50 protein-coding genes and 1 pseudogene (2 of these 51 cut by a window edge) are annotated in these 57,671 nt (G+C 59.6%); 29 read left to right on the top strand and 22 right to left on the bottom strand.

The window, feature by feature from the left end:
* Positions 1 to 77, bottom strand: partial view of a PIN domain-containing protein gene (locus AC3ISI_RS28715; RefSeq protein WP_489334820.1) — the start only. It extends 439 nt beyond the left edge of the window; only the first 77 of its 516 coding nucleotides appear in the window; its start codon is at positions 75 to 77; its stop codon lies off the left edge, out of view.
* Positions 74 to 1,132: a helix-turn-helix domain-containing protein gene (locus AC3ISI_RS28710; protein ID WP_489334819.1), complete on the bottom strand. Its 1,059-nt coding sequence runs from the start codon at positions 1,130 to 1,132 to the stop codon at positions 74 to 76. The genes AC3ISI_RS28715 and AC3ISI_RS28710 overlap by 4 nt, the downstream gene beginning before the upstream one ends.
* A gap of 188 nt (positions 1,133 to 1,320) precedes the next feature.
* Here AC3ISI_RS28710 and AC3ISI_RS28705 point away from each other — a divergent pair, with 188 nt between their 5' ends.
* From AC3ISI_RS28705 to AC3ISI_RS28675, 7 genes are all read left to right on the top strand, one after another.
* Positions 1,321 to 2,322 (top strand): phosphate ABC transporter substrate-binding protein PstS, encoded by a 1,002-nt coding sequence (locus tag AC3ISI_RS28705; RefSeq protein ID WP_489334818.1) that lies wholly within the window; start codon positions 1,321 to 1,323, stop codon positions 2,320 to 2,322.
* Positions 2,323 to 2,538: 216 nt separating this feature from the next.
* Positions 2,539 to 4,821: an ABC transporter permease subunit gene (locus AC3ISI_RS28700; protein ID WP_489334817.1), complete on the top strand. Its 2,283-nt coding sequence runs from the start codon at positions 2,539 to 2,541 to the stop codon at positions 4,819 to 4,821.
* A 15-nt stretch (positions 4,822 to 4,836) separates the two neighbouring features.
* Complete coding sequence (gene pstA / locus AC3ISI_RS28695) at positions 4,837 to 6,507, top strand: phosphate ABC transporter permease PstA (protein WP_489334816.1); 1,671 nt, start codon at positions 4,837 to 4,839, stop codon at positions 6,505 to 6,507.
* Positions 6,508 to 6,652: 145 nt separating this feature from the next.
* Positions 6,653 to 7,486, top strand: coding sequence for a phosphate ABC transporter ATP-binding protein PstB (gene pstB / locus AC3ISI_RS28690; protein WP_007942698.1), 834 nt, complete (start codon positions 6,653 to 6,655; stop codon positions 7,484 to 7,486).
* 72 nt (positions 7,487 to 7,558) lie between these two features.
* A complete protein-coding gene (gene phoU, locus AC3ISI_RS28685) occupies positions 7,559 to 8,320 on the top strand; it encodes a phosphate signaling complex protein PhoU (protein ID WP_008150055.1) in 762 nt (253 codons plus the stop codon).
* Between the two features lie 167 nt (positions 8,321 to 8,487).
* Positions 8,488 to 9,387: a response regulator gene (locus AC3ISI_RS28680; protein WP_489334815.1), complete on the top strand. Its 900-nt coding sequence runs from the start codon at positions 8,488 to 8,490 to the stop codon at positions 9,385 to 9,387.
* A 207-nt stretch (positions 9,388 to 9,594) separates the two neighbouring features.
* Positions 9,595 to 10,491, top strand: a complete 897-nt coding sequence (locus AC3ISI_RS28675) for a peptidoglycan DD-metalloendopeptidase family protein (RefSeq protein ID WP_489334814.1) — start codon at positions 9,595 to 9,597, stop codon at positions 10,489 to 10,491.
* A gap of 43 nt (positions 10,492 to 10,534) precedes the next feature.
* Here AC3ISI_RS28675 and AC3ISI_RS28670 read toward each other — a convergent pair whose 3' ends face one another.
* From AC3ISI_RS28670 to phoB, 3 genes are all read right to left on the bottom strand, one after another.
* Positions 10,535 to 11,875: a hemolysin family protein gene (locus tag AC3ISI_RS28670; protein ID WP_218439871.1), complete on the bottom strand. Its 1,341-nt coding sequence runs from the start codon at positions 11,873 to 11,875 to the stop codon at positions 10,535 to 10,537.
* A gap of 123 nt (positions 11,876 to 11,998) precedes the next feature.
* A complete protein-coding gene (gene phoR / locus AC3ISI_RS28665) occupies positions 11,999 to 13,321 on the bottom strand; it encodes a phosphate regulon sensor histidine kinase PhoR (protein ID WP_489334813.1) in 1,323 nt (440 codons plus the stop codon).
* Positions 13,322 to 13,366: 45 nt separating this feature from the next.
* Positions 13,367 to 14,056 (bottom strand): phosphate regulon transcriptional regulator PhoB, encoded by a 690-nt coding sequence (gene phoB, locus AC3ISI_RS28660; protein WP_007896474.1) that lies wholly within the window; start codon positions 14,054 to 14,056, stop codon positions 13,367 to 13,369.
* A gap of 152 nt (positions 14,057 to 14,208) precedes the next feature.
* On the opposite strand from phoB, the gene AC3ISI_RS28655 reads away from it, so the two are divergent.
* Positions 14,209 to 14,592, top strand: a complete 384-nt coding sequence (locus AC3ISI_RS28655; protein ID WP_489334812.1) for a COG4315 family predicted lipoprotein — start codon at positions 14,209 to 14,211, stop codon at positions 14,590 to 14,592.
* A gap of 70 nt (positions 14,593 to 14,662) precedes the next feature.
* On the opposite strand, the gene ubiA is transcribed toward AC3ISI_RS28655, so the two are convergent.
* Together ubiA and AC3ISI_RS28645 are read right to left on the bottom strand one after the other, a co-directional pair.
* Positions 14,663 to 15,553, bottom strand: coding sequence for a 4-hydroxybenzoate octaprenyltransferase (ubiA, locus tag AC3ISI_RS28650; protein ID WP_489334811.1), 891 nt, complete (start codon positions 15,551 to 15,553; stop codon positions 14,663 to 14,665).
* Positions 15,553 to 16,116 carry a chorismate--pyruvate lyase family protein gene (locus AC3ISI_RS28645; RefSeq protein WP_489334810.1) on the bottom strand — a complete coding sequence of 188 codons (564 nt, stop codon included), beginning with the start codon at positions 16,114 to 16,116 and terminating at the stop codon, positions 15,553 to 15,555. Before AC3ISI_RS28645 ends, ubiA begins: the two co-directional genes overlap by 1 nt.
* Positions 16,117 to 16,316: 200 nt before the next feature.
* Between AC3ISI_RS28645 and AC3ISI_RS28640 the strand changes: the two genes are divergently transcribed.
* The 3 genes from AC3ISI_RS28640 (at position 16,317) to AC3ISI_RS28630 (ending at position 18,127) form a co-directional block, all read left to right on the top strand.
* Complete coding sequence (locus AC3ISI_RS28640; protein ID WP_007942683.1) at positions 16,317 to 16,487, top strand: rubredoxin; 171 nt, start codon at positions 16,317 to 16,319, stop codon at positions 16,485 to 16,487.
* Positions 16,488 to 16,508: 21 nt separating this feature from the next.
* Positions 16,509 to 17,657, top strand: coding sequence for an NAD(P)/FAD-dependent oxidoreductase (locus tag AC3ISI_RS28635; protein WP_489334809.1), 1,149 nt, complete (start codon positions 16,509 to 16,511; stop codon positions 17,655 to 17,657).
* A gap of 194 nt (positions 17,658 to 17,851) precedes the next feature.
* Positions 17,852 to 18,127, top strand: coding sequence for an HU family DNA-binding protein (locus AC3ISI_RS28630; RefSeq protein WP_003213368.1), 276 nt, complete (start codon positions 17,852 to 17,854; stop codon positions 18,125 to 18,127).
* 89 nt (positions 18,128 to 18,216) lie between these two features.
* Here AC3ISI_RS28630 and AC3ISI_RS28625 read toward each other — a convergent pair whose 3' ends face one another.
* From AC3ISI_RS28625 to tssI, 5 genes and pseudogenes are all read right to left on the bottom strand, one after another.
* Entirely contained in the window at positions 18,217 to 18,612 is a 396-nt protein-coding gene (locus tag AC3ISI_RS28625) for a DUF6124 family protein (RefSeq protein WP_489334808.1), read from the bottom strand.
* A 379-nt stretch (positions 18,613 to 18,991) separates the two neighbouring features.
* A complete protein-coding gene (locus AC3ISI_RS28620; RefSeq protein WP_489334807.1) occupies positions 18,992 to 19,699 on the bottom strand; it encodes a DUF2931 family protein in 708 nt (235 codons plus the stop codon).
* Positions 19,686 to 20,389: pseudogene (locus AC3ISI_RS28615) on the bottom strand (DUF2931 family protein). Before AC3ISI_RS28615 ends, AC3ISI_RS28620 begins: the two are co-directional and overlap by 14 nt.
* On the bottom strand, positions 20,376 to 21,044 hold the full coding sequence (locus AC3ISI_RS28610; protein WP_489334806.1) for a DUF2931 family protein: 669 nt from the start codon (positions 21,042 to 21,044) through the stop codon (positions 20,376 to 20,378). Before AC3ISI_RS28610 ends, AC3ISI_RS28615 begins: the two are co-directional and overlap by 14 nt.
* Positions 21,037 to 24,468 carry a type VI secretion system tip protein TssI/VgrG gene (gene tssI / locus AC3ISI_RS28605; RefSeq protein ID WP_489334804.1) on the bottom strand — a complete coding sequence of 1,144 codons (3,432 nt, stop codon included), beginning with the start codon at positions 24,466 to 24,468 and terminating at the stop codon, positions 21,037 to 21,039. Before tssI ends, AC3ISI_RS28610 begins: the two co-directional genes overlap by 8 nt.
* A 703-nt stretch (positions 24,469 to 25,171) precedes the next feature.
* Here tssI and tssA point away from each other — a divergent pair.
* From tssA to AC3ISI_RS28525, 16 genes are all read left to right on the top strand, one after another.
* Positions 25,172 to 26,728, top strand: coding sequence for a type VI secretion system protein TssA (gene tssA, locus AC3ISI_RS28600; protein ID WP_489334803.1), 1,557 nt, complete (start codon positions 25,172 to 25,174; stop codon positions 26,726 to 26,728).
* Between the two features lie 32 nt (positions 26,729 to 26,760).
* A complete protein-coding gene (tssB, locus tag AC3ISI_RS28595) occupies positions 26,761 to 27,264 on the top strand; it encodes a type VI secretion system contractile sheath small subunit (protein ID WP_489334802.1) in 504 nt (167 codons plus the stop codon).
* Between the two features lie 26 nt (positions 27,265 to 27,290).
* The gene (gene tssC, locus AC3ISI_RS28590) at positions 27,291 to 28,766 is read left to right on the top strand and encodes a type VI secretion system contractile sheath large subunit (RefSeq protein WP_489334801.1); all 1,476 of its coding nucleotides are present in this window, start codon (positions 27,291 to 27,293) and stop codon (positions 28,764 to 28,766) included.
* A 13-nt stretch (positions 28,767 to 28,779) separates the two neighbouring features.
* On the top strand, positions 28,780 to 29,193 hold the full coding sequence (gene tssE / locus AC3ISI_RS28585; RefSeq protein ID WP_489334800.1) for a type VI secretion system baseplate subunit TssE: 414 nt from the start codon (positions 28,780 to 28,782) through the stop codon (positions 29,191 to 29,193).
* 13 nt (positions 29,194 to 29,206) lie between these two features.
* A complete protein-coding gene (tssF, locus tag AC3ISI_RS28580; RefSeq protein WP_489334799.1) occupies positions 29,207 to 30,994 on the top strand; it encodes a type VI secretion system baseplate subunit TssF in 1,788 nt (595 codons plus the stop codon).
* The gene (tssG, locus tag AC3ISI_RS28575; protein ID WP_489334798.1) at positions 30,958 to 31,965 is read left to right on the top strand and encodes a type VI secretion system baseplate subunit TssG; all 1,008 of its coding nucleotides are present in this window, start codon (positions 30,958 to 30,960) and stop codon (positions 31,963 to 31,965) included. The genes tssF and tssG overlap by 37 nt, the downstream gene beginning before the upstream one ends.
* Before the next feature lie 13 nt (positions 31,966 to 31,978).
* Positions 31,979 to 34,627, top strand: a complete 2,649-nt coding sequence (gene tssH, locus AC3ISI_RS28570) for a type VI secretion system ATPase TssH (RefSeq protein ID WP_489334797.1) — start codon at positions 31,979 to 31,981, stop codon at positions 34,625 to 34,627.
* A 10-nt stretch (positions 34,628 to 34,637) separates the two neighbouring features.
* A complete protein-coding gene (locus tag AC3ISI_RS28565) occupies positions 34,638 to 36,155 on the top strand; it encodes a sigma-54 interaction domain-containing protein (protein ID WP_489334796.1) in 1,518 nt (505 codons plus the stop codon).
* 92 nt (positions 36,156 to 36,247) lie between these two features.
* Positions 36,248 to 36,388, top strand: a complete 141-nt coding sequence (locus AC3ISI_RS28560; RefSeq protein WP_489334795.1) for a type VI secretion protein — start codon at positions 36,248 to 36,250, stop codon at positions 36,386 to 36,388.
* Positions 36,389 to 36,405: 17 nt separating this feature from the next.
* On the top strand, positions 36,406 to 37,602 hold the full coding sequence (gene tagH, locus AC3ISI_RS28555) for a type VI secretion system-associated FHA domain protein TagH (RefSeq protein ID WP_489334794.1): 1,197 nt from the start codon (positions 36,406 to 36,408) through the stop codon (positions 37,600 to 37,602).
* A gap of 5 nt (positions 37,603 to 37,607) precedes the next feature.
* A complete protein-coding gene (gene tssJ, locus AC3ISI_RS28550; RefSeq protein ID WP_489334793.1) occupies positions 37,608 to 38,108 on the top strand; it encodes a type VI secretion system lipoprotein TssJ in 501 nt (166 codons plus the stop codon).
* 2 nt (positions 38,109 to 38,110) lie between these two features.
* Positions 38,111 to 39,442 (top strand): type VI secretion system baseplate subunit TssK, encoded by a 1,332-nt coding sequence (tssK, locus tag AC3ISI_RS28545; protein ID WP_489334792.1) that lies wholly within the window; start codon positions 38,111 to 38,113, stop codon positions 39,440 to 39,442.
* A gap of 5 nt (positions 39,443 to 39,447) precedes the next feature.
* Positions 39,448 to 40,323: a type IVB secretion system protein IcmH/DotU gene (gene icmH / locus AC3ISI_RS28540; RefSeq protein WP_489334791.1), complete on the top strand. Its 876-nt coding sequence runs from the start codon at positions 39,448 to 39,450 to the stop codon at positions 40,321 to 40,323.
* A gap of 13 nt (positions 40,324 to 40,336) precedes the next feature.
* Complete coding sequence (gene tssM / locus AC3ISI_RS28535; RefSeq protein WP_489334790.1) at positions 40,337 to 43,861, top strand: type VI secretion system membrane subunit TssM; 3,525 nt, start codon at positions 40,337 to 40,339, stop codon at positions 43,859 to 43,861.
* A complete protein-coding gene (locus AC3ISI_RS28530) occupies positions 43,861 to 44,589 on the top strand; it encodes a PP2C family protein-serine/threonine phosphatase (protein WP_489334789.1) in 729 nt (242 codons plus the stop codon). Before tssM ends, AC3ISI_RS28530 begins: the two co-directional genes overlap by 1 nt.
* Positions 44,586 to 45,608: a serine/threonine-protein kinase gene (locus AC3ISI_RS28525; RefSeq protein ID WP_489334788.1), complete on the top strand. Its 1,023-nt coding sequence runs from the start codon at positions 44,586 to 44,588 to the stop codon at positions 45,606 to 45,608. The genes AC3ISI_RS28530 and AC3ISI_RS28525 overlap by 4 nt, the downstream gene beginning before the upstream one ends.
* Positions 45,609 to 45,686: 78 nt before the next feature.
* Here the strand turns inward: AC3ISI_RS28525 and AC3ISI_RS28520 are convergent, their stop codons facing one another.
* Positions 45,687 to 46,067, bottom strand: coding sequence for a DUF6124 family protein (locus AC3ISI_RS28520; protein ID WP_489334787.1), 381 nt, complete (start codon positions 46,065 to 46,067; stop codon positions 45,687 to 45,689).
* Between the two features lie 482 nt (positions 46,068 to 46,549).
* Between AC3ISI_RS28520 and AC3ISI_RS28515 the strand changes: the two genes are divergently transcribed.
* Positions 46,550 to 46,933: a helicase gene (locus AC3ISI_RS28515; protein WP_489334786.1), complete on the top strand. Its 384-nt coding sequence runs from the start codon at positions 46,550 to 46,552 to the stop codon at positions 46,931 to 46,933.
* A 225-nt stretch (positions 46,934 to 47,158) separates the two neighbouring features.
* On the opposite strand, the gene AC3ISI_RS28510 is transcribed toward AC3ISI_RS28515, so the two are convergent.
* From AC3ISI_RS28510 to exbB, 6 genes are all read right to left on the bottom strand, one after another.
* Positions 47,159 to 48,559: an aminoacyl-tRNA deacylase and HDOD domain-containing protein gene (locus AC3ISI_RS28510; protein ID WP_489334785.1), complete on the bottom strand. Its 1,401-nt coding sequence runs from the start codon at positions 48,557 to 48,559 to the stop codon at positions 47,159 to 47,161.
* A 78-nt stretch (positions 48,560 to 48,637) separates the two neighbouring features.
* The gene (gene recG, locus AC3ISI_RS28505; protein WP_489334784.1) at positions 48,638 to 50,713 is read right to left on the bottom strand and encodes an ATP-dependent DNA helicase RecG; all 2,076 of its coding nucleotides are present in this window, start codon (positions 50,711 to 50,713) and stop codon (positions 48,638 to 48,640) included.
* A gap of 9 nt (positions 50,714 to 50,722) precedes the next feature.
* Positions 50,723 to 51,652, bottom strand: a complete 930-nt coding sequence (locus AC3ISI_RS28500) for a hydrogen peroxide-inducible genes activator (RefSeq protein WP_489334783.1) — start codon at positions 51,650 to 51,652, stop codon at positions 50,723 to 50,725.
* A 281-nt stretch (positions 51,653 to 51,933) separates the two neighbouring features.
* Positions 51,934 to 52,677 (bottom strand): TonB family protein, encoded by a 744-nt coding sequence (locus AC3ISI_RS28495; protein WP_489334782.1) that lies wholly within the window; start codon positions 52,675 to 52,677, stop codon positions 51,934 to 51,936.
* Positions 52,674 to 53,102 (bottom strand): TonB system transport protein ExbD, encoded by a 429-nt coding sequence (gene exbD / locus AC3ISI_RS28490; RefSeq protein WP_477801137.1) that lies wholly within the window; start codon positions 53,100 to 53,102, stop codon positions 52,674 to 52,676. The genes AC3ISI_RS28495 and exbD overlap by 4 nt, the downstream gene beginning before the upstream one ends.
* Before the next feature lie 6 nt (positions 53,103 to 53,108).
* Complete coding sequence (gene exbB / locus AC3ISI_RS28485; RefSeq protein WP_489334781.1) at positions 53,109 to 54,077, bottom strand: tonB-system energizer ExbB; 969 nt, start codon at positions 54,075 to 54,077, stop codon at positions 53,109 to 53,111.
* 190 nt (positions 54,078 to 54,267) lie between these two features.
* Between exbB and AC3ISI_RS28480 the strand changes: the two genes are divergently transcribed.
* Positions 54,268 to 55,125 (top strand): SDR family oxidoreductase, encoded by an 858-nt coding sequence (locus AC3ISI_RS28480; protein WP_489334780.1) that lies wholly within the window; start codon positions 54,268 to 54,270, stop codon positions 55,123 to 55,125.
* A 143-nt stretch (positions 55,126 to 55,268) separates the two neighbouring features.
* Here AC3ISI_RS28480 and AC3ISI_RS28475 read toward each other — a convergent pair whose 3' ends face one another.
* The 3 genes in view from AC3ISI_RS28475 to spoT are tightly spaced (at most 56 nt apart) and all read right to left on the bottom strand, a layout consistent with a single transcriptional unit that may run on beyond the window.
* Entirely contained in the window at positions 55,269 to 56,009 is a 741-nt protein-coding gene (locus AC3ISI_RS28475) for a hypothetical protein (RefSeq protein ID WP_489334779.1), read from the bottom strand.
* A 56-nt stretch (positions 56,010 to 56,065) separates the two neighbouring features.
* On the bottom strand, positions 56,066 to 56,446 hold the full coding sequence (locus AC3ISI_RS28470; protein ID WP_003229509.1) for a RidA family protein: 381 nt from the start codon (positions 56,444 to 56,446) through the stop codon (positions 56,066 to 56,068).
* A gap of 24 nt (positions 56,447 to 56,470) precedes the next feature.
* Positions 56,471 to 57,671: the 3' portion of a bifunctional GTP diphosphokinase/guanosine-3',5'-bis pyrophosphate 3'-pyrophosphohydrolase gene (spoT, locus tag AC3ISI_RS28465; protein ID WP_489334778.1), read on the bottom strand. The gene runs 905 nt beyond the window's last position; only the last 1,201 of its 2,106 coding nucleotides appear in the window; its start codon lies beyond the right edge, outside the window — the gene reads right to left on this strand; the stop codon is at positions 56,471 to 56,473.

Below are 57,671 nucleotides of genomic sequence, written 5' to 3'. Positions count from 1 at the left end.
GCAGTCCAGCAGTCCTGCATTCCTGCATTCCTGAAATCGATCCATATATTCGTATCGCTGATGTAGATCAGACTCATGCACTCTCCAGTGAGCCCAGGAAATTGGGATCTAAAGCGCTCACTGGTTTGCGTAGAAGTTCAGCTGCACGGGATTTGGTGATCAATCCTTCGGCCAATCCCCAAAACACCAACGACTCAAAACGTTGTGGCGGTTTGCACGGCATGGGCTCGGGCTCGGCCTTGCGCCAGCCGTTCGAGCTAAATTGAATGGTGAGGGATTTGTAACCTCCATCGCTGAGAAGATTTAAATCCTTGAGGCGCCGCAGCGCTGCGTGCATCGAAATCCCGTATTGGCGCTTAGCGATAAGTAATTCCCGGGGGTGAATCCTGGAACGAGGGTGATTGCCAAAGTCACTGGTGACACCTTTGGCCGGATAGAGGAAGGCACCCGCGAAACGATGGCAGCAGTTTTCCTTTTCTCTTTCGGGCATCTCTTCGGGTAACTGCATGATCCAATGACCAAGCTCATGGGCAGCGGTGAAGCGTATGCGTTCGCCCGGGCGTTCCGAGTTCAGTGCGATCAAGACATGACGACCGTCACCAGTAGCGGCGCAGGCCCCATCAAAGTCATCCGGACCCATGAGCATCGCTACCTTTATGCTGTGCTCTTCCAGTTGCTCGGTAAGATTGGAGATGGGATCACTGCCGATCTTCCAGAATTCACGCAGTTGCTCGGCCGCGCGTTCAGCTTCTTCGATAGAGGAAACCGGCAGCATTTGCGCTGGGGTGGCCGGAGTCTGAATGTCCGCCGGGTCGAAGCAATTCTCCAGAGCGATGTAGCGCTCGAGATGCTCTCGAATCTGTTCTTCAACTTGAACCTGGCGGTATTTCGGCATTTTCGCCAGTTTGCGAAACTCTAACGGTGCAAGCGGCACAGCCTCCGCCCGGAAAAAGTACTCAGGACTGACCTCCAATACTTTTGCCATTTGTAACAGGCGTGCGGAGTTTGGAGTGCTTGCCCCTTTCTCGTATTTGCTGAGGCCTTGCTTGGTGATATCGCCAAGCTTGAGCGCTAAAGCCTCTAGAGACATGCCCCGCAGTAGGCGAGCGCGGCGGATTCGGTCGTTAATCATGGGTTCCTCTCGTGGTTGACAAGGCTATCTTCAAGTTGTGATTTGTCAACCTACGCTGCAAGGCTGGATGTATCCGACACCCGAATGCTGGCCTTTCATCCAATTGTCATATTTCAGCCATAGAGTGTTCACACGGCCTGCTGATACTTGGCCCCGACTTAACACACCCTATCTGCTAGGAGTAAGGCATGAAACTGAAGCGTTTGATGGCGGCAATGACTTTTGTCGCTGCTGGCGTTGCGACTGCCAACGCGTTCGCCGCTGTTGACCCTGCTATCCCGAGCTACACCAAGACCACTGGTGTGTCGGGCAACCTGTCCAGCGTCGGCTCCGATACTCTGGCCAACCTCATGACCCTGTGGGCTGAGAACTACAAAAAAGAATACCCGAACGTAAACATTCAGATTCAGGCCGCTGGCTCCGCCACTGCGCCACCTGCGCTGACTGAAGGCACCTCTAACCTGGGCCCGATGAGCCGCAAGATGAAGGACACCGAACTGGCTGCCTTCGAGCAGAAGTACGGCTACAAGCCAACCGCTATCCCGGTTGCAGTAGACGCCCTGGCTGTGTTCGTGCACAAAGACAACCCGATTCAGCACCTGACCATGGAACAAGTCGACGCGATTTTCTCGTCCACTCGTCTGTGCGGCGCTAAAACCGACGTGAAAACCTGGGGTGACCTGGGCGTGACTGGCGACCTGGCCAACAAGCCGGTTCAACTGTTCGGCCGTAACTCGGTATCCGGCACCTACGGCTACTTCAAAGAAGAAGCCCTGTGCAAAGGCGACTACAAGCCAAACGTCAACGAACAACCGGGTTCGGCTTCGGTCGTGCAGTCGATCAGCTCCTCGCTGAACGGCATCGGTTACTCGGGCATCGGCTACAAAACCGCTAGCGTGAAGACTGTGGCTCTGGCCAAGAAAGGCAGCACTGACTTCATCGAAGACACTGAAGAAAACGCCCTGAACGGCAAATACCCGCTGTCGCGTTTCCTCTACGTTTACGTCAACAAAGCCCCGAACAAGCCTCTGGCCCCGCTGGAAGCCGAGTTCGTGAAACTGGTTCTGTCTAAACAAGGCCAGGAAGTTGTAGTGAAAGACGGTTACATCCCACTGCCGGCCAAAGTTGCTGCCAAAGCACTGGCTGACCTGGGCCTGGCGGAAGGCGGCCCTGAAGTCGCAAAAAAGTAACACCCTAGGTCCGGGGTAAACCCGGACCTGTAGGAGCCGGCTTGCCGGCGAAGGCATCACAGCGGTGCAACAGTTGAATCAGAGTCGACTGCATCGCCGGCAAGCCGGCTCCTACATCCCCAAATTACCGGTCTGCCGCCAGTCCCCGCTGGCGGCGGATTTGTTGCGTCACTGCATTGTCATCTTTCTGTCATACAGGATCGCTAGGGTGTGCGCATGAATGATCTGGCCAATTCCACCATGACTACGAATCCCCCCAAGCGAATTGATTTCAATACGCCTGAGCTGCAACGCAAGCGCCGCATTCGCGCGCTCAAAGATCGCCTGACCCGTTGGTACGTCCTTATTGGCGGCCTCGCTGTCCTTGGCGCGATCACGCTGATTTTCTTCTTCCTTGCTTACGTCGTTGCGCCCCTGTTCCAAGGTGCCAGCCTAACCTCCAAGGACGCCATCACGCCTGCCTGGATGCAAGACGCCGGCAAGCCGTTGATGATCTCCCTCGAAGAACAGAACCAGGTCGCCATGCGGGTTTCCGACAAGGGCCAGGCACTGTTCTTTGATATCGACAGTGGCGCTGAACTCAAGCGCGTCGATCTGCCTGTTCCGGCCGGCACTCACGTGACCTCCATCGGCGAAGACCAACCGGGTCATCCATTGGTGGCGGTCGGCTTGTCCAACGGTCAAGCCCTGGTGTTCCGTCACACGTATAAAGTCAGCTACCCGGACGGCAAGAAAACCATCTCGCCGGCCATCGAGTATCCGTATGGCGAAACCCCGATCGTGTTGAACGAGGCGGGCGGTGCGCTGGAGCATGTCAGCCTCAACGCCAACGATACGACGCTGATGCTGGTCGGCTCCACCGGTTCGCAACTCAATGTTTTGTCGCTGACCAGCGAAGAAAACATGATGACCGGTGAAGTCACCAACGAGCAGAAGCGTATCGATCTGCCGCAGATGACCGAGCCGGTGAAGAACATCTTTGTCGACCCGCGTCAGCAGTGGCTGTACGTGATTAACGGTCGTGCCCAGGCCGATGTGTTCAGCCTGCGCGACAAGAGCCTCAACGGTCGCTACAAACTGCTTGAAGACGGCGAAGCGCAAATCACTGCCAGTACTCAACTGGTGGGTGGCATCTCGCTGATCCTTGGCGACTCCAAAGGTGGTCTGGCCCAGTGGTTCATGGCGCGCGACCCCGATGGCGAGCAGCGTCTGAAGCAGATTCGTACCTTCCAGATGGGCACCACGCCGATTGTTGAAATCAGCGCCGAAGAACGTCGCAAAGGCTTCGTCGCCCTCGACGCCTCCGGCAAGCTCGGTGTGTTCCACAGTACCGCTCACCGCACCTTGCTGGTGGAACAGGTTGTCGAAGGCCAAGGCATTTTCGGCATGTCGCCTCGCGCCAACCGCATCATCGTCGAAGCGGGCGGCAAGCTTCAGCCGCTGCTGCTGGACAACCCGCACCCGGAAGTATCGTGGAGCGCGTTGTGGAGCAAGGTTTGGTACGAGAACTACGACGAGCCTAAATACGTCTGGCAATCGACCGCCGCCAACACCGACTTCGAACCGAAGATGAGCTTGTCTCCGCTGACCTTCGGCACCTTGAAGGCCGCGTTCTACGCCATGCTGTTGGCTGCACCGCTGGCCGTCGCTGCTGCGATCTACACCGCCTACTTCATGGCTCCGAGCTTGCGCCGCAAGGTCAAGCCGGTGATCGAGCTGATGGAAGCAATGCCGACGGTGATCCTCGGTTTCTTCGCCGGTCTGTTCCTTGCGCCGTATGTGGAAGGGCATTTGCCGGGCATCTTCAGCCTGTTGATGCTCCTGCCGATAGGCATCCTGGTCGCCGGTTTCACCTTCAGCCGCCTGCCTGAGTCGATCCGCCTGAAAGTGCCGGACGGCTGGGAAAGCGCGATCCTGATCCCGGTGATTCTGTTTGTGGGCTGGCTCTCGCTGTATATGAGCCCGTACATGGAAACCTGGTTCTTCGGCGGCGACATGCGCATGTGGATCTCCCACGACCTGGGCATCACCTACGACCAGCGCAACGCACTGGTGGTTGGTTTGGCCATGGGCTTTGCGGTCATCCCGAACATCTACTCCATTGCCGAAGACGCCGTGTTCAGCGTGCCTCGCGGTTTGACCCTGGGTTCCCTGGCCCTTGGTGCTACGCCGTGGCAGACCATGACGCGGGTGGTGATCCTCACCGCCAGCCCGGGTATTTTCTCGGCGCTGATGATCGGCATGGGCCGTGCGGTCGGTGAAACCATGATCGTGTTGATGGCCACCGGTAACACCCCGGTCATGGAAATGAACCTGTTCGAAGGCTTGCGCACACTGGCGGCTAACGTCGCGGTGGAAATGCCCGAATCGGAAGTCGGCGGCAGCCACTACCGCGTGCTGTTCCTCTCAGCGTTGGTGCTGTTGTTGTTCACCTTCGTCATGAACACCCTCGCAGAACTGATTCGTCAGCGTCTGCGCAAGAAATACTCGTCGCTTTAAGAAAGGTAGAAGTCTGTGAAACAGAACTCCCTGAATGGATGGTTCAAGAGCGGCGCCCCCGGCGTCTGGATCAGCGGTGGCGCGGTGTCCATCGCGGTCATCATGACCATTGGCCTGCTGGCGGTGATTGCCGTGCGCGGTCTGGGTCACTTTTGGCCGGCTGATTTGATTCATGCCAACTACGACGTGCCGGGCCAGGCCAATCACCTGGTCATTGGCGAAGTGGTACAGAAAGAAGAAGTGCCGCGTGAGCGCCTGAAAAGCGCCGGTCTGCCGGTGCCCGATCAGGGCCCGGAGTTCATGACCCGCGAGCTGATCAAAGTCGGCAACCGTGACTTGAATGGCAACGACTTCACTTGGATCGTCGGCGAATGGCTGACCAACCAAAAGACGCCACCTGAGCTGATGACCATCGAGCGTCGCGAGTGGGGCAACTTCTACGGTTACCTGGTCAACGTCAAACAGGACGGCAAAGTCATCGCTGAAGGCGAAGGGGCCTGGCCGGAACTGCAGGCGCGTGTTGATCGCGTGAACAAGCTCGCGGCACAACTCAAGACCCTGGAAAAGACCGACATCGGCGCGATCAACGCAGGTCTTGAACGCATCCGTCTGCACGGTCGCAAACTGGAGCTGGCCGGCAAGCTCGACGCCGCCGCGCAAGCGGACATGGATGCCGAACGCGCTGAGCTCAATGCACGTTATCAAGACATCGAAGCCCGTCTGAATGACTTGCACGCCCAGTTCAACCGCGACAGCCTCACGGCCCGCGATGCGAACGGCAAAGAAGTCGAAATCAGCATCGGCAAAGTGGTTCACGCCTACCAGCCGAACGCCATGGGCACGATGACCAAAGTCGGCTTCTACTTCAGCAAGGTCTGGGAATTCCTCAGCGACGACCCGCGTGAAGCAAACACCGAAGGCGGGATCTTCCCGGCGATTTTCGGCACCGTGATGATGACGTTGATCATGGCGATGATCGTGACGCCATTCGGCGTGCTGGCGGCGGTCTACCTGCGTGAGTACGCCAAGCAGAACGCGCTGACCCGGATTATCCGGATTGCCGTGAACAACCTGGCAGGCGTACCGGCCATCGTTTACGGCGTGTTTGGTCTGGGCTTCTTCGTCTATGTGCTGGGCGGCTCGGTTGACCGGTTGTTCTTCCCTGAAGCACTGCCAGCACCGACCTTCGGTACGCCGGGTCTGCTCTGGGCTTCCCTGACGCTGGCGCTGCTGGCGGTGCCGGTGGTGATCGTGGCCACCGAAGAAGGTCTGGCGCGGATTCCTCGCACCGTGCGTGAAGGCTCGTTGGCCCTCGGCGCGACCAAGGCGGAAACCTTGTGGAAGATCGTGCTGCCAATGGCCAGCCCGGCGATGATGACCGGCATGATCCTCGCCGTGGCGCGCGCCGCCGGTGAGGTGGCGCCGTTGATGCTGGTGGGTGTGGTGAAACTGGCACCGTCGCTGCCGCTGGACGGCAACTACCCGTACCTTCACCTTGACCAGAAGATCATGCACTTGGGCTTCCATATTTATGACGTCGGCTTCCAGAGCCCGAACGTCGAAGCCGCACGGCCGCTGGTGTACGCCACGGCGCTGCTGTTGGTGCTGGTGATCGCCACGCTCAACCTGTCGGCCGTCTACATCCGCAACCACCTGCGCGAGAAATACAAAGCGCTGGATAGCTGATTGAGGTCGACACGGCCCCCTGTAGGAGCTGGCAAGCCAGCTCCTACAGGGGGCCGGCGCCAGACAAAGATTTTGAGTAAGCCCCTGGCCTGAACACCAGGCCGGGGGTTAAACGAACCGAATTTGTTAGCACAGGGAGCCTCCCATGCAGCACGAAACACATACCCACGGCATCAACATGTCGGCCCTGGGTCGCGACAAACAGAGCCTGAGTCTTGAACAGGAAACCGTGGCCATTGAAGTGCCGGGCCTGAGCCTGTTCTACGGCGATAAACAAGCGCTGTACGACGTCAGCATGAACATCCCGAAACAGCGCGTGACCGCCTTCATCGGCCCGTCTGGCTGCGGCAAATCCACGCTGCTGCGTACCTTCAACCGCATGAACGACCTGGTTGACGGCTGCCGTGTCGAAGGCGCGATCAACCTCTACGGCAACAACATCTACCGTAAAGGCGAAGACGTGGCCGAGCTGCGTCGTCGCGTCGGCATGGTATTCCAGAAGCCGAACCCGTTCCCGAAAACCATCTATGAAAACGTGGTGTACGGCCTGCGCATCCAGGGCATCAACAAGAAGCGCATTCTCGACGAAGCCGTCGAATGGGCGTTGAAAGGCGCGGCGCTGTGGGACGAAGTCAAAGACCGTCTGCATGAGTCGGCACTCGGCCTGTCCGGTGGTCAGCAGCAACGTCTGGTGATCGCGCGCACCATCGCCGTAGAGCCGGAAGTGCTGTTGCTCGACGAACCGTGCTCGGCACTCGACCCTATCTCCACGCTGAAAGTCGAAGAGCTGATCTACGAACTGAAATCGAAGTTCACCATCGTCATCGTGACCCACAACATGCAGCAAGCCGCGCGGGTTTCCGACTACACGGCGTTCATGTACATGGGCAAACTGGTGGAATTCGGCGACACCGACACCCTGTTCACCAATCCGGCGAAGAAGCAGACCGAAGACTACATCACCGGTCGTTATGGCTAGGAAGCCTGTGGTTGCTCACTGAACTGACGCTGCGGCCCACCGCACCTTACCGGACGCTCCAAGGACGCCAACATGATTAGTAAAGAAGGCCTTACCCACCACATTTCCGCGCAGTTCAACGCCGAGCTGGAGGAAGTGCGCAGCCACCTCCTGGCCATGGGCGGGTTGGTGGAAAAGCAGGTCAACGACGCGGTGACCGCGCTGATCGAAGCCGACTCAGGTCTGGCCCAGCAGGTTCGCGAGATCGACGACCAGATCAACCAGATGGAACGCAACATCGACGAAGAATGCCTGCGCATTCTGGCCCGTCGTCAGCCGGCGGCGTCTGACTTGCGTCTGATCATCAGCATCTCCAAGTCGGTCATCGACCTTGAGCGCATCGGTGACGAAGCGACCAAAATCGCCCGCCGCGCCATTCAGCTGTGCGAAGAAGGCGAAGCGCCGCGCGGTTACGTCGAGGTTCGTCACATCGGCGACCAGGTGCGCAACATGGTGCGTGACGCACTGGACGCATTTGCCCGCTTCGACGCCGACCTGGCGTTGTCGGTGGCGCAGTACGACAAAATCATCGATCGCGAATACAAAACCGCCCTGCGTGAGCTGGCGACCTACATGATGGAAGACCCACGCTCTATCTCGCGGGTCTTGAGCATCATCTGGGTGCTGCGTTCGCTGGAGCGGATCGGCGACCACGCGCGCAATATCTCGGAACTGGTGATTTACCTGGTGCGCGGCACCGACGTGCGTCACCTGGGTCTCAAGCGCATGAAAGAAGAAGTTGAAGGAACAAGCGGCGAAACCGCTAATGTTCCGGGCAAAGCTGACGATAAGTAAGACTGCCCAAGAAAAACGCCCGGTCCTTTGGCCGGGCGTTTTTGTGTGTGGCTTTCGACGTTAGAAGCAGCACCCGCGAACGAAAAGTCCCGGCGTGACTGAAGGTTTTTGGCGATGTGCCATCAGCAAGACGGTAGGCTTGCCGGGATTTTTTCGAGGGATGGTGGATGAGCAAGATCAGCGTGTTGGTGGTGGACGATGCAGCGTTCATTCGTGACCTGGTAAAAAAATGCCTGCGTAACGTCTTCCCGGGCATCCGCACGGAAGACGCCATCAACGGCAAAAAAGCTCAGGCGATGTTGGCCAAGGAAACGTTCGACCTGGTCCTGTGCGACTGGGAAATGCCGGAAATGTCTGGCCTGGAACTGCTGACCTGGTGCCGCGAGCAAGACCACCTCAAGACCATGCCCTTCGTGATGGTGACCAGCCGTGGCGACAAAGAGAACGTCGTGCAGGCGATTCAGGCCGGCGTTTCCGGCTACGTCAGCAAGCCCTTCACCAACGAACAGCTGCTGACCAAGGTCAAACAGGCGCTGAACAAGGTCGGCAAACTGGACGCCCTGATGAGCGGTACGCCGCTCAAAATGAACTCGGCCTTCGGCGGCGATACCTTGAGTGCATTGACCGGTGGCAAACCTGCCGTGGTCGCACCGGCTCCAACTGCCGCACCGTCTCGTGGCTTGCTCAACAGCCCACCGGTCAAAGCCGCGACCGCCGCATCGCCTGCCAGTGGGCGCGGTCAAGGCCAGCTGCGCTTGCCCAGCGGCATCCAGCAATGCGTGATCAAGGCATTGAGCATCAAGGAAGCGCTGCTGGTGGTTAAGCGCACGGACATGCTGCCGCAAGTACTCGACAGCGCCGTGCTCGACCTGGAGCAGGGCGAGAACGCTGAAATTGCTCGTCTGAACGGTTACCTGCATGCGGTTGTCGCCCACGAGCCGAAACCCGACAGCGACTGGTTGCAACTGACCTTCCGCTTCGTCGACCAGGATGCCCAGAAGCTCGACTACATCTCCCGCCTGATTGCCCGGGGTACGGCGCAGAAGCACTTCATTCCTGGCGCGTGATCTTCGTCGCCTGACAGGTCCTCATCGCGAGCAGGCTCGCTCCCACAAGGTTTCACACAATACCTGTGGGAGCGAGCTTGCTCGCGAAGGGACCCTCAAAATCACCACACATCTGCTGAGTCGCCCATTTTGAAACATCTGCCGACTACCTGGGTCCATTGCAGCTGCTAGGCTCAATCCAAGGCCTTACTCGACAGAACCCTGCTCATGTTCGCGCGACTGCTGTTTATCTGTGGGCTGATCATGGTCGCCACCTCCGCCATGGCCATGACGGTCTACAAGTCCACCGACGCCAATGGCGTGGTCACCTACAGTGACCGCCCCACCAAAGGCTCAGAGGTGTTCCTTTTTCGTGATCGCATGGATGAGCACCTTGAGCGCCAGGTGTACCTGGTTGTCATGAAGAAGGACGGCGTGCACAGCGTGTACGTGCGCAATAACCTGTATGCGCCGGTGGAAATCAATGTGAGTTTCGGCGGATTGAAAAATGTCAGCGGCGCGCCGGGTATACCGATTCACAAGGTTTTACCGGCACGTAGCAGCGTTCGTGTTGCGGTGCTCACCGCGACGCAGAGCGGAATGCCGCTGGTGTACACCCCACGGTTCAAATATGCCTTGGGCAACCCCTCAGGCTCCGCCATGGCCTATCGATACCCGTTCCCCTGGCGAGGCGGTCCGTTTCGTGTGAGTCAGGGTGCCAATGGTGATTACAGCCATTTCGGGCCAAAGAATCGCTATGCGATGGACATCGCCATGCCCGAGGGCACGCCGATCATCGCCGCGCGTGGCGGGGTGGTAGTGAAAACCGAAAGCGGGCAGACCGGACGCGGCACTAACCCGTCGGGCAACTTCGTGCGGGTGCTGCACAATGACGGGACCATGGGCGTGTATTTACACCTCAAGCAAGGTTCAGTCAGGGTTCGAGAGGGTCAGCGGGTAGAGGTGGGCAGTGCGTTGGCGTTGTCGGGTAATACCGGCAACAGCACCGGGCCGCACCTGCATTTTGTGATACAGCGCAATACGGGATTGGGGTTGGTGTCGATTCCGTACCAGTTCAAACAACCGGTAGGGGTGTTGCCCAACTTTGTGTTGGGCAAGCAGTAAAGGGTTGCCTGATCTGACGCCATCGCGGATCCGGATCAGCCTATCAGTCGAGCATCAACACCTTGGCCAATATGATCTTCGGCCCTTTCATCTTCTTGATGATGATCCGCAGACCTTCGACTTCCAGCACTTCTTCCTCTTCCGGCACCCGCTTGAGGCTTTCGTAGACCAGCCCGGCGAGGGTTTCGGCTTCGACGTGATCCAGATCGATGCCCAGCAGGCGTTCGACCTTGAACAGCGGTGTATCACCGCGCACCAGCAGCTTGCCCGGCTGGTACGCGAGGATCCCGCGTTCGGCCTTGCGGTGTTCGTCCTGAATGTCGCCGACCAGCACTTCCAGCACGTCTTCCATGGTCAGGTAGCCAATGATGTTGCCATCGGCCTCTTCGACCACAGCGAAGTGCGAACCGCCCTTGCGGAACTGTTCCAGCAACTGCGACAGCGGCATGTGCCGCGAAACACGCTCCAGCGGACGGGTCAGTTCCGCCAGGTTGAACGATTCGGGTATGTGATCCAGTGCCGCCAGTTCCAGCAACAGGTCCTTGATGTGCAGCAGACCGACGAACTCTTGGCGGTCACTGTCGTACACCGGGTAACGGCTGAATTTGTGGCGACGGAACATCGCCAGGATTTCCTTGAGCGGTGCATTGAACTCCAGCGTCACCAGGTCTTCCCGGGAGTTGGCCCAGTCGACCACTTCCAGTTCGCCCATTTCCACGGCCGAGGCCAATACACGCATGCCTTGGTCGCTTGGGTCCTGGCCGCGGCTGGAGTGCAGGATCAGTTTCAGCTCTTCACGGCTGTAATGGTGCTCGTGATGAGGGCCGGGTTCACCTTGGCCGGCGATCCGCAGGATGGTGTTGGCGCTGGCGTTCAGCAAGTAGATCGCCGGGTACATGGCCCAGTAAAACAGGTACAGCGGCACGGCGGTCCACAGCGACAGCAACTCGGGTTTGCGGATGGCCCAGGATTTCGGGGCCAGTTCACCGACGACGATGTGCAGGTACGAAATGACAAAGAACGCGGCGAAGAAGGATACGCCTTTGATCACTTCGGCCGACTGCACGCCGACCGCTTCAAGCATCGGTTCGAGGATGTGCGCGAACGCCGGTTCACCGACCCAGCCAAGGCCGAGGGAGGCGAGGGTGATACCCAACTGGCACGCCGACAGGTAGGCATCGAGCTGACTGTGAACGGTGCGCAGGATATGCCCGCGCCAGCCGTTTTTGTCAGCAATGGCCTCAACCCGGGTCGAGCGCAGTTTGACCATGGCAAATTCCGCCGCAACGAAGAAACCGTTGAGCAAAACCAGGATCAGAGCAAAAAGAATCATGCCGAAATCGGCGAATATTGTTGCGAGGGTCAAGCCAGGGGAAGGGTCCATGATGGAGTTTTGCGGGTTCCGTGTATTCAAAAGGGGGATAAATGCTGTGCCTGAAGGGTAGGCGCAAGTCAGCCAATGTAGCGGCTGACTGGTCGATTGCCTAGTGGCCTGTGCTGGCCGGTATCAGTCTGCGGTCCTGAGAACTTGTGATTTGGCCACCTGGGCCGGGGCAAAGTGGCAGGTAAAGGTGCTGCCGTGGCCCGGCACACTGCTGATCTCCATCCGCGCGCGATGGCGCAGCAACACGTGTTTGACGATGGCCAGGCCCAGGCCGGTGCCGCCGGTGTTGGAATTGCGGCTGGAGTCGACACGGTAGAAACGTTCGGTCAGGCGCGGCAGGTGTTTGCTGTCGATGCCGATCCCGGAGTCCTGCACGCTCAGGTGCGCGCCTTGTTCATCAGCCCACCAGCGAACGCGGATATTGCCTTCGGCCGGCGTGTATTTCACCGCGTTGAACACCAGGTTGGAAAACGCACTGCGCAGTTCCGCTTCGCTGCCCTTGAGCAGAACCGTCGGGTCGGCTTCCAGCGTGATGCGTTGGTTTTTCTGGCCGGACAGCTGCAGGGCGTCGCTTTTGATTGACTGCAACAAGCCGTCAATCGCCACAGGCTGGTTGTCCGACGGGTAATCAGTGGCTTCCAGTTTGGCCAGCAGCAGCAAGTCGTTGAGCAACGTTTGCATGCGCCCGCCTTGTTGCTGCATTTGCTGCAAGGCACGGGTCCAGCGCGGATTAACTTCCTCGGCATTGTCGAGCAGGGTTTCCAGATAGCCGCAGATCACTGTCAGTGGTGTGCGCAACTCATGGGAGACGTTGGCGATGAAGTCTTTGCGCATCTGTTCCAGTTGATGGATACGCGTGACATCGCGCACCAGCATCAAGTGTTCGTTGTTGCCGTAGCGCGTGATGTACAGCTGAATGCGCACGCGATCATTGGTCGGCGACGGGATTTCCAGCGGTTCGGCGTAGCTGTCCTGCTCGAAATATTCCTTGAAACGCGGGTGGCGCACCAGGTTGGTCACCGGTTGACCGCTGTCTTGCGGAGTCTTGAGGCCGAGCAGGGTCTCGGCGGCGCGGTTCCACCATTCCAGGTTGCCGTCGCTGTCGAGCATGATCACCGCGTCTTTGAGCGCGGCGGTGGATTCCTGGACCCGGTCGATCACCGCTTGCAGGCGCCCGCGAACCCGTTGGTCGCGGCGTTGCAGGTGATAGATGCTGTCGAACACTTCGCCCCACAGGCCGTAGCCATCGGGCGGTGCTTCATCGGGTGTGTGCAGGCGCAGCCATTCGTGCAGGCGCAGCAGTTGCTTGAGGGTCCAGGCCAGATAAATGCCCAGCCCTGCGGCGAGGCTCCAGCCGTAGTAGCCGGTAATCAGGCCGATCACCAGGCAACCGGTGACCAGTAACAGCATGTGGCGAATCAGGGTGCCATGCCAGTTTTGGTTCACGGAAACGTGCGTCCTTGTCAGCTTGTCGGGCGGGTAAGGGCAGGATCAGGCTTTGGTTGAAAACCGGTAACCCGTACCACGCACGGTTTGTACCAGATTTTCGTAGGCATCGCCGAGGGCTTTGCGCAGACGGCGGATATGCACGTCAACGGTGCGCTCTTCGACATACACATTGCCGCCCCAGACCTGATCCAGTAACTGGCCACGGGTGTAGGCACGTTCCTGGTGGGTCATGAAAAATTGCAGCAAGCGGTATTCGGTCGGGCCCATTTCGGCCGGCTTGCCGTCGATGGTTACGCGGTGGCTGATCGGGTCCAGCAGCAGGCCGCCGACCTCAATCGGTGCCTCACCATCGGTTGGCCCGGCACGGCGCAACACAGCTTTGAGGCGGGCAACCAGCTCTCGCGGGGAAAACGGTTTGGTGATGTAGTCGTCGGCGCCGACTTCCAGGCCCTGGATCTTGTTGTCCTCTTCACCCTTGGCGGTGAGCATGATGATCGGGATGTCCCCGGTCAGCTCATCGCGCTTGAGACGACGGGCCAACTCGATACCGGAGGTGCCGGGCAGCATCCAGTCGAGCAGGATCAGGTCCGGCTTGCGGTCGACGATGATCGCATGGGCCTGTTGGGAGTTCTCGGCCTCCAGGCAGTCATAGCCGGCCATTTCCAACGCAACGGCGATCATTTCGCGAATGGGCGCTTCGTCGTCGACGATCAGAATGCTCCTGCCAACCATGCCTTAGTCCTCTTGTCATTTAACTGTCTTGCGCCGCATTAGATAACGGAATTATTGCAGTCGTGTGACAGTATTTTAGCCACACGGCGATTGTCATGAACCTGGACTAAGCTCTAAGTCCGAATCCTGACAACCACGAGAGGAAGGTTTCCATGAAGCAATACTCGCATTCCTTTAAAGCCTTGCTGTTGGCTGCGGCGTTTTCCTTGCCGACCCTAGCCTTCGCGGCCGATCCGGCGATGATGAAAGGCGACATGATGGTCGACCATAAAGGCATGACTCTTTACACCTTCGACAAGGACACTGGCGGCAAGTCAGTGTGCACTGGTGAGTGTGCGGAGTACTGGCCACCGTTCATTGCAGAGGCGGGTGCCAAGCCTGAAGGTAAATGGACAATCATCAAGCGTGACGATGGCACGATGCAATGGGCCTACGGCGGCAAGCCCCTTTACTACTTCCAGAAGGACAAGGCACCTGGAGAAATGAAGGGTGACAAGATGAAAGACGTCTGGCACGTCGTTCGCGAGCATATGTAAAAGGTGTTGCGAGCCCTATAAAGATCGCACCCCCGTAGCCGCTGGCGCAGCCTGCGTCAGCGGCTACGAATCAGTGCAGCGCGTAATCAAGCACAATCCCGACAAAGATCGCCAGCCCGGCCCAATGATTGTGCAAAAACGCCTTGAAGCACCGCATCCGGTCCTTGTCGCGGGTATACCAGAATTCCCACGCGAAACAGCCAGCCGCCGCCAACAAACCAAGGTGGAACCAGCCCCCGAGCTCGAACTTCGACCCGGACAGCAACAAGCAACCTAGCGCCAACCCTTGCAGCGTCAGAATGATCACCCGGTCCGCATCGCCAAATAGAATCGCCGTGGATTTAACCCCGATCTTGAGGTCGTCATCACGGTCGGTCATCGCGTAATACGTGTCATAACCCACGGTCCAGAGCAGGTTGGCGATCCACAGCAACCATGCTGCCGCCGGCAGTTCACCGGTCTCGGCCGTGAACGCCATCGGCATCCCCCACGAAAACGCGGCGCCCAGCACCACTTGCGGGTAATAGGTGTAGCGCTTCATGAACGGATAGGTGAACGCCAGCGCCAACCCACCCAGCGACAACCAGATCGTCGGCGCGTTAGTGCACAGCACTAGCAGGAAACTCACGCCCATCAACAGCGCAAAGAACACCAACGCTTCTTTCGAACTGATCTTGCCGCTGGCCAGTGGCCGTTGCGCGGTGCGTTTGACATGTCCGTCGACCTTGCGGTCCGCCCAGTCGTTGATCACACAACCACCGGCACGGGTCAGCACTACGCCGAGGACGAAAATCACCACGTTGGCCAAGGACGGCGAGCCTTTACCGGCAATCCACAGCGCCCATAAGGTCGGCCACAGCAGCAGATAAATGCCGATGGGCTTGTCCATACGCGTCAGTTGAATGAAATCCCAGGCCCGAGGGTTCAAACGGTTCAGGGACTTGAGCAGGCTCTGGTACATCAGCAGTTCTCCGGATGGGCGCGGGTGGCGGTCCATAAGGTCGGCAGGAAAATCTCGGCCACCAACACGCTCAAGGCGCCACGGTCGAAACGCGAGCGCCGACCCCACAGCTCGGGTGCCCGGCATCCCTGCGGCAGCCATGCCTGAGGATAGTGACAAACCTCGATAGCGCGACGCTGGAACGCGTGATCGCAAAACAGCAATTCCCCCAGGGAGCGGCTGCCCAGTTCGTCCATGTGCAAACCATCGCCCTGCAAGGCGCTGCGTGCCGCCACGCTGCGCGCAAACACCCACGCCTCGCCATGACCGCGCAAATACACCTCGCGCACCCAGCCCTCACTGCCTTCGGCCAGGTCCAGCGCTGCGCATTCGTCGGCGCGCAAAGGTTGCCAGCCCTCGAACATAGGCGAGACGCTGAAGGCATCATTCGACAGATGAATCAGACGTCTGGTCAGCGAGCCTTCGTCGAACAGCCAGTCGAGGGTAGAGGCGTCGGGGAGGGGCGCCAGTTCGCTGCGGGAGAGCCAGAGAGGCGCTGGAGAGGGGGATTCTGTGTGTTGCACAATGAGTCATTATTGGCAGCAAATGAGGCGGCGAGCTTAACATGTCAGCCACCGATATTGAGTGAAATGGCCCGCCGTTGCGCCGAACAGGCTTGCATCTGCCGGGCCCGATCAGTACAAAACGCCCTGAGCCGGACGGCAGCGCTGCAACCATCGACCGTTCGCGCCGGCAATACGCCTGAATCCTGAGGATGAAACAAATGAAAAAGTGGCAATGTGTGGTCTGTGGCCTGATCTATAACGAAGCCGACGGCTGGCCGGACGATGGCATTGCGCCGGGCACACTGTGGCAAGACGTGCCGGAAGACTGGCTGTGCCCGGACTGCGGCGTGGGCAAAATGGATTTCGAAATGATTGAAATCGCTGCTTAAAACAATTTAGAGGAGTAAGGAATGAACGCACCTGTCGTGATCGTCGGTACCGGGCTGGCCGGCTATAACCTGGCCCGGGAGTTTCGCAAACTCGATAGCGAAACCCCGCTGCTGTTGATTACCGCCGATGACGGACGTTCTTACTCCAAGCCGATGCTTTCCACAGGTTTTGGCAAAAACAAAGACGCTGACGGCCTGAGCATGGCCGAACCCGGCGCGATGGCCGAGCAGTTGAAGGCTGAAGTGCGCACGCACACGCGCATCAGCGGCATCGATCCGGGCCACAAGCGCCTGTGGATCGGTGAGGAAGCGGTGACTTACCGTGACCTGATTCTGGCCTGGGGCGCGGAAACCGTGCGGGTGCCGATCGAAGGCGACGCATCGGATTGTGTGTTCCCGATCAACGATCTGGAAGACTACGCCCGCTTTCGCGCAGCGGCGGCCGGCAAGCGTCGGGTGTTGCTGCTCGGGGCCGGCCTGATTGGCTGCGAGTTCGCCAATGACCTGAGTCTTGGCGGTTACGAGGTGCAACTAGTTGCACCGTGCGAGCAGGTCATGCCGACCCTGTTGCACCCGGCAGCGGCGGCCGCCGTCCAGGCCGGGCTGGAAAGCCTCGGCGCCCGATTCCACCTCGGGCCGGTGCTCAATCGCTTGCAGCGTGTAGCTGATGGCCTGGAAGCGCATCTGTCCGACGGTCAGGTGATTCCTTGTGACGTCGTGGTCTCGGCCATTGGCCTGCGCCCGCGTATCGACATGGCGGCAGCGGCCGGTGTGCAGGTCAACCGAGGCGTGGTGGTCGACCGTTACCTGAAAACCTCCCATGACAATATCTACGCGCTGGGCGATTGCGCCGAGGTCGACGGGCTGAATTTGCTGTACGTCATGCCGCTGATGAGCTGTGCGAGAGCGCTGGCTCAGACCTTGGCCGGAAACGCTACGCCAGTGAACTACGGCCCGATGCCGATCACTGTGAAAACCCCGGTGTGTCCGTTGGTGGTATCACCGCCACCACGGGGCAGCGAGGGCGTCTGGACGGTCGAAGGGCAGGGCGCCGACATCAAGGTGTTATGCCGCGATGCCAGCGGAAAACTGCTCGGTTATGCCCTGACAGGCACGGCCGTCATGGAAAAACTGGCCCTCAACAAAGAGCTTCCGGCACTGCTGGCGTAAATACCGGTCGTTCTGTCGGAATCACCCCGCTTTTGCCCCTACAAAGCACGCGCCGATACTGGCGCGGCTCTTCTGTGCGTGCCATCCTCACTCCCGTCTGCCGCAGAGTAGAGCATCTGCGGCACCTTGGGCGCTGCTCCGCAGAGAGCAGCACGGACATAACAACAAAAAACCGTCAAAGGGGCTTCACTAATATGCGTAAACCAGAACTCGCCGCAGCAATTGCTGAAAAAGCAGACCTCACCAAAGAGCAGGCCAACCGCGTTCTCAACGCCGTTCTCGAAGAAATCACCGGCGCTCTGCATCGCAAGGACAGCGTCACGCTGGTGGGCTTTGGTACCTTCCTGCAACGCCACCGCGGAGCCCGCACCGGCAAAAACCCGCAAACCGGTGAGCCCGTCAAAATCAAGGCCAGCAACACCGTCGCCTTCAAGCCAGGCAAATCGTTGAAAGACAGCGTTAATCCGTAACACACGCCGACTGCCCGCCTAGCGGGTAAGCGGGATAAAAAATGGGCACGCCAACCAGGTTGGGTGCCCATTTTTTTATGGCTGGCGGATCAGCTGGCCCGGCTGTGTTTCCTGGCAAGGATCGCCGCCATTTCCGGCTCGTCGAGGTCATCCAGCGCCCGATCTATCAGCAGATGCACACCATCGGCCATGCGGCTGAGAGCCAGGGCTACAGAGCGTTGTGGGCCATCCACATTGTCGGCGAGGTCGGCGGCGATGGCGCTGATGGACCGAGAGTCTTCCGAGGCGTTGGCGAGCAGTGCGTCCGTGTTGATGTCGGGGCAAACGCTGAAGAGCTGGCCTTTGCGTTTGGATTGTTTCGGTTTGGTTGGTGGGAAGTGATGGTCGAGGGCGCGCTCGGCGGCGTCGTTCAGCTTTTTTGAATCGGGGCATTCATAGGGGGAGACCGGATCGGTGTCCGGTGGGTTGGGTGTGACTTTGAACATGTCTTAGCTCTCTCTGAATGAGGCTGCGACCGGTCCGCTACTAAACGTAATGGAGGCAGCTGTACGCAGGTTAGTAGACCGACGAGCTAAGAAATCGGCGCGCCCGAGGGCGCCCTACGCACAGCTACCATCAAGCGCAGGGTTGAGGCCCTGACTAATGAGTACTTGTACGACTTAACTACGACGGGCTACTAAACCCGATCACTGAGGATCAGTGACAGGAACCAAGTTACCGACCGGCCCTAAGGCGCACAAGCCGGCGGATTCTGGCGTAGCCGTAGGCAACGACGCAAGGTGTTGTAGCTTGCAGGACGTAACCTTGAGGCGTTTTAAACAGGTGCTGTCGGGCGGTGTTTAACCATCGAAATTGTTGGCACTCCTACCAACTGCCATAGGGAATACCGAACTTGTCGATGTAGGCTTTGGACTCCGGCGACAAAGGCAGAGCATAACGGCCTTCATTTTTTCCCTGAGAGGGGCCTTGTTCATTGACGGTACCGACTATCCGCGCAATCTCTACCGATTTAAGGCAGGGACCACCCAGCCAGACCTTGGCAACACCGCCCGGCGCGAGACCAATGCCAATGTCGTCGCGGTAGTCGGTGATCCATTTACCGTCGGCTCTGCAGAAGGCTTTTTCAGGTCGACGCATGATTTCCCGAGCTGATTCGGGAATGACGATATAGGCCTCGTAAGTTTGTGGTTCTGCCAGCGATTGCCAGCGCACATAGATCAACCTTGGTAGATCGGCTCCCGTGACATGGCGCCCCTTCCCACCACCGTTACTGCTGACCCAGCCTTTGGCAATGCCTTGATTATTCGGGGGCTTTGGCACAGAGGCGATACCACCTCCTGCACCTCGGAATATCCGCTCCTGTATATCCACCACGTCAGCAGTTTCAATCCAGACCTCCATATAAGCTGGCGCTGAAAATCCCAGGAACCAAGGTAGTTTTTTGTCCATTTGCGCGAAGCTTTGCGAGCAGCCAGTCAAGAACAGTCCAACCAGCAACCCTGCGCATTTTTTGATTGACCTGCCCGACTTGAGGGGCGGCAGTGCCGCGAGGTAGTTGTTACCAACTTCCATAGGGGATACCGAATTTTTCTATGTAAGACTTGGAAATTTCAGGCAAGGGTCGATGCTTGCCACTGGATTTGCCTTCATAGGGGCCTTTCGGATTAATTGTGCCTTCTACCCGAATTATCTCGATAGCGCTCAGGCAGGCACCCCTTAGCCAGACCTTGGCAATCCCCCCGGAGCCAAACCAATACCGATGTTGTCACGGGACTCGGTAATCCATTCGGCGCCGAAGCGGCAAAAAACCTTTTCAGGTTTGCGCATGATTTCCCGTGCGGACTCTGGAATGACGATGTAGGCCTCATAGGTTTGCGGCTCGGCCAACGATTGCCACCGTACATAGATCAAACGGGGCAAATCAGCGCCAGTGACATACCTGCCCTTACCTGCGCCGTTACTGCTGACCCAACCCCTAGCGATGCCTTGATTGTTCGGGGGCTTTGGCACAGAGGCGATACCACCTCCTGCACCTCGGAATACCCGCTCCTGTATATCCACCACGTCAGCAGTTTCAATCCAGACCTCCATATAGGCTGGCGCTGAAAAGCCCAGGAACCAAGGTAATTTTTTGTCCAATTGCGCGAAGCTTTGCGAGCAGCCAGCCAAGATCAGTCCGACCAGCAGCCCTGCGCAGTTTTTTATAGTCCCGCCCGACTTGCTGTTCGGCAGGGCCGCGAGGTAGTTGTTACCAACTTCCATAGGGGATACCGAATTTTTCTATGTAAGATTTGGAAATTTCAGACAACGGTCGATGCTTGCCACCGGATTTGCCTTCATAGGGGCCTTTCGGATTAATTGTTCCTTCTACTCGAGCAATCGCCACCGACTTCAAACACGGACCGCCCAGCCAGACTTTGGCAATACCTCCCGGCGCCAAGCCAATGCCAATGTCGTCGCGATAATCGGTAATCCATTTGCCATCAGCCCTACAAAAGGCTTTTTCAGGTTTGCGCATGATCTCTCGCGCTGATTCGGGGATGACGATGTAGGCCTCATAGGTTTGTGGTTCGGCCAACGACTGCCAGCGCACGTAAATCAACCGTGGCAAGTCAGCGCCAGTGACATGACGCCCCTTTCCACCGCCGTTATTGCTGACCCATCCTTTGGCAGTGCCCTGATTATTAGGGGGCTTTGGAACAGAGGCGATACCACCTCCAGCACCCCGAAATACTCGCTCCTGTATATCCACCACGTCAGCAGTTTCAATCCAGACCTCCATATAGGCTGGCGCTGAAAAGCCCAAGAACCAAGGTAGATCTTTACTCGATTGCGCGAAGCATTGCGTGCAATTGAATAGCAGCAACCCTAAAAGCAACCCCGCGCACTTTGTGGAAAAAAGTGTCGAGCTACTCATTGGGGTGCACCACACGTTGGCTGTTTTTTGCTGGCCGGTTGATAAACACAATGTCCAAGTCGCTGCTGTTGAAACCTTTGGCAGCATTCCAGTTAGCGGACAAGTGAATGTAGCGACTGCGTAACATCGCTCTTTCTTGAGCCGTCAATCCCTCGACCGTTGTTTCGCCAAGGGCATAGGACTGGAGCTTTTTGTGGATAGGCTCTAATTCCTCGGGTATTCGCAGTGCTGGGGTGTCTGGTATTGGCTTGAATGGCACGTCATGCCTAACTGCTAACTCTCGCATGATCCGTAAATACACCAGCGACAGTTCGCCACGCACCGGGCGTTCAATGGCGGCCGCTGCAAAAACCTTTTTCTCTGGATCGGTATTGGGTTTACCACGCTCTCTTGATAGGGGTAACGGTCTTTCCCAATACGCCACTTTGATTTCGTTACCCGGACCGTCGAAGTCGATTACGCCTTTTTCATACCAGGCGAATGCCTCTTTTTCGGCGGAAAGGTAAGCGTTACTACGGGTCGCAGCTCTGCTCTCGCTGATGGTGCTTGTAAAAGGCTTACCCAGCAGAAGTTTTTCCTTGGCTATTGGCAAATAACCGCCGCCGAGATCCGAGTGCACGCCGGGCAAAACCAGGTCTGTATCGCCGAGGCTGTTAAGGGCGAAATTTTCACGGATTTCGTCTCGAGCGACCAGGTGAACAACCTTTTTTGCACAGTCATCCGGGAGTTTGAGATTGACGCCGGGGTTTCTGCTGTTGGTTCCAGTGAGGTCGAGCACCCACGGGTTGGCGATCGATGCGACAGTATCGAACAGGCCGATGAAGTTGATGATCACGTCAGTTTTGACGCGCCAGTTGAAGTTACTGGACAAGATCGGAGAGCCGGCGGGCAGTGATTTCGCAAGAATGTTGTGCTCGCCTTTGAGCACCTCGTTTGTAAAGTGCCGCGCGGCTGCCGCACCTCGACTGAAGCCGAAAATATCGAATTCAATCCGATCAATTTTCATCCCTGGATTCCTTTCATCCAGTCGTCGTATCTGTTCCATTATTAACGCTGGGCTCTGCTTTACTCGTGCAACCACACTCGTTTCGCCCAACCGCCCTGTTGCTTGGGTGTAGAGAGAGTCTTCACCACCGCTCGTGGTCCCGATGCCATCGACATAAATGGCGATTGAGGTCGTCGTTGCTTCTGGCAACAGAGTTTCGTCCGCTCGGTCTTCATACAGTTTGTAAAGCCGGACAATGTTGCTCACATCATTCCCATAACTATTGTCCGGCGAGCTCCCATTGCCGTCGTACCCGAAAGCCGCGCAATGCTTTTGTATTTCCTCGGCGGCCTCTGCTAGCTTGGCGTCAGGGGCGTAACACGCCGCCACGGTTTCGCTGTTGGCTTTGTTGTTTCCCGTGCCGTCGAAAAACACCCCAATCCGCAAAGTAATCCCTTCCTCTTCGACTTCCTCCTCTTCTTCCTCCAACTCATCCTCTTCCAATGGCACAGGCGCAACAGACGCCAACACCCCCGCCACTGTCCCCGGCAACAACGCATGCGCGGCCATACCCGCCCCCGGCGAACCACCTACCTCAATCTCGTTGCTGCTGAAGACCCCTTCAGCATTGATCACGATATGTTGACCACCGGCTTTCAGGGTGATGCTGGCGCCCGCGTCCAGCACCAGACTGGCCCCGGCCTTGATATGAACATGCTCGCCAGCCTCAACCACCAGCGCTTCGCCGACTTGTGAGTAGCTGCTTCCGGCAATCTGCAAATAGTCACTGGCCTTGAGTTGAGTCTTGCGATCCGCCGTAACCGTGCGATGTTCTTCAGCCCCGAGCACCGCGATGCTGTTGCCTTTGATGCTTTCCCGACGCTCGTTGCCCACCTCCAGCCGACTGTCATTTTCGACCATCTGCTCCAAATCCCGCTGGGCACGCAGGTAGATCAACTCCTGCCCGGCGCGGTCTTCAATCGACAGTTCGTTGTAGCCGCCAGTGCTGGGGGAGCTGTGGGTACGAAGTACGGTTTTTGTTTTGTTCTCGGGCAAGGGGTAGGGCGGCGGCGTGACCTTGTTGATGAGGCAACCGGTTATCAATGGATTATCGGGATTGCCTTCGAGGTAGGTGACGAGGACTTCCATGCCGATACGCGGAATGGTCACCGCGCCGAAGTTATCCCCCGCCCAGCTGGAGGCCACCCGCAGCCAGCAACTGCTGTTTTCGCTGTTGTACTCAGCCCGGTCCCAATGGAATTCGGTTTTGACGCGACCGTATTCATCGCAGTAGATCTCTTCACCGGCAGGTCCGGTGACGCGAGCGGTCTGGCAGTTCAGCATCGGCCTCGGTGCTGGCATTGGTGGCCGATAAAACACGTCCCACGGAATCGCGCTAAAGCTGTTGTGGTAGCCCTGGGTAAAACCGTCCTCGGGTTCGGTGGCGTTTGTGATTGACTCTTCGAGCACCGAAGGCTGCTTTCCAGTGTGGGTAACACTGAGCAGCAGCCATAGATCGTTATACGTTTTGTGTGGGTGTTCCCTCAGACCGAAAAAGTGTCCGCTGCGCAGCGTTGGCTCGTCGCTTTCACCTTCCGCTAACTGATAATCGACTCGGTGCCGTTCCAGTGCGTGTCGGGCCAGTTGTTTGCCGCGTTTTTCACTGTCGAAATAGAGCGGGTAACCATAGTCTTCAAGCTCGGGACTGAACCCAGCGGTAAAGCGGGTTTCCAGCAACCGACTGGGGCGGTTCAGGTCGTAGTTGCGGCGGGTGACAATGCTGGGGCGGGTACTGAAACCCATGGATAACTGACTGACCACCGGATGCTCCGCCACCATGCCGGAGTCTTGCCGATACGGCGTTTCGCCCAGCTTGGGAAAGCAGGTCTGGTCGTCGGTGAACACCAGCAAATGGCCTTCCCGAGAATGCTGGTGATGCCACGCGATGCCGTCCTCGGCGCACAGGCGCCGGACGAACTCAAAATCATTTTCCCGGTATTGGGTGCAGTATTCGCGCACGGGACTCGTTTTGACGTGGAAGGTAAACGCATCGGCCTGGATGCCATGCCCCTTGAGTACCTTGGCGATGATTTGCGGCACCGTCTGGCGCTGGAAAATCCGCTGATCGTGGCTGAGCTGCAAGTAGTGCAGCGCTGGTACCAGGTTCACGCGATAGCGGGTCAGGCGCTTGCCGACATCACCCACGGACACCGCTACGATGTGGCCATGAATGCCTTCGCCGTTATGGCCGAATTGCAGAAATGCAGGTTGGTTGAGCAGGCATTCCAGATCGATATCGGGGTACTCGCTGACCAGATCGACGCCAACTGAATACAGAGCGCTGATGGTTTCAGTGCCTTCAAAGGCGAGCACCTTGAAATCATTGCGAACCGTTGGGATCACAAGGGTGAAGTGAGCAGCATTGGCCGGTGCGAACATTTGCTTATCCTTTTGCTTTGTGAGCTCGTCCTTGAGCCGAGGGGAATAAGTCGCGCTGCCAGAGCCATGCCCGGCCTGAGCAAGCGTTAATGTCTGGCACGCTAACAACGTATTAAAAGGCTTGATGTAGGACGCGGCTGGAAACACTGTCCGAAACTTCCGTACTTCAGGACATTACCTTGCAGTTACGAGCGAAGTTGTGGCAGTCACACGATGTCGAGCCGAAATTGAGCATTTAGTCCGATTAAAAGTGCTATCAATCCGATGGCACCTTTTACGTCTGAATTGGCTGGTCCAGTATCGTTTAAAAAAAATGAACTATTTCGGAATGTTCCTACATTAATCCTTGCTAATTGTGGGCATGCTGCACGCCTGGCTCAGAAGCTTGCAGCGAATAAACGGTGTCAGGCCTGGCGCGCGGCTCTATCTCAGGTATTTCAGGGGTGTCAGATGAAGGTTTGAATATCAAGGCGGCATTGTGGAGTGTCTTTGCACATATAGGAAAGTCTACTTTTACAAATAAAAACCAATTCGGTTCGCTGTTTAATTGAATGCTCGATAGTGGCTGTCATCGTAAGTGCGATGCGGCGATTGAAACAGCATGATTTAAATTGGATAAGATTTTTTGCAGCTCTTTGATACGGTTTCACGTGGCAGAAATGTTCATTGCGTGTATGGCCGTAATTATAAATAAAGGCAATGGATGTCCTACTCAAGCAAACTTTCCGCGCATTATCTTGAACTCGCAAAAGTCTCTATTTCCAAAGAGAATTTCGCGGGTGAGGACGTTCGCTTTTCGGGCGGATACGAGGCCTTGGAAAGCGAGCTGGCGAAAGCCTCGTCCATGCATGAAAGCGGTCAGATCGACTGGCTGAAAATCCGTGAAATCAGCGAAAACCTGCTGCGTACCGAGTCCAAGGACTTGCGAGTCGGTGCGTGGCTGACCTGGGCCCTGTATCAGCGTGAATCCTTTCAGGGACTGCTGGCCGGCCTCGGGTTGCTGCACCACCTGTGCGAACACCACTGGGCCGAAGTCCACCCGAGTAAGGCTCGCACCCGCTCCGCTGCCATCAGTTGGCTGGTGCCGCGTCTTGAGCAGGTGCTCACCGAAAACGTCGCGATCAAAGAGCAGTTGCCGATGTTCCGGCGGCTGGTCGAACACCTTGAAGGCCTCGATGCCGCCTGCACCGAGCATTTGGGTGATGATGCGCCGCTGCTGCTGCCTATCTCGCGCCGCCTGAAAAACAGGGTCCAGCGCGCCGCCGATAACCAGCCGGAGCCCGGTGTGGTGGGCGCCGCAGTGGCTCAGGTCAAACAAGCCGCCACGCAGCTATTCACCCCCGGCGCACCGATCGATAACGAAAAAGAAGCCCACAAGGCCCTGCGTGCCCAGCAAGAGAGCGCGCGGCCGTTGTGTGCCTGGTGGCTCAAGCAGAAGGCCACCGACCTGCGCGCCTTGCGTCTTAATCGCACGCTGCTGTGGTTGCCCATCGACGCTGTTCCCGAGCGTAATGCCGAGCAAATCACCGCGTTGCGCGGCTTGCCGGCGGACAAGCTCAAGGCTTATCAAGACCGTTACGACCAAGCCAAATACGCCGACCTGCTGGTGGAGCTGGAGGCAAGTCTCGCGACGGCGCCGTTCTGGTTCGACGGCCAACGAATGGTCTGGGAATGCCTTCAGGGCCTGAACGCCGAGATGGCCATGCGCGAAGTGGAAATCCATTTCGCACTTCTGATTCAGCGCCTGCCCGGCATCATCGAATTGCGTTTCCACGATGGCGCCCCATTCGCCGACCCGGCCACCCGCGCCTGGATCAGCGCCAACGTCATGCCGAACCTGCAAACCGCCAACGCGCCGCGCAAGGTCGAAGTCGACGATACCCAGCCGGCCTGGGAATTGGCCCTGGAAGAAGTCCTGCCGGTTCTGCGCAAGGATGGCCTCAAGGCTGCCGTGCAGATTCTCAAGCAGGGCCTGCAAAGCGCCCAGGGCGGGCGTGTCCGTTTCTTCGGGCAGTTCGCCCTCGCGCGGCTGTGCTTCATGGCCAAGAAATACGAACTGGCCAAGACCCAACTCGAAACCCTCGACCAAACATTACAGGACTCAGGCCTGCATGCCTGGGAGCCCGATCTTGCGCTGGAAGTGCTGCATTTGCTGCATAGCTGCTGCGAGTTGTTGCCGCAGAACCATGCCGTACGTGAACGCAAGGAAGAGATTTATCGCAGGCTGTGCCACCTCGATCTCGAAGTGGTACTCGAATAGGCCCCAGGGCCACAATCGCAAGGAGAAAAGCCATGGCCAAAGAAGGCTCGGTAGCCCCCAAGGAACGCATCAACGTTACGTTCAAACCTGCCACCGGTGGTGCACAGGAAGAGATTGAACTGCCGTTGAAACTACTGGCAATCGGTGATTACACCCACCGCAAAGACGAACGCAAAGTCGAAGATCGCAAGCCGATCAGCATCGACAGGACGACCTTCGACGAAGTGCTGGCCAAGCAAGAGCTGAGCCTGACGCTGAGCGTACCGAACCGTCTTCAGGAAGAAAGCGACACGGAAGAACTGGCCGTGAAACTGCGCGTCAACTCGATGAAGGACTTCAACCCGGCCAGCCTGGTCGAGCAAGTGCCTGAGCTGAAAAAACTGATGGAACTGCGCGACGCGCTGGTGGCCCTCAAAGGCCCGCTGGGTAACGCGCCTGCGTTCCGCAAAGCCATCGAAGGCGTGCTCGCCGACGACGAATCTCGCGGTCGCGTATTGGGTGAGCTGGGCTTGAACGCCGCCGCCCAAGACGTCTGAGCCCCCATCAGCCAAGGAAGCCAACAATGAGCACCAGCGCAGCACAGCAAAAGAGCAACGAGAACGGCGAGTACAGCATTCTCGACAGCATCATCGCCGAAACCCGCCTGAGCCCGGACGACGAAGCCTACGACATCGCCAAGCGCGGTGTGTCGGCCTTCATCGAAGAGCTGCTCAAGCCGCAGAACAGCGGTGAGCCGGTCAAAAAAGCCATGGTTGACCGTATGATCGCCGAGATCGATGCCAAGCTCAGCCGTCAGATGGACGAAATCCTGCACCACCCTGATTTCCAGTCGCTGGAATCGTCGTGGCGTGGCCTGCAATTGCTGGTCGACCGCACCAATTTCCGCGAAAACATCAAGATCGAAATCCTCAACGTCTCCAAAGACGACCTGCTGGACGACTTCGAAGATTCGCCGGAAGTGATGCAGTCGGGCCTGTACAAGCACATCTACACCGCTGAATACGGTCAGTTCGGTGGTCAGCCGGTGGGCGCGATCATCGCTAACTACTTCATGTCGCCAAGCTCGCCGGACGTGAAACTGATGCAGTACGTGTCCAGCGTTGCCTGCATGTCCCACGCGCCGTTCATCGCTGCGGCCGGTCCGAAATTCTTCGGCCTGGAAAGCTTCACCGGTCTGCCGGACCTGAAGGATCTGAAAGTTCACTTCGAAGGTCCGCAATTTGCCAAATGGCAGAGCTTCCGTCAGTCGCAAGACTCCCGTTACGTTGGCCTGACCGTGCCGCGTTTCCTGCTGCGTAACCCGTACGACCCGGAAGACAATCCGGTCAAATCGTTCGTGTACAAAGAAACCGTCGCCAACAGCCACGAGCACTACCTGTGGGGCAACACGGCCTACGCGTTCGGTACCAAGTTGACCGACAGCTTCGCCAAATTCCGCTGGTGCCCGAACATCATCGGCCCGCAAAGCGGTGGCGCGGTGGAAGACCTGCCGTTGCACCACTTCGAAAGCATGGGCGAAATCGAAACCAAGATTCCTACTGAGGTTCTGGTTTCCGACCGTCGTGAATACGAACTGGCCGAAGAAGGTTTCATCTCCCTGACCATGCGCAAAGGCTCCGACAACGCAGCGTTCTTCTCTGCGAGTTCGGTGCAGAAGCCGAAATCCTTCGGCATCAGCGCAGAAGGCAAGGCCGCAGAGCTGAACTACAAGCTCGGCACCCAACTGCCGTACATGATGATCGTCAACCGCCTGGCTCACTACTTGAAAGTGTTGCAGCGCGAGCAACTCGGTTCGTGGAAAGAGCGTACCGACCTCGAACTGGAACTCAACAAGTGGATACGCCAGTACGTGGCCGACCAGGAAAACCCGAGCGCCGAAGTTCGTGGCCGTCGTCCATTGCGCGCGGCCCAGATCATCGTCAGCGATGTCGAAGGCGAGCCTGGCTGGTATCGCGTCAGCCTGAACGTGCGCCCGCACTTCAAGTACATGGGTGCCGATTTCACCCTGTCGCTGGTTGGCAAGCTGGACAAAGAGTAAGCGGAGCTAAGTCATGACTGGATACGGCAGCCTTTTCGAACGCCTGGGTGGCGACGCGGACAAACGCGTCGGCTGGAGCCGCGAAGTTTGCGCCATTGCGTCCGTGGCTGCCCATCTGGCCAAGATGCTCAGCACACGTGCGGGCAGCGTGCAAACGCTGTCCGATTACGGGCTACCCGATCTCAATGACATGCGTCTGAGCCTGCACGACTCCCTGAGTCAGGCCCGTCTGGCCATCGAGAGTTTCATCGAAGCCTACGAGCCACGCCTGAGCAATGTGCGTGTCATCTCCCTGCCGCGTGATCACGATCAGCTTCGCCTGTCCTTCAGCATCGAAGGCCTGCTGGAAGTTGAGGGTTTCAAGCGTCAGGTCAGTTTCGCCGCGCGCCTGGATGGCAGTGGTCAAGTCAACGTCAGCCAACGATAAACAGGTATTGCGCGTGTCCTTTAACCACTACTACCAAAGTGAACTCACCGCACTTCGCCAGTTGGGCCGCCGTTTCGCCGAGCGTAGCCCGGCGTTGGCGCCTTTCCTCGGCCAGGCCGGGCGGGATCCGGACGTGGAGCGGTTGCTGGAAGGTTTTGCGTTTCTGACCGGTCGCCTGCGCCAGAAGCTCGATGACGAACTGCCGGAGCTCAGCCACTCGCTGATGCAACTGCTGTGGCCCAACTACATGCGGCCGCTGCCGGCGTTCAGCATTTTGCAGTTCGACCCGCTCAAGCGTTCCGGCCCGGCACTGAAGGTCGAGCGTGATACGCCGATTGAAAGCGTGCCGATTGAAGACGTGCGTTGCCGTTTCCGCACTTGCTACCCGACCGAAGTCCAGGCGCTGGATCTGGCCGCGCTGACGTATTCGGTGAAGGGCGAGGGTTCGCTGTTGAGCCTGCGTCTGGAAATGAGCGCCGACGGTCACGTCGGTGAACTGGAGTTGAGTCGCCTGCGTCTGCACTTCGCCGGTGAGCGTTACATCAGCCAGATGCTGTACCTCAGCCTGTTGCGCAATCTGGAAGGCATCGAGCTGATCCCGCTGGATAGCGCCGGTAAACCCATCAACGGTGTCAGTGGTGAACCGATGGCGTTCAAGCTGCCCGGCGACCGTGTGCAACCAGTGGGGTTTGCCGAAGAAGAAGCGTTGATCCCGTATCCGCTGAACACCTTCCGCGGCTATCGCTACCTGCAAGAGTATTTCGCCTTCCAGGACAAGTTCCTGTTTGTCGACGTCAACGGTCTGGACATTCTCAAGGCGCTGCCGGGAGACACGCTGAAGCAGATGCGCGGCCTGGAGTTGCGCTTCGATATTCGCAAGAGCGGCATCCTGCGCATGCGTCCGACGCTGGACAACGTGAAGTTGTATTGCACGCCGATCGTCAACCTGTTCAAGCACGATGCATTGCCGATTCGCCTCGACGGCAAGCAGGACGAATACCTGCTGTTGCCCGCCGAATACGACCTGGAAAACTGCGGCGTGTTTTCGGTGGAAAGCGTCACCGGCTGGAAGCCCGGCGGCCTCGGTTACCAGGAATACGTGCCGTTCGAATCCTTCGAGCACGACCCGAGTTTCGACGTGCCCAACAGCCGCCCGCATTACAGCATTCGCCAGCGCTCGTCGCTGTTGCACGACGGTCTCGACACTTATTTGAGCTTCGGCATCCGCCACACCGAAGCCCACGAAACCCTGTCGATCGAACTGACGTGCACCAACCAGAACCTGCCGCGCAAGCTCAAGCTCGGCGAGATCAGCCAGGCCAGCGAACAGACGCCGGAGTTTCTCAGTTTTCGCAACATCACCCCGGCCACCCCCAGCTATGCGCCACCGCTGAACAACGACTTCCTGTGGAAGCTGATCAGCAACATGTCGCTTAACTACCTGTCCCTGGCCGACGTCAATGCGTTGAAGGTGATTCTCGAAACCTACGACCTGCCGCGCTACTACGACCAGCAGGCGGCGAAGGTCAGCAAATGCCTGCTCGACGGGCTCAAGTCGATCAATCACCAACACGTCGACCGCTTGCATCGGGGCTTGCCGGTGCGCGGGTTGCGCACCGAGCTGACCATCGACCCGCAAGGCTATATCGGCGAAGGCGACCTGTTCGTGTTCGCTTCGGTTCTCAACGAGTTTTTCGCACTTTACGCCAGTCTCAATTCGTACCACGAGCTGCAGGTAAAAAGCACACAGGGAGAGGTGTACCAATGGACACCACGTATGGGCCTTCAGCCGCTGCTTTAAGCGGTCTGACCCGGGGAATACGCGAGTACTCGCTGTTTCAGGCCGTACTGCTGGTGGTTGACCGGCTGCGTGAGGCCCACCCGGATCTGAGTCAGGACGATCTGTACGACCAGCTGGAATTCCAGGCGAATCCGAGCCTGGGTTTTCCTGGCAGCGACGTTGATCGCGTGGAGTTTTTCCACGAGCACGGGCAGATGCGCGCGCGCCTGCGTTTCAACCTGATCGGTCTGGTGGGTTCCGGTTCTCCACTGCCAGCGTTCTACGGCGAACAGGCCCTGGGCGACAGCGAAGACGGCAACCCGACCCGCAACTTCCTCGACCTGTTTCACCATCGCCTGCAACGGCTGATGCTGCCGATCTGGCGCAAATACCGCTACCGCGCGAGCTTCGAGAGTGGCGCGCTCGACCCGTTCTCTTCGCAACTGTTTGCGTTGATTGGCCTGGGCGGCGAAGAGATCCGCAAGGCCGGGGAACTGAACTGGAAACGCCTGCTGCCGTACCTCGGCTTGCTCAGCTTGCGAGCGCACTCGGCGGCGTTGATCGAAGCGGTGCTGCGTTACTACTTCAAGCACGCCGAACTGAACATCGAGCAGTGCCTCGAGCGTCGCGTGGAAATTCTCGACGAGCAGCGTAATTGTTTGGGGCGCGCCAACAGCCTGCTCGGCGAAGACCTGGTGCTGGGCGAACACGTGCGCGACCGCAGCGGCAAATTTCGCATTCACATCCGCGAACTCGACTGGCAGCGATTCCATGAATTCCTGCCGATCGGTTTCGGCTACCAGCCGCTGTGCGCGCTGGTGCGCTTCACCCTGCGTGACCCGCTCGATTACGACATTCGCCTGGTGCTGCGTCAGGAAGAAATCCGCGAACTGCGCATCGGTGAGCAGAACGCCTGTCGCCTGGGATGGACCAGTTGGCTGGGCCGCGAAAAAGCGGACGGCGTTGTCACCCTGGGCAGCAAAATTCATTAAGGACTGATGACCAATGATCAACGTAGATCTGCAACAACTTATCCAGGCGCTGGACGCCGAAACCCGTCGTGATCTGGAAAGTTCTGCCGAGCGCTGCGTCGCCCGTGGCGGCAGCAAAATCCTCGTCGAAGACTTGCTGCTGGGCTTGCTGGAGCACCCGCAAGGCCTGCTCGCACGCGCGTTGCAAGATGCCGAGGTAGACGCCGGTGAACTGCGCGCCGCGTTGCAGTCGCGGGTCGAGCACAGCGCTTCGCGCAACCCGGTGTTTGCCCCGGAGCTGGTGCAATGGCTGCAGGATGCCTTGCTGGTGGCCAACCTCGAACTGGGCCAGACCCAGGTCGAACAGGCCGCGTTGATCCTGGCCTTGTTGCGCAACCCGATGCGTTACGCCGGCAGCCGGTACCAGGCGTTGTTGGCCAAGCTGAACATTGATCGGCTGAAAGAATTTGCCCTGTCGCAGAAAGAACAACCGGCCACCGGCAAATCCGCCGTGCCGGGCGAATCGCTGCTGCAGCGCTTCACCCACAACCTGACCCAGCAGGCCCGCGACGGCAAACTTGACCCGGTGCTGTGCCGCGATGGCGCGATCCGCCAGATGGTCGACATCCTCGCCCGTCGCCGCAAGAACAACCCGATTGTGGTCGGTGAAGCCGGCGTCGGTAAAACCGCGATCGTCGAAGGCCTGGCCTCGCGCATTGCTACCGGTGAAGTGCCGCAAGTGTTGAAAGGCGTCGAATTGTTGTCGCTGGACATGGGCCTGTTGCAAGCCGGTGCCAGCGTCAAAGGTGAATTCGAACGTCGCCTCAAAGGCGTGATCGACGAAGTCAAAGCCTCGCCGAAACCGATCATCCTGTTCATCGACGAAGCCCATACGCTGATTGGCGCGGGCGGCAATGCCGGCGGTTCTGATGCGGCCAACCTGCTGAAACCGGCGCTGGCCCGTGGTGAGTTACGCACCATCGCGGCGACCACGTGGGCGGAGTACAAAAAATACTTCGAGAAAGACCCGGCGCTGGCCCGTCGTTTCCAACCGGTGCAACTGCACGAACCGACTGTCAGCGAAGCGGTGACCATTCTCCGTGGCCTGGCTCAGGTCTACGAGAAGAGCCACGGCATCTACCTGCGCGACGACGCGGTGGTTGCGGCGGCCGAGTTGTCTGCTCGCTACTTGGCTGGCCGACAGCTGCCAGACAAAGCCGTTGACGTGCTCGATACCGCGTGCGCCCGCGTTCGCATCAGCCTCGCTGCCGCGCCGGAAAGCCTTGAACGTCTGCGTGGTGAACTGGCCGAAGGTGGCCGTCAGCGTCAGGCTCTGCGCCGTGATGCCGAAGCCGGTCTGCTGATCGATCACGAAGCGCTGGACGCGTTGGAAGCGCGTCTGGATGAAGCTGAAGACCAAAGGGCTGCGCTGGAAATCCTGTGGACCGAACAGAAGGAATTGGCCGAGCGCCTGCTGGACTTGCGCCGGAAGCTGGCCAAGGCGCGTGAAGCCGCTGCCGTCGAACCCACCGTCACGGTTAAAGAAGACGCCGAAGGCACCGTGATCGAAACCCTGCCGGTCGACGAAGCGCAAAGCGTCGCATCGCTGGAAGCCGCGCTGAACGATACTCACAAAGCCCTGAACGAGGCTCAGGTCAAAGAGCGTCTGGTGAGTTTCGAAGTCTGCCCGCGTCTGGTCGCTGAAGTGATCAGCGCCTGGACCGGCGTGCCCTTGGCGCAACTGGCCCGCGAGCACAACGCCAAGGTCGCGAGCTTCGCCACCGACCTGCGCACGCGCATCCGCGGTCAGGAGCAAGCCGTTCACGCCCTGGACCGCTCGATGCGTGCCACTGCTGTCGGTCTCAACAAACCGGATGCGCCAGTGGGCGTGTTCCTGCTGGTCGGCCCGAGCGGCGTCGGCAAAACCGAAACCGCGCTGGCCCTGGCTGATTTGCTCTACGGCGGTGATCGTTTTATTACCACCATCAACATGTCCGAGTTCCAGGAGAAACACACCGTCTCGCGCCTGATCGGTGCGCCACCGGGCTACGTCGGTTACGGCGAGGGCGGCATGCTCACCGAAGCGGTGCGGCAGAAACCGTACTCCGTCGTGCTGCTCGATGAAGTCGAGAAAGCCGATCCGGACGTGCTCAACCTGTTCTACCAAATCTTCGACAAAGGCGTGGCCAACGACGGCGAAGGTCGCGAGATCGACTTCCGCAATACGTTGATCCTGATGACTTCGAACCTGGGCAGTGACCGCATCAGCGAACTCTGCGAAAACGGCGCGCGGCCGACCGCCGAAGTGCTCGAAGAAACCATTCGCCCGGTGCTCAGCAAACACTTCAAACCAGCGCTGTTGGCACGGATGCGCGTGGTGCCTTATTACCCGGTCGGCGGCCCGGTGCTGCGCGAGCTGATTGAAATCAAACTCGGCCGTTTGGGCGAGCGCCTGAACCGTCGTCAGCTGGATTTCACTTACTGCCAGAACCTCGTCGATCACTTGGCCGAGCGCTGCACCCAAAGCGACAGTGGCGCGCGCCTGATCGACCACTTGCTCGACCTGCACGTGCTGCCACTGGTGGCCGACCGCTTGCTCGACGCGATGGCCACCGGTGAAAGCCTCAAGCGTGTGCATGCCACGCTTGACGGTGACGCCAGCGTGACCTGCGAGTTCGCCTGAGGTGGGTGTGATGTTCACTCAAGTGCCGCAACCGCTGGTCTATGCAGAAGCCTTGCTGGCGCAGTTCGCCAGCCTGTCGCGCGTGGCGGACGGTGCTGCACTGCTGGGTGACTTCGTGCGCGGTCTGGCCGAGCTCAGCGGTTGCGAACTGACGCAGCTGTACCTGCTGGACGCGACCCACACCAGCCTGGGGATGAACGCCGAGTGCCTGAACGGCATCCTGCAACCCCGGGAAGTGGCGAGCCTGCCGGCGGATTACAACGGTGAACAACTGCTGCAGTTCGCCCTGTGCCAGAACCGTGTGGTGAGCCTTGGCGAACTAAGCGGTAGCCTGCACGAAACCAGTTTCCTGCCGCCCCAGGCCACGCCCTGGCAGTCGCTGTTGTGCGTGCCATTGGTCAATCAGCAGCAGGCGGTTGAAGGCTTGCTACTGTGCGCCAGTCGCCGGCACATCGACCTGCAGGGGTTTGCCGATTCCCTCGGGCAACTGGGTTCGTTCGTGCTGGGCCAACTGCACCTGCTGCAACGTTTGCGTCAGCCGAGCGGTGTTACGCGGCCCGCGCCCGTCAGTGTGCCGAATGCCAGCGGCTACGGTTTGATCGGCAAGAGCTCGGCCATGCGCCAGACCTATTCGCTGATCAGCAAAGTCCTGCACAGCCCTTATACGGTGCTGTTGCGCGGGGAAACGGGCACTGGCAAGGAAGTGGTCGCTCGCGCCATTCACGACTGCGGCCCGCGCCGTTCCCAGGCCTTCATCGTGCAGAACTGCGCGGCGTTCCCCGAGAACCTTCTCGAAAGTGAACTGTTCGGCTACCGCAAAGGTGCTTTCACCGGCGCCGACCGCGACCGCGCCGGGCTGTTCGATGCGGCCAATGGCGGCACCTTGTTGCTCGATGAAGTCGGCGATATGCCGTTGTCGCTGCAAGCCAAGTTGCTGCGCGTGTTGCAGGAAGGCGAGATCCGCCCGCTGGGTTCCAACGACACGCACAAGATCGACGTGCGCATCATCGCCGCGACGCACCGTGATTTGTCGTTGCTGGTCAGCGAAGGCAAATTCCGCGAGGACTTGTACTACCGCCTAGCGCAATTCCCGATCGAGTTGCCGGCCCTTCGACAGCGCGAGGGCGACATCCTTGATCTGGCCCGGCATTTCGCCGACAAGGCCTGCTCTTTCTTGCAGCGCGATGCGGTGGGCTGGTCCGATGGGGCGCTGGATCACCTGTCCGGTTATGCGTTCCCTGGCAACGTGCGCGAACTCAAAGGCCTGGTCGAACGCGCGGTGCTGCTGTGCGAGGGCGTTGAGTTGCTGGCCGAGCATTTCTCCCTGCGAATGGACGCCATGCCGCAAGACAACAGCCTGAACCTGCGCGAACGCCTGGACCAGGTCGAACGCAGCATGCTGCTCGATTGCCTGCGCAAAAACGACGGCAACCAGACCCTCGCTGCACGCGAACTCGGGCTGCCACGGCGCACGCTGCTGTACCGCCTCGGGCGGCTGAATATCAACCTGGGTGATTTCGATGGTTGAGCGCACGCATTGCCAGCCCATCTCATCCGCTTTCGATAGTGCCGCCAAACAGGTCGGCGCTGTGTGCTTTGTCTACCCCTGGAGACCCTCTGATGCCTGTTCGTCACTGGCAAGCCGTCCTGTTGACCCTCGTCGTTCTATGCGGCTCCGGCGGCTGTAGCGGCAATTACAAATACAACGACAACACCTATCGCCCATTGGGTGATCCGCAGGCGGTCAATCGCGGCAAGTGACCGCAAGGAGTATCACCATGGAACTGGTTTTCGAAATGCTCAACACCAAGCAATTCGTACCCACGGATTTGCGCCAGAAGACCTTCAAACAGGCCGGTGGCGTGATTGGTCGGGGCGAGGACTGCGACTGGATCATTCCGGATCGCAAGCGGCATCTGTCCAACCACCACGCGTTGATCAGCTACCGCGAAGGCACGTTTTTCCTGACCGATACCAGCGGCAACGGTATCCAGAACAGCGAAAGCGGCGCGCGCCTGCGCAAGGGCGAAGCCATGCGCATCGAACACTGCAACGTCTACGTGCTGGGTGATTTCGAGATCCGCGCGCGGCTGGTGCGTGACCCGGCGACCTTCGACGACGAAGTCGGCCGTCCGCAAGCGGCAGGCAGCATCATTCCGGATGACGCCTTCCTCGGCCTCGACCCGCTCAATGCGCTGGATCAGCAAGAACGCGTGTATTCGGAAATCGAACAATTGATCTCCCCGAGCACCACGATCGAGGACACCCGACAGCGTGCCGACTACGCACGCATCGACATGGAACGCCTGATGGTTCCGGAGCTGATCAACGCCCCGGCAGAACCCGCACCGGCTCCGGCGCCAAAAGCGGTCGAGCGTCAGATCGAAGGCTTCTGGGAGCATTTTGGTGCCGCGCTGGGCGTGGACCTCAAAGGCCTCGACCACGATGCCCGCGAAGCCCTGGCGCTGAACACGGCGCGCTTGCTCAAGCAAAGCGTCGGCGGTTTGCAGCAGAGCCTGCGCACCCGCAGCGAACTGAAAAACGAACTGCGGTTAGCCCAGACCACCGTGCAAGGCTCTCAAAAGAACCCGCTGAAATTTGCCGTCGATGCAAGTGACGCACTGGGTATTTTGTTGCAGCCGGACAAGCCGGGCCAACTGCCGGCCGAGCAGGCTATCTCCCGTGCATTCCGCGATTTGCAGGCGCATCAGGTGGCGCTGTTGACCGCCAGCCGCGCCGCCGTTCGCGGCACGCTGGAGCACTTTTCGCCGCAGCAATTGACCCTGCGTTTCGAGCGCGACAACAAGCCGTTGCTCGCCACCTCCGGCAGTCGCTGGAGAGCCTACGGCCGTTATCACCAGGCCCTGCGTCAGGACGATGACTGGAGCGAGCGCTTGCTGGCCCGCGACTTCGCTCAGGCCTACGAAGAACAGATTCGCCTGATTTCCACCCTACACACCGACCACCAAGGATGATGCGCATGTCTCGCTGCTCGACCGCTATTTTCAAGACGTTGACGGTGCTCATGGCTCTGCTGCTGTTGGCCGGCTGCTCGTCGCTGTCGCCGTATTCGAAAGTGACCAAACTCAACCTCAAACTGTCCGCCAGCGATCAGCTGAACCCGGACCTCAACGGGCGTCCGTCGCCGATTGTCGTGCGTCTGTTCGAGCTCAAGCACCCGGTGACTTTTGAGAACGCCGACTTCTTCAGCCTTTATGAACGCGCCAAGGAATCCCTGGCCCCGGACCTGGTGGCCAGCGAAGAGCTCGAACTGCGTCCGGGCGAAACCATCGAACTGAAACTCAGCGTGGAAGGAGGCAGCCGCTACGTCGGCATCCTCGCCGCCTACCGCGACCTGCCGGAAACCAAATGGCGCTACACCGTGCAAATCACCCCGGTGGACGTCACCGACGCTGACCTGACGCTGGACTCGGCCGGTATCCGCAACAGCCACGAAGCGCTCGCCAAGGTAGATGACTGATCATGACCACCCATAAAGTCATTTGGCAGGAAGGCATGCTGCTGCGGCCGCAGCACTTCCAGCACAACGATCGTTACTACGATCACCAGATGAAGACCCGCACCCAGTTGCTGGGCAGTTACACCTGGGGGTTCCTCAACCTCGATATCGATTTGCAGTTCCTCAACATGGGCAAACTGGTGGTCAGCCAGGCCTCGGGGATTCTGCCGGATGGCAGCCTGTTCGAACTCGGCGGCAACACCGAACCGCTGGCGCTGGATGTGCCGCCGAACACCGGCAACACGCCGATCTACCTGGCGCTGCCACTGGTCACCGGTAACCACATCGAGGCGCGCCGTGCGGAGCAATCTGACGTGCTGGCGCGCTACACCGCATACGAAGCCGAAGTCGCCGACTCCAACGCCGGCGACGACTCCGCCAGCCAGGTGCGTTGCGGTCGCCCGGACTTCAAGCTATTGCTCGGCGAGCAGCTGAGCGATCAGGCCTACGTGAAACTGAAGATTTGCGACGTGCTCGACACCACGCCCGACGGCGTGATCAGCCTAGACCCGGATTTCGTGCCGACCTACATCCAGGCGCATTCCTCCAGTTACCTGCTGTCGTGCCTCAAAGAAGTGATCAGCATGCTCGGTCACCGGGGTGACACCATCGCTGACCGCATCCGTTCCAACGGCAAGGTCGGCGGTGCGGAAGTCGGCGACTTCATGATGCTGCAACTGATCAACCGCACCGAACTGCTGCTGCGTCACTACCTCGGTCTGGAACAAGTGCATCCGGAAGAGTTGTACCGCACGTTGCTGACCATGCTCGGTGATCTGGCGACCTTCTCCAGCGAGAGCAAACGCCCGCGCCTGGACAGTCGTTACCAGCACAGCGATCAGGGCGCGAGCTTTCGCAAGCTGATGGAAGCGATCCGTCAGGTGCTGTCGATGGTGCTGGAACAGCACGCCATCGAATTGATCCTGCAGGAGCGTCAGTACGGGATCATCGTCTCGCCGTTGCACGACCACAAACTGCTGGGCTCGGCGTCGTTCGTGCTGGCGGCCAGTGCCAACTGCGACTGCGAAGAACTGCGCCACCGCTTGCCGGCGCACCTCAAGGTCGGCCCGGTCGAGCGCATCCGCCACTTGGTCAATCTGCATCTGCCGGGTATCAAGGTCAAACCGTTGCCGGTGGCCCCACGGCAGATCGCGTTCCACGTCAACAAAACCTATTTCATCCTCGAACTCAGCTCCGCGGATCTGGCAGAACTGGAGTGCTCCGGCGGCTTCGCGTTCCATGTCTCCGGCGAATTTGCCGAGCTTGAACTGAAATTCTGGGCCATCAGGAACTGACAGAAATGACTAAGGACATGGAACACCATCAGGACGATAAAACCGTCTTGCTCGACCGCCAGGGCCACGGTCCGGCGCAAAGTCCGCTGACTGACTTCGCTGCGCCACCGCGCTTCGAACAGCTCGCAGAACGCATGGTCTACGCCGCGCGCTTGCGCCCGGCCGAAGCGTTCAACATCAGCCTTAATTCGCTGGTGGCCGCCGCGTCCGAGCTGTTGTCGGAAGTGGTGCGACTCAAGCACAGCGCCACCCGCGAAGACATCCACGCGCTCAACGAACGACTGATCGCCGGGCTCAAGCTGTTTGACGTGCGCGCACAGCACAACGGTGCCGAAAGCAGCCAGGTGATGGCCGCCCGTTACGTGCTCTGCACTGTGCTCGACGAAGCCGTCGTGACCACGCCGTGGGGCAATAAAAGCGAGTGGTCGCAGATGAGCCTGCTCAGCAGCATCCACAACGAAACCTTCGGCGGCGAGAAGTTCTTCCAGCTGCTGGATAGCCTGTCGAAAAACCCGGTCAAGCACCTGCCGATGCTGGAGTTGATGTACCTGTGCCTGTCCCTTGGTTTCGAAGGCAAATACCGCGTACAAGCACGCGGCATGCTTGAGCTCGAAGGCATCCGCGACGCCTTGTACCGGCAGATCCGTCAACTGCGTGGCGACGTGCCGCGTGAACTGTCGCCGCACTGGGAAGGCCTGAACGATCAGCGCCGCAGCCTGGTGCGCATCGTTCCGGCGTGGATGGTAGTGCTGTTCACCTTCGTCTGCCTGGTGGTGATGTATTCCGGTTTCGCCTGGGTATTGGGCGAGCAGCGCGACAGCGTTCTGCAACCTTTCCAGCCGCTAGATCCGGCCGCGGTCCAGCCGCAGTCGCAGCCGTAAACAGGGACGTGTCATGAAAAAGTTTTTCAAGAAAGTCGGCGCATTCTTGCGCAAGACCTGGGTCTGGACCTTGCTGGTGGCGCTGTTTGCCGCGCTGCTGGTGTGGTTCGTCGGGCCGCTGCTGGCGGTGGATGACTACAAGTTCTGGGAAAGTTCGACCTCGCGCCTGCTGACTATCAGCGTGCTGTTCCTGGTCTGGGGCTTGACCATGGTCTTCGTCAGCTGGCGCGCCGGTGTACGCAAGAAAGCCATCGAAGACACCGAAAACGGTCAGGATCGTATCCGCCGTGAAGAGCTGATCGACGAAGCAGAGAAAGAGTTGAAGGTGCGTTTCAAGGACGCCTTGAAAACCCTCAAGACCTCGAGTCTGTATCGTGGTCGCAGCGAGCGCTGGCGCAGTGATTTGCCGTGGTACTTGCTGATCGGCCCGCAAGGCAGCGGCAAGACCAGCCTGCTGGACTTTTCGGGCCTTGAGTTTCCGATCAACAAGATCGAGCGCAAACTGACCCGCGATACCCAAGGCACCCGTCATTGCGACTGGTACTTTGCCGACCACGGTGTGCTGATCGACACCGCCGGCCGCTACCTGACCCAGCCGGATGCCGCAGTCGATGGCAGCGCCTGGAGCACCTTGCTCGGCTTGCTGTGCAAGCGTCGCCGCAATCGTCCGTTGAACGGTGTGCTGGTGACCATCCCGGTTGAAACCCTGCTGTGCCCCGACGAGAAAGACCTCGAGCCCCTGGCCGACCAGGTCCGTGCGCGCTTGCAGGAAGTTCATTCAACACTCCACGTCGATGTGCCGATTTATCTGGTGCTGAGTAAGGCCGACAAGCTGCTCGGCTTCGACGAGTTCTTCGATCAACTGACCCGCGAAGAAAGCGATCAGGTGCTCGGCACCAGCTTCCGCAAAGAGCAGAGCGGCACCGACGTGGCCGTATTGCGCGCCGAGTTTGAAGAACTGCTGCGTCGCCTCAACAGCCAAGTGATCATGCGCATGCACCAGGAGCGCGACACCCAGCGCCGTGGCCGCATCCTCGACTTCCCGCATCAACTGGGGCAAATCGGCGAGCGCCTGTGCCTGTTCGTCGACATGGCGTTCACCGGCAACCGCTACCAGCGTGTCAGTCAGTTGCGTGGTTTTTACCTGATCAGCGCACCGCATTTGACCAAGGAAATGGACGCGACTGCGGCGGCTATTGGCGCCAACGTAGGCGTGAAGAGCGGCATGCTGCCGACCCTGCGCAGCGGCCGCTCGCGGTTCATCCACCACTTGCTTGGCCGGGTGATTTTCCCCGAGGCCGACCTGGCCGGTCTGGACAAGCGCGAACGCAGCCGCATCCATTGGGGCCAACGTGCGCTGTACGTGGGCGCGCTGGCGGCATTGGCACTGTTCGGCATGCTGTGGGCGGGTGGATTCTCGGCCAACTACGAGCGTCTGGAAAACCTGCGTAACCTCGCCACCCACTGGGCACAACAGCGCTCGGCCCTGACCGTGCGCGATGATTCCATGGCGGTGCTCAAGCCGCTCGACACCGCCTACGCAGCGACTCAGGTTTTCCCGAAAAAAGGCGACGTGGGTTACCACGAGCGGGGTGGTTTGTATCAGGGCGAAGACGTCAATCCAGTGGTCAAGAACGCCTACGAGCGCGAGCTCGAAGCGCAACTGCTGCCGAAGGTCGCGACGCTGCTGGAAGGACAAATCCGCGCCAACATGCACGACCGCGAACGCCTGCTCAACAGCCTGCGCGCGTACCTGATGCTGAACATGAAAGACCGTCGCGACGGCCCGTGGTTCAAGGATTGGGTCGCCACCGAATGGTCCCAGCGTTATGCCGGCAACACCGCCGTGCAGAACGGTTTGAACACGCACTTCGAACGTTTGCTCCAGCAGCCGTTTATCTTCCCGCTCAACGATCAACTGGTGGCACAGGCGCGTCAGGTCCTGCGCAGCGAATCGCTGGCCAACGTGGTTTACCGAATGCTGCGCGAGCAGGCCCGCAACCTGCCGGAGTACCGTCTCAGCCAACATTTGGGTCCACAAGGTTCGCTGTTTGTCGGCACCGATTATGTGATTCCGGGCTTCTATACCCAGCAGGGTTATCAGCAGTATTTCTCGGTCCAGGGCAGTGCACTGGTCACCGATATCCTGCGTGACAACTGGGTACTGGGCGAAGGCTCGGGCATCAGCGGCATGGACTTGCGTCGCCTGATGGTCGAGCTGGAGCAACTGTACTTCCGCGACTACGCCAACTTCTGGAGTGAAGCGGTCGGCCAGGTCGCCTTGCCACCTATCAACGATGCGGGCGAGGGCGCCGAGCAAATGGCGGGCCTGACTTCGGCCAACTCGCCAGTGCTGCAATTGCTGGTGGAAGTGCGCGAGAACACTCGTTTCCCGGTGATGGCCGACAGTGCTGACGCGGCTGCCGATGCGGCCGGGAAGCTGGCAGAGAAGGACGGAAAACTTGGCAAACTGGCTGCGGCGGCTGCCGACAAAGCCGTCGACATGACCAAGAACTTGCCCGACACCGCGAAGAAATCCCTGCAACGTCGCTTCGAACCGCTGCATCGCCTGCTGGACGACAACAATGGTCCGGCGGCTGATTTGACCCCAGCCCTGACGGCGCTCAACGACCTGCAAATGCAGCTGGCGAGCCTGGCCCGTGCCAGTTCCCCAGAGCAAGCCGCGTTCGAAATGGCCAAGACCCGCATGAGCGGGCAGCGTGATGCGCTGAGTAACTTGCGCAATGCCTCCAACCGTCTGCCGCGTCCGGTCAGCGTGTGGTTCAACGTGCTGGCCGAAGACAGCTGGCGCCTGGTGCTCAACGATTCCTACCAGTACCTGAACCAGCGTTATCAGAGCGAGCTGTACAGCTTCTATGGCAAGGCGATCAACAAGCGTTATCCGTTCAGCGCCCACAGCACCAGCGACGTGGCGATCAGTGATTTCCGCGAGTTCTTCAAGGCCCAGGGTATCAACGATCGCTTCTTCGACACCTACATGCGTCCGTTCGTGAGTGGCGATCCGGGCAACTACCGCCTGCGCAGCATCGACGGTCACAGCCTGCCGATTTCCAGGGTCTACCTCGACCAGATGGCGGCGGCACAAGTGATTCGCCAGAGCTTCTTCTCGATCAACCCGGCCGAGCCGCAAGTGCAGTTCAAACTGGAGCCGTACACCCTCGACCCGGCCGTCAGCCGTTCCGAGTTCAAGTTTGGTGACAAGACCATCGAATACCGTCACGGCCCCATCGTGCCGGTGTCGTTCAAATGGCCGACCGACGCTGAAGATGGCCGCACCAGCCTGGTCCTCGACAGAATGGCCGGGCGCCCGATCGGTATCGAGAAAAACATCGGCCCATGGTCGTTGTTCCGACTGTTCGACCTGATGCAGACCGAGTACCTGAGCGGTCGCGACGTGCTGGTGCTCAAGGCTGACGTAGGCGGCCTGCGCGCCAATTACCTGCTCAGCAGCCAGCGCACGCCGAATCCGTTCGACATGGGCGTGCTTCGTACCTTCCGTATGCCGGTGCAGCTCTGATGCTGGTTGCCAGTCCCTGGCGCAGCGCTGCGCGGACCGACGCCGGCAAGGTTCGGGCGCGCAACGAAGATGCTTTCCTGGACTGTCCACAGCAGGGGCTGTGGGTGGTCGCGGACGGCATGGGCGGTCATCAGGGCGGCGATGTCGCCAGCCAGTTGATCGTCGCCAGCCTGGCGGAATTGCCGGTGCAGGATGATTTCGACGAACGCCTCAAAGGTATTCGCCAGTGCCTGCACTGGTTGAACCGTCGCTTGGGGCAGGAGTTGACGGTCACCGCCGGGCGCCACGACAGCATCATGGGCAGCACCGTGGTGGCGCTGCTGGTGGACCGCAATCGCGCAGCCTGCCTCTGGGCCGGCGACAGCCGTTGCTACCTGTGGCGCGGCCAGCGTTTGTATCAACTGTCCAAGGACCATTCGCTGCAACAGCAACTCATCGACGAGCAAAACATGAGCGTCGAAGACGCCAAGGCTCATCCTGCCGCCCATGCCCTGACCCGAGCGGTCGGGGCGGCCGAACAGTTGACCCTCGATGTGCTTGAACTCGAGGTTTATCCCGGCGATGCGTTTCTGTTGTGCAGCGATGGTTTGTACAACGGGCTGAGCAGCGATGCCTTGGGCAACGCCCTGAGCCTGACCGCGCCGCACGTTGCGCTGGAGCGTCTGTTCGACGGCGCTCTGCGTGGCTCGGCGCGGGACAACCTGACTGCCGTGGTGATCCGCCAGTGACCCAACTCATGCAGCCGCTCGACGATCTGCTGGTGAGCGAAGAGCAGGCCAGTAACCTGACTTACTTTGCGTTCGCCACGCCTCTGAACGCAAAGCCGCACAAGGCCGAACCGGCAACGGCGCCGACCAAGGCCAGCCTCGGCGAAATGCCCGACGTGCTAGCAGGCCGTTACCGCATCGAGCGCCTGCTCGGTGCCGGCGGCATGGGCGCGGTCTACCGCGCACGGGACTTGCTGAGCGAACAGTTCGGCGATCCCGACCCTTACATCGCGCTGAAAATCCTCAGCGAAGAATTTGCCGAATCGCCGGACGCCAGTGCCTTGCTTTATAGCGAGTTCGCCCTGACCCGACGCCTGCGCCACGACAACGTGCTGCGTTTACACAGCTTTGAAGTGGACACGGACTGCCAGCGCGCCTTCATCACCATGGAACTCATGCGTGGGCTGACCCTGGACAAATTACTCTGCGAGCGACCCCTGGGCCTGCCGTGGAAAGAACTGCGCGACATCGCGCTGCCGCTGCTCGACGCGCTGGCCTACGCCCACGCGCGCGGCGTGCTGCACGGTGACATGAAACCGAGCAACGTGATGCTCAGCGAAGAAGGCGTGCGCCTGTTCGACTTCGGCCTAGGCCAGGCCGTCGAAGGCATCCTCCCTGGCCTGCCGCACCTGAGCCGCGACCGCTTCAACGCCTGGACCCCCGGCTACGCCACCCCGGAACTGCTCGAAGGCCAACCGCTGACCGCCAGTGCCGACGTCTACGGCGTGGCCTGCGTGCTCTACGAACTGGCGGGCGGCAAACACCCGTTCCGCCGCTTGCCCTCGACCGAGGCCCGCGACGGCCAGCTCGAACGCGAGCTGCACCCACCGCGAAACCTGCCCAAACACTGCTGGCCAGCCCTGCGAACGGCGCTGGCTTTCGATGCGGCGGATCGAACGATCACCGCTGCACAACTGCGTGACGTCATAGGCACCACGTCGTCTTTGCTGCAACGCCTGCGACGTCGGGCGTTGGGGTGAAACAGGTGTAAACCAATTTCAGGATTAGACAATGCAAGAAAGGGGACACCAAGTCCCCTTTTTCTATTCGCGGTTTCGCTACACCTTCGCCCGATGTACCGTCGGATTCGGCGAATCAATATGATCCAGCGCTCGCTCCACCAACAACCGAACCCCATCCGACATTCTGCTGATCGCCAGTGCTACGGAGCGCAGCGTACCTTCCACATCGTCGGCCAGGTTGGCGGAGATGGCGCTGATGGACAGCAGGTCTTCTGAGGCGTTGGCCAGGAGGGCTTCGGTGTCGATGTCGGGGGAGACAGTGAAGAGATTGCCTTTGCGAGGCTTGGGCTTCTCGGGCGGTGGGGCGAAATGGTGATTGAGGGCGCGTTCGGCGGCTTCGTGGAGTTTCTTCGAATCGAGGGATTCGTAGGGGGATGTGTCTTCGTGTTCTGGTGGATTCGGTGTTGGCTTGATCATAGGTTAAATCCCGTAATTAAGAGCCGACACCGTTTCGCTTGCACTTCGAAAGAGGTGGCAGCTGTGCATAGGTGTGCAAGACCGGCGGGATCATCCGGCAGACCCGAAGGTCTCCCATACACAACTGCCATAACGGTTCGCGAGCATAGGAAAATGCTCGATGAATTGCCATAACCATTGTGTATCCCGCCGGACTTGCACGTCCGTGTCACCGATTTTGCGGCGACCAACAGAGACTATCGGCCAAGCGCAAAGCTGCCTAGTTCACGAACAACCCCACGTGTTGAAGGAAACTTCCGATAGCGTCGAGTGTAGAAAGAACAAATATTCCACGCTTTTAAACACCGGCGTTTCGTGAATGACTTGGTAGTCATCAGCGTCAAAAAACGCCTCATCTTCTTCTAACGTAACAGGATGCTGTCGTTATCGTCCGAAGTCGCTACACTGCGACGGCCGTTCATTTTTCTCTTGAGGCTGTGCGCATGAAATTTCGTTTTCTTCTGTGGATGCTGGGTTTGTTGATGGGTAAGGCCAGCCGGACTAATCCTGCGTTTCAGCAGCAATTGGGTGACAAGGAGCTTGTATTCCAATTACAGACCCAGGACGGGAAGGTGGCGCGGCATTTCTTTGTGAAGGGCCAACGGATTACCAGCAAATCGGGCGTGTATGCCGAGCCGGCGTTTGCGATTGCGTTTAAAGATGCGGCGTATGGCTTTGCCACGATGCAGGCGAAGAACAAGCAGTTGGCGTTTATGACGGGGATTCAGGACAAGTCGATTCAGATCAAAGGGAATCCGGCGTTGGTGATCTGGTTTCAGGGGTTGACCAAGTATTTGAAGCCGCGGAAGGCGAAGGCTAAGGCCTGAGTTTTGCGGGGATGCGGTGACGCGGAGCGTCACGGGATGCATTCCCACGCAGAGCGTGGGAACGATCTAAGGCGGAAAGACCGAGTTGGATTCATCGCGAGCAGGCTCGCTCCCACAGGGGCTTGTGGTGATTCAGGTGGGTCGGCGGGGGATTCATCGCGGGCAAGCCTCACTCCTACAGGGATTTAGGTGATCCTTGTGGGAGTGAGCCTGCTCGCGATGCTTTTAAGGCTGGGTGAACTGCGAAGCCAATTCGCGCAGCAGCACTTCAGCCTCAAGCACTTTTGTGACCACGTCGTTAGCTTTTTCACGGCTCAGGCCGACGCGTTCCAGCAATGCATCCGGGATGTCTTCATCCGGGCCGGAGCCGATGCCGCGAGCGCGTAGCAAGCGCACGGTCAGGCATACCAGGTTCGGGTATTCGGCGTATTCGCCGTCGTAATGCGGATCGTGCTGGAAGCGCAGGGCGGCGGCGAGTTCTTCTGGCATGTCCCAGTGGCGCATCAGCCAGGCGCCGATCTGTTCGCGGCTGATGCCCAGCAGGTGTTGCTCCACAAAGCTGTGGCACAGGTGCTGGTTGACTTCCAGGTGGCGGCAGATCAGTGAGAAGTGCGGCGGGAATACGTGCGCCAGCAGCAGGTAGCCGAAGTTGTGCAGCAGGCCGGCGAGGTAGGTCAGGCCGGCTTCCGGGCGCTGTGCGCGTGGCATGGCGCGGGTCAGGCCTTCGATGACGGCGGCGGTGTAAATCGACTGCTGCCAGTACGGCGTGGCGTGTTGCGGGTGGTCTTTGGGCAGGCTCAGGGTTTTGCCCAGGGCCAGGCCCAGCGCCAGGTTGATCACCAGGTCGAAACCCAGCACCCGCACGATCGCATCTTCTACCGAACGAATCTTGCCCGGCGAGGCGTAGTACGGCGACGCGGCCCAGCTCACGACTTGCGCGGCCAGCGCCGGGTCGGTTTCCACGACGCCGGTGATGTCGTCGATGGTGGCGTTGGGGTCTACGCGCAGTTTGATGATTTTCTGCGCGGTCTCGGCCAGCGGCGGAATTTCGATGGTCTCTTCCAGACGTTGCTGGATGCGCCGCGCGGTGAAAGCCTGGACGGCCTGGGTGATTTCCTTGCGGTCATCGTCGGGGCGGTCGAGGTTCGGGCGGATGCTGGTCAGGGCTTCGCCGAAGTTGGCGGCGCTGGCCTTGGTCAGCATGGTTTTGAAGTCTTCGCGGGTGATTTCCAGTAGCAGGCCCGGCTCGCCCGAGTTGATCAGCAACTTCGGTTCGCGCAGCAGGCTTTCTTCGTAGAGGCATGGCGAAGTGGTCAGTGCCGGCAGGCCGGGCAGCAGGCTCAGGTTGTGCTTACCGAGCATTTTGACCTGGCGTTCGGCGGGCACGGCGGTGAGGCGGCGGCCGGTCAGTTCGGCGAGGCGATTGAGGTCCAGCAATTGGCTTTGCGGGAACAGCACCATCAAGGCGCCGACCGCGTCTTCCACCAGAACGGCCTGCACTTTGCGCGAGGCGTTCAGGCCGTGGTGATCGAGCACTTCTTCGTAGGCAATGCCCAGTTTGCCCAGCAGCAACCGAATAACAGACGGAGCGTGCAGGGTTTCCGGGGCGAGGGCAGCTTCAGTCATCGTCTGTATCCGTATTCAAACAGTTGCGGGAGTATAACCAGCTTGTTTAACCGCATGGTCCACAAACTGCGGCGGTGCTCACACTTGTCCGTATTGCTGCCCATGGCGCAGCCAGCGGTCGAGCAGCGGGCTGACGTGGTCCGGCCAGCGCTCCAGCAATGCCTGGGCGGCGTCGCGCACGGCGGGCAATAGATCGGCGTCGCGCATCAGGTCGGCGACCTTGAATTGCAGCAGGCCGGTCTGGCGTGTGCCGAGCATTTCGCCGGGGCCGCGCAGTTCGAGGTCTTTTTCGGCGATGACAAAACCGTCGTTTGTTTCACGCATGATACCGAGGCGCTGCCGACCGATTTGCGACAGCGGCGGATGGTAGAGCAGCACGCAATGGCTGGCGGCGCTGCCTCGCCCGACGCGGCCGCGCAACTGGTGCAATTGTGCGAGGCCGAGGCGTTCGGGGTTTTCGATGATCATCAGGCTGGCGTTCGGTACGTCCACGCCGACTTCGATCACCGTGGTGGCGACCAGCAATTGCAGGTTACCGGCTTTGAACTCGGCCATCACGGCGGCTTTTTCCACCGGTTTCATGCGGCCGTGAATCAGCCCGACCTTCAACTCGCCGAGGGCAGCGGTGAGGTCTTCGTAAGTGGTTTCGGCGGCCTGACAAGTCAGCTCTTCCGACTCTTCAATCAGTGTGCATACCCAATAGGCCTGGCGACCTTCAGCGCAGGCGCCGCGCACCCGTTCGATGACTTCAACGCGGCGGGTGTCGGTGATCAACACGGTGTTGACCGGCGTACGGCCGGGCGGCAGCTCGTCGAGGATTGAGGTGTCGAGGTCGGCGTAGGCGCTCATGGCCAGCGTCCGTGGAATTGGCGTGGCGGTCATGATCAGTTGATGCGGACACATGCGTCCACCGACGCCTTTTTGTCGCAGCGCCAGACGCTGCTGCACGCCGAAGCGGTGTTGTTCGTCGATGATCACCAGTGCGAGGTTCTTGAACTGCACTTCGTCCTGGAACAGCGCGTGGGTACCGACCACCATGGGCGTGCCGCCGGCGATCTGTTCCAGCGCGGCCACGCGGTTTTTACCTTTGAGCTTGCCGGCCAGCCATGCGACTTCAATGCCCAGCGGTTCGAGCCAGCGCTTGAAGGTGATGAAGTGCTGCTCGGCGAGGATTTCGGTGGGCGCCATCAGTGCGACTTGATAACCGGCTTCCAATGCCTGAAGCGCAGCGAGGGCGGCGACCACGGTTTTGCCCGCGCCGACGTCGCCTTGAATCAGGCGAAGCATCGGTTCGCGTTGGCTCATGTCGTAGGCGATTTCGTTGCCGACCCGTTGCTGTGCACCGGTCGGTGCGAAGCCGAGATTGGCCAGATACTTGGCCGGCAGCTGGGTGGCTTTGGGCATCGCCGGCGCGCGCAGGGAACGCATGCTTTCGCGCAGGCGCTGCTGGGACAGTTGATGGGTCAGCAGTTCTTCAAAGGCCAAACGGTGCTGCGCCCAGTGATGACCGAGGGCGAGCTCGTCGACGTCGGCATCGGCGGGCGGGTGATGCAGGTAGCGGATCGCATCGGCCAGCGGCGCGAGTTGGTAGTCGCGTGCGAGTTCAGTCGGCAGCCAGTCGGGCAGGCTGGTCGGGCCGAGCATCGTCAGGGTTTGCATGCACAGTTGGCGCAAGCGCTGTTGGGTCAGGCCTTCGGTGAGCGGGTACACCGGGGTCAGGGTTTCATCCACCGGCGGCGGCTCGGCGCCAGTGATGGCGCGGTATTCCGGGTGATAGATTTCCAGCCCCGAGGCGCCGGGCCGCGCTTCGCCGTAGCAGCGAATCCGCGTGCCGCGTTTGAGGCCCTCTTTCTGCGCGTTGCTGAAATGGTAGAAGCGCAGGCTGAGCCCGCCGGTGCCGTCTTGCAGACGAACGACGAGACTGCGGCGACGGCCCATGACCACGTCGGCGCCGCTGACGGTGCCTTCGATCACGGCGTCTTGCCCCGGACGCAAATGGCCAATCGGGACCACGCGGGTGCGGTCCTGATAGCGCAGCGGCAGGTGAAAAAGCACGTCCTGAAGGTTCTCCAGGCCGACCTTGGCCAGCTTCTCGGCCATGGCCTCGCCGACACCCTTGAGTGCCGTCACCGATACTTGCGACAACTCGGTCATGACAGCAACTTAAGCCGCAGCCACCGGCACCGGCGGCTTGGCCACCGAGCACAGGCGAATGGAGTCAGCGAGGATTTCAATTGCCTTCGGACGCGGGAAGCTCGCGCGCCAGGCAATGGCCACGGTGCGGAAAGGCACTGGCGGCGTCAGTGGGCGCACTTCAAGCACGCCGGGGGCGTAGTGATGGCTGTCGACTGCCGACAACGGCAGGATCGAGATACCCAGGCCGGACGCAACCATGTGGCGGATGGTTTCCAGGGAGCTGGACTCTACCGTGGTGTGCTTGGCACCGTCGTTGCCTTTGGCCAGGGTCGGGCAGGCTTCCAGCACTTGATCGCGGAAGCAATGGCCTTCGCCGAGCAGCAGCAGGCTCTTGTCGTTGAGCAGGCTGGCGTCGATGGATTCTTTCTGGGTCCACGGGTGCTGGGCCGGCATCAGGACGTAGAACGGCTCGTCGTAGAGCTGCAAGGTCAGGACGTCGGCTTCGTTGAACGGCAGGGCGATGATGATCGCGTCGAGCTCGCCGTTGCGCAGTTTGTCGCGCAGCACGTGGGTGAAGTTTTCTTCAATGTACAACGGCATCTGTGGGGCGACCCGGTGCAGTTGTGGAATCAAGTGCGGGAACAGGTATGGGCCGACAGTGTAGATCGCACCGACTTTCAGCGGGGCGGTCAGCTGATTCTTGCCGGCCTGAGCCAGTTCGCGAATACCTTGGGCTTGCTCCAGGACTTTCTGCGCCTGGGCCACGATGCCTTCACCGACCGGGGTCAGGCGCACGGCGCTTTTGCTGCGCTCGAAAATCAGCACACCGAGTTCGTCTTCAAGCTTTTTCACGCCCACCGATAGGGTCGGCTGACTGACGTGGCAACGCTCGGCCGCGTGGCCGAAATGCTGCTCTTGGGCGAGGGTAACGATGTAGCGTAATTCTGTGAGAGTCATAGCAAGCGTCCATGTAGTTGCGCGCCAAGCATAACGGCTGCAATCGATAGACGCACGTTATCAGAGTGAGTGTGTTGAGTGACACCGGGTAATGCGTGTTTGCCGTTGGCAGATGCGCGAAAGGCACCTTTTGGTGCCTCTATGGCTTTGCACATAACCCTGTGGGAGCGAGCCTGCTCGCGATGAGGCCATCTCATTCAACATCTTTGTTGACTGTTAATCCGCTATCGTCGGAACGCCGCCCGGAGCCGGCTCGCTCCCACAATGGTTCAGTGTTGCTTTTAGCGGCGGCGTTTTTCCAGCGAGTAAACAAACGGTGCAACGATTTCGATGGCGCCGTTGGTCAGCATGTCGGCCGGTGGCTTGGGCAGTGGCTGGGCGCGACGGATCATTTCCAGGGTGGCCCGGTCCAGATCGGCAGTGCCAGAGGCACCCACCAGCTCGAACGACAACACGTTACCTTCGGCATCCACCACGAAGCGCAGACGGTTCATGCCTTCCTTGCCCCGCGCCTGCGCGCTGGCCGGGTACTTCTTGTACTTGGCCAGGTGAGCGAGCAGGGTGCCTTGCCAACTGGCCTTGGCTGCTTGCTGCGCCGGTGATGGACCCGGTGCCGGTTGTGCGGATTTCTCCGTCGGCGCATTAGTCGGTTGCGCGTCGCTCGGTTTTTCCTCGGGCGGCTTCTCCTTCGGCGGCTCCGGCTTTTTCTCCACCGGCTTGGGCGGTTGCGGCTTGGGCTTGGGCTTGACCGGCTTGGGCACGGCAATCTCGGCCTTGGGCACTTCAGCCAGTTTCGGGATCGGCAGCTCCTCCACCGGGGCCGGTGGTTGCGGCGGCGTGATGACCTTTGGTGGAGCAGGCGGTGCCGGGACCGGTGCCAGCTCGACCATCATGGCCTGCGGCGGCAACTCGATCGGCGGGCGCGAGGTCCAGTTCAGTGCCAGCGCGATGGCCAGTGCGTGAACGCCCAGCACCACGGCCAGGCTCCCGCTGTAACGCGTCAGCTTATGGCGCGTCGTGATCATTTCTTGACTGCCGACTCGAGACCGACCAGACCCACCTTCAGGTAACCGGCGGAGCGCAGGTTGTCCATCACGCTCATCAGGTCGCCGTAATCCACGCCTTTATCGGCCTGGAAGAAGATCGTCGTGTCTTTCTTGCCCTGGGTTTTGGCGTCCAGCGTGGCGCCGAGGGCTTCGGCCTTCACTTCGTCTTCACCGAGGAACAGGCGCTGGTCAGCCTTGACGCTGAGGAACACCGGTTTCTCCGGGCGTGGCGCCGGCTTGGCGCTGGAGGCGGGCAGGTCGACCTTGATGTCCACGGTGGCCAGCGGGGCGGCCACCATGAAAATGATCAACAGCACCAGCATTACGTCGATAAACGGCGTGACGTTGATTTCGTGGTTCTCGGCCAGATCGTCGTCTGCGCCTTCTTTCAAATGCAAGCCCATGGCTGATTACCCTACTTTGACCATGTGCGGTTGCGTGGAGCGCTCGGAGGTCGGCAGGTGATCGAGGTCACGGCTGACCAGCAGCAGGACTTCAGCCGAAGCGTCGGACACTTGGGCCTTGTAACCCGCGATGGAACGGGCGAAGACGTTGTAGATCACCACGGCCGGGATGGCTGCAACCAGACCCAGCGCGGTCGCCAGCAGGGCTTCGGCGATGCCGGGTGCGACAACGGCGAGGTTGGTGGTCTGGGTTTTGGCGATGCCGATGAAGCTGTTCATGATGCCCCACACGGTACCGAACAGGCCCACGAACGGTGCGGTGGAGCCGATGGTGGCGAGGATGCCGGTGCCGCTGCTCATGTTGCGACCGCAGGCTGCCACCAGGCGCTCAAGGCGGAAACTGACGCGCTCCTTGATGCCTTCTTTTTCGCGGCTGTTGGCCGACAGACGCATTTCTTCCAGGGCGTCGTGGACCAGCAAGTGGGCAAGCGTGCCTTGCTTGGCTGCCGAAACGCTGGCTTCTTTAAGGGTGGTGGCTTTTTTCAGGTGGACGATTTCGCTGCGCAGACGACGCTTGGCGCCTATCAGCTCAAAGCCCTTGGCGATCCAGATGGTCCAGGTGATGATCGAGGCAATGGCCAGACCGATCATCACGATTTTTACGATGATGTCGGCGTTCTGATACATGCCCCACGGCGACAGGTCGTGGGCCATGCCCAAAGTGTTGTCGGCTTCGAGCACCTCAGGAACGTCTTCGGCGGCTACAGCCTGAGCCGGATCGGTCGCGGCCGGAGCGTCGACTGGGGCGGCATGATCGACTGGCGCTGGTGCCACGGCGGTGGCTGGAGTGACGGGTGCTTGTGCGTCAGCGAAAGCGGCGGTCGGTGCCAGCATCAGGCTGAGCAGCAGAGCAGCCACTGCACGCCAGGCGCGAGGGCTTTTGGTTGGCGAAGCGGAGAATTGATTGCGTGTCATGCTGGCCGGACCTGAGAGAAAAAGACAGTTGATGTTCTTTCCAGGCCTCGTGAGGCCGAGAACAAAAGCGGCGAGCATTATTGCAAGTAATTCTTGTTAACAAAAGTAATAGAGTCTCTTTTTTTCTTGCATTACTAGCCGCTCGTCCATTGCTGGCGCTAGTCTGTGTCTTTCCGATGGGAGTTTTCTGATGTCCACACCCTCAGTTTTGATCGCCGGTTGCGGTGATGTCGGCAGTCGTCTAGCCACGCAATTGGTGGCTTGCGGGTGGGAGGTTCATGGCCTGAGGCGGGACGTCTCACGGCTGCCCGAGGGAGTCATTGGCGTTGCCGGCGACTTGTTCAATGAAGACTGCCCGGCGACCTGGCCAGTCGGTGCGGTGGATTACCTGGTGTATTGCGCGGCCGCCACCGACCACGATGAGGCCGGCTATCGCGCGGCTTATGTGCAGGGCTTGCAGCATGTGTTGGACTGGCTGAACGACTACGGCCAGGTGCCCGATCGTCTGCTGTTTGTTTCCAGTAGCAGTGTGTATGGCCAGGAGGACGGTGAGTGGGTCAACGAGTCTTCGCCGACCGCTCCTGCGGGTTATTCGGGTCGATTGATGCTGGAGGCTGAGCAGGTGGCACTCAAAAGCGGCATTCCGGCGAGTATTGTGCGCTTGACCGGCATTTACGGTCCTGGCCGTGAGTGGCTGCTGACTCAGGTGCGGCGGGGGTATCGTGTGGCGGTCGATCCGCCGCTTTACGGCAACCGTATTCACGCTGACGACGCGGCGGGATTAATGGCGTCTCTGCTTGAGGCAGATCGTCGAGGTGAGGTGCTGGATGACGTCTACATAGGCGTTGACGACGCGCCCGCACCGTTAGCGGAAGTGCTGGACTGGTTGCGTGGGTATCTGGGCGTGACGGAGTGGGACGACGACGCGACCGTGCGGCGCACAGGCAGCAAGCGTTGCAGTAATGCCCGAGCAAAGGCCTTGGGCTGGACGCCGAAGTACCCAAGCTATCGCGAAGGCTATGCCGCCATTCTCGAAGGTCGCGACTGATCCTCCTGACACCCCTATAAACAACTGTGGGAGCGAGCCTGCTCGCGAAGGGGTCATAACATTCAACATTCCTGTTGGTTGTTACACCGCTTTCGCGAGCAGGCTCGCTCCCACATGGGATCTTCTTTGCAGCTAAAGCCGGGTTACTGCTTTTCCAGCAACCACTTGCGATCACCCGGCATGAACGAAGGCATTTCGTCCGCCTGTGCGGTGTTCACCGTCTGGAATATCTCGAGTTCTTTGCCCTTGCGAGCAAAGATCCAGGAGTTGCCCTGGCCGTTTAATTGCAACCACATGTTGTCATGGCCGCCGCTCATCGACGCGCAATCACCGGCCAGGCACAGGGCATAACGATCCGCGCCCGGAAGGCCGGCTACTTGGCCGTCGGCCTGGAATTGCACGGTACTGCCTTCACCCGGGCCACTGACGATTTTCCAGCTACCGCCCATGTAAGCCGTGTACAACGCACGTTCGAAACTTGCGCCAATCGGTGCGCCTTCCGGTACCTGAACCTGCGCGCGGTCGAAAATTTGCTCCGACTCGTTCTCGGTCTTGGACTGGCTCAGTTGCTTGCCGTCACGTTTCAGCTCACTGCCGGAGCTGCCGTAGAAGTCGACTTTCCAGGCGCCAGACTGTTCACCCAGTAGCTTGCCGTCGACGTTTTCAAAACCATTGGTGTAGCGGGCCTGACCGGCCTTGGTGTTGATATCCCATTCCAGGTTCGGGCCATAGGCCTGGAGCGCTTCGCGCAGGGGGCCGCCTTTAGCTGCAGCGTCGATCGCCACCTGATTGATCCAGGTGCCGCTGATGTCACGGTCGGCAGGGTTGCTGGCACAACCGCCCAAGAGTAGGGCGGCCAGCGAGAGAGCTAGCGCATGGCGCATGGTGGAATCCTTTCAAGGCAAGATCGGCGCAGCCTTTAGAGGGCTGCGCCGCACGTTTACTCGATAACCAGAATGGCATCCATCTCAACCTGCGAACCCTTTGGCAGGGCGGCTACGCCGATGGCAGCGCGGGCAGGGTAAGGTTGGTCGAAGTACTTGCCCATGATCTCGTTGACCTTGGCGAAGTGGCTCAGGTCGGTGAGGAAAATGTTCAGTTTGACGATGTCTTTGAACGAACCGCCAGCAGCTTCCGCCACGGCTTTGAGGTTCTCAAACACCTGGACGGTCTGGGCTTCGAAGCCTTCAACCAGTTCCATGGTTTTTGGGTCCAGAGGAATCTGACCCGACATGTAAACGGTGTTGCCAGCCTTGATCGCCTGGGAGTAAGTACCGATGGCGGCCGGGGCCTTGTCGCTGGTGATAACAGTCTTGGTCATGAATGACTCCTTGTAAGGGTGGGTTTACGCACGCATGCGGGTGATGCGGGTCACCCCGGTCAAGCCGCGCAGTTTCTTGATCACGCGGGCCAGGTGTACGCGGTCGTGCACGCTGACCACCAGTTGAACCACGCTGATGCGACCATCGCGTTCGTCCATGCTGATTTTTTCGATATTGCCGTCGGCCGCGTTGACGCTGCTGGCCAGCAGTGCGATCAGGCCGCGCTGGTGTTCCAGCTCGACACGCAGTTCGACGTTGAATTCGCCGGTGACATCCTTGGCCCACGAGAGCTGGATGCATTTTTCCGGGTTGTGGCGGATTTCGCTGATGTTGCGGCAGTTGTCCAGGTGCACAACCATGCCTTTGCCAGCGGACAGGTGACCGACAATCGGGTCACCCGGGATCGGCGTGCAGCACTTGGCGTAACTGAGTACCAGGCCTTCGGTACCGCGAATTGCCAGCGGGCCTTCCGGGCTTGGCAATTGTTCGCCTTCGCCGAGCAGGCGGCGGGCGACAACGTAAGCCATGCGATTACCCAGACCGATGTCTTCCAGCAAATCTTCGATCAATTCGAGGCGGTACTCGGCTAGCATCGCCTTGACGCGCTCGGCGGCGATTTTTTCCAGCGAGCTGTCGAAGCCGTTCAGCACCTTGTTCAACAGGCGTTCGCCGAGGCTGATGGACTCGGAGCGGCGTTGCAGTTTCAGCGCATGGCGGATGTGCGTCCGCGCCTTGCCGGTGACCACGAAGTTGAGCCACGCCGGGTTCGGCCGAGCGCCGGGAGCGCTGACGATCTCGACCGTGGAGCCGCTTTGCAGCGGCTCGGACAGCGGTGCGAGGCGACGATTGATCCGGCAGGCAATGCAGCTGTTGCCCACGTCGGTGTGCACCGCGTAAGCGAAGTCGACTGCCGTGGAGCCTTTGGGCAGCTCCATGATCCGGCCTTTGGGCGTGAACACGTAGACTTCGTCCGGGAACAGGTCGATCTTCACGCTTTCGATGAACTCCAGCGAGTTGCCGGCCCGTTGCTGCATTTCCAGCACGCCTTTGACCCATTGGCGGGCGCGGGCATGCGTGCCTTTTGGCTGCTCGTCGCCGCTGGATTTGTACAGCCAATGGGCGGCGATGCCGTTGTTGGCCATCTCTTCCATTTCACGGGTGCGGATCTGGATCTCGATCGGAACACCGTGCATGCCGAACAGCGTGGTGTGCAGCGACTGATAG

Source organism: Pseudomonas sp. GL_139_B (genome assembly GCF_057834475.1).
Note: the sequence above shows the minus strand (reverse complement) of the source record. Positions and strands in the feature narration are given on the sequence as shown.

Bases quoted from the DNA above. Each gene is read 5' to 3' on its own strand.
- tssA (WP_489334803.1), top strand. From the start codon at position 25,172: ATGTCCTACTCAAGCAAACTTTCCGCGCATTATCTTGAACTCGCAAAA.
- AC3ISI_RS28470 (WP_003229509.1), bottom strand. From the start codon at position 56,446: ATGACCAAGACTGTTATCACCAGCGACAAGGCCCCGGCCGCCATCGGT.
- phoB (WP_007896474.1), bottom strand. From the start codon at position 14,056: ATGGTTGGCAGGAGCATTCTGATCGTCGACGACGAAGCGCCCATTCGC.
- AC3ISI_RS28705 (WP_489334818.1), top strand. From the start codon at position 1,321: ATGAAACTGAAGCGTTTGATGGCGGCAATGACTTTTGTCGCTGCTGGC.
- AC3ISI_RS28515 (WP_489334786.1), top strand. From the start codon at position 46,550: ATGAAATTTCGTTTTCTTCTGTGGATGCTGGGTTTGTTGATGGGTAAG.
- AC3ISI_RS28635 (WP_489334809.1), top strand. From the start codon at position 16,509: ATGAACGCACCTGTCGTGATCGTCGGTACCGGGCTGGCCGGCTATAAC.
- AC3ISI_RS28520 (WP_489334787.1), bottom strand. From the start codon at position 46,067: ATGATCAAGCCAACACCGAATCCACCAGAACACGAAGACACATCCCCC.
- tagH (WP_489334794.1), top strand. From the start codon at position 36,406: ATGGAACTGGTTTTCGAAATGCTCAACACCAAGCAATTCGTACCCACG.
- AC3ISI_RS28675 (WP_489334814.1), top strand. From the start codon at position 9,595: ATGTTCGCGCGACTGCTGTTTATCTGTGGGCTGATCATGGTCGCCACC.
- icmH (WP_489334791.1), top strand. From the start codon at position 39,448: ATGACTAAGGACATGGAACACCATCAGGACGATAAAACCGTCTTGCTC.
- tssC (WP_489334801.1), top strand. From the start codon at position 27,291: ATGAGCACCAGCGCAGCACAGCAAAAGAGCAACGAGAACGGCGAGTAC.
- AC3ISI_RS28620 (WP_489334807.1), bottom strand. From the start codon at position 19,699: ATGGAAGTTGGTAACAACTACCTCGCGGCACTGCCGCCCCTCAAGTCG.
- exbB (WP_489334781.1), bottom strand. From the start codon at position 54,077: ATGACACGCAATCAATTCTCCGCTTCGCCAACCAAAAGCCCTCGCGCC.
- tssH (WP_489334797.1), top strand. From the start codon at position 31,979: ATGATCAACGTAGATCTGCAACAACTTATCCAGGCGCTGGACGCCGAA.
- phoU (WP_008150055.1), top strand. From the start codon at position 7,559: ATGATTAGTAAAGAAGGCCTTACCCACCACATTTCCGCGCAGTTCAAC.
- AC3ISI_RS28625 (WP_489334808.1), bottom strand. From the start codon at position 18,612: ATGTTCAAAGTCACACCCAACCCACCGGACACCGATCCGGTCTCCCCC.
- AC3ISI_RS28710 (WP_489334819.1), bottom strand. From the start codon at position 1,132: ATGATTAACGACCGAATCCGCCGCGCTCGCCTACTGCGGGGCATGTCT.
- AC3ISI_RS28655 (WP_489334812.1), top strand. From the start codon at position 14,209: ATGAAGCAATACTCGCATTCCTTTAAAGCCTTGCTGTTGGCTGCGGCG.
- exbD (WP_477801137.1), bottom strand. From the start codon at position 53,102: ATGGGCTTGCATTTGAAAGAAGGCGCAGACGACGATCTGGCCGAGAAC.
- ubiA (WP_489334811.1), bottom strand. From the start codon at position 15,553: ATGTACCAGAGCCTGCTCAAGTCCCTGAACCGTTTGAACCCTCGGGCC.
- AC3ISI_RS28510 (WP_489334785.1), bottom strand. From the start codon at position 48,559: ATGACTGAAGCTGCCCTCGCCCCGGAAACCCTGCACGCTCCGTCTGTT.
- tssI (WP_489334804.1), bottom strand. From the start codon at position 24,468: ATGTTCGCACCGGCCAATGCTGCTCACTTCACCCTTGTGATCCCAACG.
- AC3ISI_RS28680 (WP_489334815.1), top strand. From the start codon at position 8,488: ATGAGCAAGATCAGCGTGTTGGTGGTGGACGATGCAGCGTTCATTCGT.
- AC3ISI_RS28630 (WP_003213368.1), top strand. From the start codon at position 17,852: ATGCGTAAACCAGAACTCGCCGCAGCAATTGCTGAAAAAGCAGACCTC.
- AC3ISI_RS28565 (WP_489334796.1), top strand. From the start codon at position 34,638: ATGTTCACTCAAGTGCCGCAACCGCTGGTCTATGCAGAAGCCTTGCTG.
- tssG (WP_489334798.1), top strand. From the start codon at position 30,958: ATGGACACCACGTATGGGCCTTCAGCCGCTGCTTTAAGCGGTCTGACC.
- AC3ISI_RS28530 (WP_489334789.1), top strand. From the start codon at position 43,861: ATGCTGGTTGCCAGTCCCTGGCGCAGCGCTGCGCGGACCGACGCCGGC.
- AC3ISI_RS28475 (WP_489334779.1), bottom strand. From the start codon at position 56,009: ATGCGCCATGCGCTAGCTCTCTCGCTGGCCGCCCTACTCTTGGGCGGT.
- tssB (WP_489334802.1), top strand. From the start codon at position 26,761: ATGGCCAAAGAAGGCTCGGTAGCCCCCAAGGAACGCATCAACGTTACG.
- AC3ISI_RS28560 (WP_489334795.1), top strand. From the start codon at position 36,248: ATGCCTGTTCGTCACTGGCAAGCCGTCCTGTTGACCCTCGTCGTTCTA.
- recG (WP_489334784.1), bottom strand. From the start codon at position 50,713: ATGACCGAGTTGTCGCAAGTATCGGTGACGGCACTCAAGGGTGTCGGC.
- pstB (WP_007942698.1), top strand. From the start codon at position 6,653: ATGCAGCACGAAACACATACCCACGGCATCAACATGTCGGCCCTGGGT.
- tssE (WP_489334800.1), top strand. From the start codon at position 28,780: ATGACTGGATACGGCAGCCTTTTCGAACGCCTGGGTGGCGACGCGGAC.
- AC3ISI_RS28495 (WP_489334782.1), bottom strand. From the start codon at position 52,677: ATGATCACGACGCGCCATAAGCTGACGCGTTACAGCGGGAGCCTGGCC.
- AC3ISI_RS28640 (WP_007942683.1), top strand. From the start codon at position 16,317: ATGAAAAAGTGGCAATGTGTGGTCTGTGGCCTGATCTATAACGAAGCC.
- AC3ISI_RS28700 (WP_489334817.1), top strand. From the start codon at position 2,539: ATGAATGATCTGGCCAATTCCACCATGACTACGAATCCCCCCAAGCGA.
- tssJ (WP_489334793.1), top strand. From the start codon at position 37,608: ATGTCTCGCTGCTCGACCGCTATTTTCAAGACGTTGACGGTGCTCATG.
- AC3ISI_RS28500 (WP_489334783.1), bottom strand. From the start codon at position 51,652: ATGACTCTCACAGAATTACGCTACATCGTTACCCTCGCCCAAGAGCAG.
- AC3ISI_RS28610 (WP_489334806.1), bottom strand. From the start codon at position 21,044: ATGAGTAGCTCGACACTTTTTTCCACAAAGTGCGCGGGGTTGCTTTTA.
- AC3ISI_RS28480 (WP_489334780.1), top strand. From the start codon at position 54,268: ATGTCCACACCCTCAGTTTTGATCGCCGGTTGCGGTGATGTCGGCAGT.
- AC3ISI_RS28670 (WP_218439871.1), bottom strand. From the start codon at position 11,875: ATGGACCCTTCCCCTGGCTTGACCCTCGCAACAATATTCGCCGATTTC.
- tssK (WP_489334792.1), top strand. From the start codon at position 38,111: ATGACCACCCATAAAGTCATTTGGCAGGAAGGCATGCTGCTGCGGCCG.
- tssM (WP_489334790.1), top strand. From the start codon at position 40,337: ATGAAAAAGTTTTTCAAGAAAGTCGGCGCATTCTTGCGCAAGACCTGG.